This window comes from Sphingobacterium sp. UBA1897, assembly GCF_002337775.1.
Classification (GTDB): Bacteria; Bacteroidota; Bacteroidia; order Sphingobacteriales; family Sphingobacteriaceae; genus Sphingobacterium; species Sphingobacterium siyangense.
In genome coordinates this window covers 1-57,671 of the sequence record NZ_DDGR01000024.1, presented here as the reverse complement: position 1 = coordinate 57,671, position 57,671 = coordinate 1, and the positions used below count along the sequence as shown (strand labels likewise).

Here is a 57,671-nt window from a genome sequence, read left to right as displayed (position 1 = left end):
TATCTTTGTATCATTATGGTATTTATAACTCGTCGTGAACGTTTCTGTGCTGCGCACAAGCTCTATCGTGAAGACTGGAGTAAGGAGCAGAATGAGCAGGTATTTGGTCTTTGCTCCAATCCAAATTGGCATGGACATAATTATGATCTTTATGTAACAGTTAAAGGAAAAGTCAACCCGGAGACTGGTTTTTTGATCGATTTAAAGATCATGAAAGAAATAATCAACCGTAGTATCATAGACAAAGTCGATCACCGTAATTTCAATTTAGATGTTGATTTTATGAAAGGAGTCATGGCTTCTACGGAAAATATCGCAATCGAAATATTTAAGATCTTAAAACCGCTGTTTGACGAACAGGGTGTGATCTTGCATAGTGTCCGTTTGCATGAAACAGAAAATAATTACGTCGAATATTTTGGCGATTAATCTTTAATACATTTAAATAGTAGAAACTATGAGTCAACACTCATTTGACAACGAAGAGTTGGATGGATATATTAAGATCGACAAATACAATACTGAAAAGGTAGATCGCATCGCTGCTCATTATACAGATATATTGGAATGTCTGGGGGAAGATCCAAAACGCGAAGGTTTAGTGAAAACACCAGAACGTGTTGCAAAGGCACTGCAATTTCTGACACATGGCTATGATATCGATGCTGCGGAGGTATTACGTGGTGCTATGTTTGAGGAAGACTATAGTCAAATGGTCGTCGTTAAGGATATTGAAGTATATTCTCTTTGTGAGCACCATATGTTACCTTTCTTTGGTAAAGCCCATATTGCATATATTCCAAATGGCCATATTGTAGGTTTAAGCAAGATACCACGTGTCGTTGATATTTTTGCGCGTCGTCTGCAGGTTCAGGAACGTCTCACCAATGAGATCAGAGATTGTATTCAAGAAACTTTAGGCGCTCGTGGTGTAGCTGTGGTTATGGAATGCAAGCACATGTGTATGGCGATGCGTGGAGTTCAGAAACAGAATTCCGTAACGACTACCTCTGCATTTACTGGAGCATTCCAAAATGATGTGACAAGATCCGAATTTTTACGCTTGATCACTGCTGATCTTGCTTAGTATATTTGTTGTTTAATAATAAAAAAGCCCCCCTAAAAGATGATCTTTTAGGGGGGCTTTTTTTTGATGAAATTTGGAAACAAAATAGAAAATCAAAAAATGGCAATATGGCTTTTTTATGCATCTGACGCGATTTCCGAAAAATGCTCTTTACAAAAGGATAATTGTATTTTGCTGATATTCAGCTTTTTGTAAAAAAAAGTTTTTATCATAAAAATGTTTTTTGGTACCTTTGTGGTTATGGAAATTGTTGCCGACGATTTAGAGTCCTATTTGGAACATACTACAGACGAGGAAAATTCGTTACTGAAAAGGGTAAATCGGGAGACATATTTGAAGGAAACAATGCCCCATATGTTATCTGGACACTACCAGGGAAGAGTTCTTTCTTTATTGAGTAAATTGGTTGCTCCGAAACGTATCTTGGAGATAGGAACGTTTACGGGATACGCAACGTTGTGTCTCGCAGAAGGGCTGCAGGAAGATGGGATATTACATACTATCGATATCAATGCAGAGCAACAAGAACGCGTCCAAGGTTATTTTGATGAATCGGCATTTGCTGATAAAATCAACTATCATATTGGAGATGCAGCGGTAATACTACCTACATTAGATGAAACATTTGATCTGGTATTTATCGACGCGGACAAAAAGAGAAATTTATATTATTTCGAAACGATAATAAATCAAGTTCCGTCTGGGGGACTTATTTTGATTGACAATGTCTTATGGAAAGGTAAGGTGTTAGATTCAAAACCAGACAACCAAACAAAGCAGATCATTGATTTGAATGCACGTTTAGCTCAGGACAAGCGCGTAGAAAAGGTAATATTACCGATTCGAGACGGACTTTTTGCCTTACGCAAGAAGTAATTTGTGAACTAAAACATTCTTCATGAATTTAAAACAATTAAAAAGCTTTGTACTGTTACTAGCTTTGGGAACTTTTGGATTAACAAAAGTTTCAGCTCAAAGTAATGCGGCATATGTCGATAAGTACAGTCCAATAGCAAAAGAAATGATGGAGGAACACGGTGTTCCAGCATCGGTTATCTTAGCCATCGCTATGCATGAAAGCGGAAATGGTGGTAGCAGGGTAGCAAAAAATTTGAATAACCATTTTGGTGTCAAAGGAAAAAACAACAGTACCGTTATTCGGTCAGCTTACAAAGGTTATCGGTCTGTCATGGACTCGTATGATGATTTTGTAGGAATAGTAAAAAGAAAAAAGACTACTCAAAGTCTTTTTGAAAAACATCCTGGTGAAAAATACGAAGCTTGGGTAAAAGCGATTGCTCGTTCGGGTTACTCGACGAGTAAAGGTTGGACAGCAAAAGTACTCGCTACTATTAGACAATATCATTTGGATATGTTTGATAATGATGCTAAGCAAAATAGATTCTCGTCAACAAAAAAATAAGCGCGATAGTATTGCATGAAGAAGTTTTTTTATGGCATGTTTGTATTCATGATGTTGATTACATCATGTTCAAGCCGGAGAGGCACAATATCCTCCTCTAAATCTGGCTCCAATTCAAAAACTTCTTCATCCTCTTCTGTGGGACGACCGACCATGGCTGGCAACGACTATATTGCTCATTACAAAGATGTGGCCGTTGCAGAAATGAATAAATATGGTATTCCTGCGAGTATTAAACTTGCTCAGGCTTTACTGGAATCCGGTAATGGTAACAGTTATCTTGCGCGTGAGGCTAATAATCATTTCGGTATTAAATGTGGCGGAGTTTGGAAAGGAAAATCCGTGACTCGTCCCGATGATAATATCAATGACTGCTTTCGTGTTTATGAAAATCCCGAACAATCTTTTCGGGATCACTCAGAGTTTCTGTTACGACCGCGATATGCGGCACTCTTTAAGTTGAATAAGAACGACTATAAAGGCTGGGCCAAAGGCTTGAAAGCGGCTGGATACGCCACCAATCCGCGTTATCCTGAATTGCTGATCGAAATGATCGAAAGATATCATCTTGATCAATACGATCGCGGTGAATCGCCACGTGAAAAGGTTGTACGTGAAGAGACTGTTCAGGTCGAGATCGTGCAGAATGTACAAGAAACCCCTCCTACCGTCGTAAAGACAGAAGAAATCAAGAGCCCGGTAGCTATGCGTATTCATGAGGTTAAAGCGCAGGATACGTTATATTCGCTCAGTAAGCTGTACAATGTATCCGTTGATCAGATCAAATCCCTAAACGGTCTTACCGATGATGCGCTATCTTTAGGGCAGCTATTGGTTATATCTAAATAGTTACGCTTTAAAAGATGTTAAATATTTCGCTTTTGTACAGCGATATAGTAGTTTTACGAAAGTGATACTATTGCGATATATTTTTCTACTTATTGCCCTTGTGGGCTTTACCTCTCCACTTTTTTGCCAAGATAAAAAAGTCGAGGGTATCGTTTTTGATAAAAATACCAAACAACGTATTGGAAATGTAAGGCTGGCCAACTTACGTACTGGCGAGGTCAATTATAATACTATTAAAGGAGAATTTGTCTTTAATGCACAACTAGGAGATCATATTGTTGCGATATGTAAAGGCTATTTTTCAGATACTCTTCAGGTGGATAACCGCGGATTGTTGCTGTTTCATTTGGTACGTGAATCGTTTTATATTGATGAAGTTCAGGTTTTTGCACGCAAGACACCAGAGGAAATTCTGAAAAAAGCAAAAGAGGATTATGAGAAAGCGTATCGTCTTGCGGGTTATGGAGACGTATTTTCTGTTGGCCCAAATGGGGCTGGATTAAGCATCAATTCAATTTATAGTTTATTTAGCAAGGAGGCTAAAAGAGCACGTCGACTAACTAAAACCATTGAAAACGATTATAAGGAAAATGTGATCGACTACAAATTTACGAAAGAGCTTATCAGTAAGATTACAGGATTAAATAGCGAAGAAGCTGAACGATTTAGAAGGATATTTAGACCCTCCTATTTCTTTATTCTCTCAGCGAGTGATTATGAATTGGTGAATTATATCAAAGATTGTTATTCACGGTATCAATTGAACCCTTCGCAATATTTTATTGAGCCTTTTCCAACAATTAATTATAAATTAGTACCGTAAACAAAAAATAGACGTTTTCAGAATGAAGTTATTCAATTTTGTCGGCATGGCTCTGCTTTGCCTTTCTATTACCAGCTTAAAAGCACAGGATCTGAAAGATCTTCGAGCAAAACCAGATACCGTAATTTCTGTACAGAAAGAGCAACCATTAAATATTAAAACGATTCGTCCTATAGTTCCCAAACTAAACTTAGAGGTAGACTATTGGAAACATTGGACAAAATTCGGGATCAATTTAAACCAGGCGTCATTTAATGATAATTGGAAAGGTGGGGGTGTTGGTTCTATTGCTGTAGGATTGAATGCGAATCATAAATCGGATTATACGAAGGACAATTTCAATTTTGTGACCGAAGTTGATTTACGTTATGGAAAGATAAAGAATACCAATAATATTGCGAAGAAGAATAATGACCGTATATTTTGGGATAATAAGCTTTCTTATAAATTGTCTGCCAATTGGGCATTGTTTACGTCGGTGACATTTGAGTCGCAATTTGATGCGGGTTATAAGTATAAAACGGTTAACGGCAGAGATACAATAGACTATATTGAGAATGCTTTTATGGCACCAGCTTATCTGACAGAATCTTTCGGTCTTGAGTATAAGCCTAGTAACGAATTTTCCTTGCGTTTTGGTACGGGTACTGCACGTCAAACTTTTATCTTGGATGAGCGTGTTAAGCCTCGTTCTGGAGAAGGTTTCTTTGAGAAATATGGCTATTATAGAGATCCTAACAATCCAAGTGCGGGTACTGGTGAACGATTTGGTGTAAAGGAAGACCGCTCTTTTGCCAATGCACTGGCATTTCAGCTAACGGGTAACCTGGACAAAAACTTCACAGATAAACTGAATGTAAAGGCTCGTTATAACCTTTTTGCTGACTACGAGAAACTTTCCAACCCTACACACCGTTTGGATGTAACTGTAACGGCAAAAGTCACGAGAGTCATCAATGTGAACTTAAATGGTATCATGATCTACGATCCAGATGTTATTTCAAGAGTGCAGTTGAGTCAGTCGTTGGCGATGGGTATAGTCTATAGTTTACCAAAATAATGTTTAGGCCTGTGTCAATAGGGATATTGCTTTGTTCACTGCTGTCTTTGGCAAGCTGCAAGTCGAAGATACAGCCGGTGGTTGCAAAGCCGCTAGTTGCGTCATTTGCTTCTGCATTGGTTGTGGAAGAAAAGGTCGAAGCTAAGCCAGATACCAATTTATTGACACCGGAGGAAAGAAAGGTTGTTTTTTTACAGAAGTCTGGAAACCATCCTTATTGGCGCCAAGAGGAAGCCATACATTATGATGTTCGTAAACCTAACTATGTCATTATTCATCATACAGCACAAGATAGTATTGGGCAGACAATCAAAACCTTTCAGATTCCAAGAACTAAAGTGAGTTCACATTATGTCATTGGCCGGAATGGGGAGATTATACAAATGTTGAACGATTATGTTCGGTCTTGGCATGCAGGGGTGGCAAAATGGGGTTCTATTGTCGACATGAACTCCTGTTCTATTGGTATAGAATTGGATAATAATGGTAGGGAGCCTTTTCCTGAGGCACAAATTAATTCATTGATGACTGTGCTTGATACCTTGAAATCGCGTTATTTAATTCCAGCAAATAATTTTATTGGCCATGCTGATATCGCTCCATCACGCAAGAATGATCCAAGCGTTTTTTTCCCGTGGAAAAAGCTTGCAGAACGGGGTTTTGGAATATGGTATGATGAAGGACAGCTTGTGGCCCCTCCTGATAGCTTTAATGCGATAGACGCGCTTAAAATTATTGGTTATGATACGTCCAATCTAAAAGCCGCTATCGTTGCCTTTAAACGAAAATTTGTCGTTCGGGATACAACCCCCGAATTGACCATATATGATAAGAGTGTATTGTACAATATCTATAAAAAATACTGAGCCTGAGCAATCAGGCTTTTTTTTATTCAAGATCCCTTTTGACCTCTATAGGACTAGGTGCTTTCGTCCCCAGTTGTACGATATAGGCGATTAACATGACAGCTAGGCAGCCAATAAGATTTAGCCAGAGAAAAGGAATCTTATTCATCGTCCATACTGCTATCACTATAATTTCGGAAAGAATAGCTGCAAGAAAAACAGCTTTGCCTTGGATTTTCTTCATGTAGAAGGCGACGATAAAAATCCCTAGGATAGTACCATAGAATAGTGAGCCCAAGATATTGACCGCTTCGAGGAGATTACCCAATCTGTTCGCATACAAAGCAACAATAACAGTAAATGTACCCCAGATCAACGTAAATAAACGCGACCACAAAAGGTCTTGTTTTTCAGATGAGTTAGGATTAATAAATCTTTTGTAGATATCAATGGTCGTTGTTGAGGCCAATGAGTTAATAGCACTTGCCGTAGAACCCATGGATGCGAGAAAAATGACCGCTATGAGTAGCCCAATTAGACCCTTTGGGAAGACGCTTGTCACAAAAGAAAGAAAGACATAATTATTGTCATTCGTTTCCGCTGTTGGGTTGTTTTTTTTGATTAAGTCCAAAGTCCCTTCTTTTACGACCTGCATTTTTGCATTAAGTTGACCGAGTGAGGATCGATAATCAGCAATTCTTTTTTCATCGTCGTGATCCAATGCTGTATTAAGCTGCTGAACAACAGATTCACGTGTTTTAAATAGCTCGCTATGCTTTTGTTCGAGAAGCTGGTAGTCAGGAGCATATTTGCTTTCTTTGAGCTTCTTGATCTCGACTTGATTAAAAAAAATGGGCGGCTGATGGAATTGATAATAGGCAAATACCAGAACTCCAATCAACAGGATAGCAAATTGCATAGGGATTTTCAAGAGACCATTCATAATTAATCCCATGCGACTTTCTTTGATCGAAGCCCCTGTCAAATAACGACCTACTTGACTTTGGTCGGTCCCGAAGTAGGAAAGCTGTAGGAAAAAACCACCGATTAGTCCTGTCCAAAGCGTATAGTTATTATTGAGATCAAAAGTGAAATCCAATGCATTGGTTTTTCCTGATTTTCCTGCAATATGAAGTGCTTTTGATAATCCAATAGACTCTGGCAACAGATGGATAACTAATATACCTGCTACGAGTAATGATCCAAAGATAATGCTCATTTGAAGCAACTGTGTATGAGACACGGCTTTGGTTCCTCCATAGGTCGTATAGATAACAACAAAACTTCCTATGGCCAATGTGGTCCATGTTAGATCAATATGAAGGATGGTCGATATAATTAAAGCCGGTGCAAAGATGGTTATACCCGTTGATATTCCCCGCTGTACCAAAAAAAGAATGGCGGTGAGCCCTCTGGTTTTGACATCAAACCGTTTTTCTAGAAATTCGTAGGCTGTAAATACTTTTAGCTTATGAAAAATAGGAACAAATGTAATGCAGAGCACAATCATGGCCAACGGAAGACCAAAGTAGAATTGGACAAAACTCATTCCTGAGGAATAAGCTAAGCCGGGGGCAGATAAGAAAGTAATGGCGCTCGCTTGCGTCGCCATTACCGATAATCCGACGTGATACCAGGGTAAAGAACGATTACCTAGAAGATATCCATCAATATTTTTTATACCTCTACTCTTATAAACGCCATAAATGACAATAACTAAGAGTGTCAGAAATAACACGATCCAATCTGCTGTACTCATGAATAGTGGTTCGTGAAAATGTACAGAAAAAGGATGAATACGAATAGCCAGATAACGACCAACCAGTAGAAACGCTTCCAGCTATTCATCTTTCTTATCTATCTGAAGGCTTTTGAGGATAAATAACGCTATTAAAAATAGCAGCGATAATCAATCCGACAATAGCACCTCCAAAGATGCTTAAAAATGTCTCGTTTGCAGTGAATCCAATTAATGCACCAAATACTACAGCAACTAAAAGAATGATTCCTTTTGCTTTGCCAGCATCAATTGTCGTGCAGCTGTTGTCAATCTGATTTTCCATTATTATATTATTTTGATTTTGATAGCAAATTTACGAATAATCTGTAAGCTCCGGGAATCCCGGCAGGCAATTGTCTGAAAAAAGACAAAGATGTATAAACAAATTTACCTTTTCCATATTGAGCAATGAGTAATGAGCCATTATGTAACGGTTCGCCGGGATCTTGCATGGTGATCGGGGTGCGGTACTTTTTATCGATATCTTCCGCAAAGTAGAGTCCCCGCTCCTGCACCCAGTGTTCGAAGTCAGCTTCGCTGATCTTGTTCGGGTAATTAAAAATCGGGTCATTTTTATCGAAATGTACCGTTGCAAGTTCGTCTGTTACACGGCTTCTGCCGATGCTAAAAGGAAAAGGGCCAAAGTTTTTTGAGAACAGTCCATTGTTTACATTGTACTGTTCCAGGACCGTTCCACCCATGTTCACATACGCAAGTAGTCTGTTTTGGAGCTGTGCAATTTGCTTGTTGACGTTGAATATTCGTACACCCAAGATTACAGCATCGTAGCTAGAGAGATCTGCTTTTAATGCCTGTTCGTTACTTAATACATCGACTTTAATACCAATGGCCGCCAGCGACTCCGGAATTAGATCCCCTGCCCCATGGATGTATGCCACTTTCTTTATGTCGTTGATCAGGTTGACATTGCTCATTTTTATAGCGACATCTGGGAAATAAACAATATTAGGTATATGATTGTAATCGATGGATTTTATCTCTTTTAAGTGCTCTTTGTTTGCTAAGAGGAAGTCCAGGGTATCAATGGAAGATTTAGAAGCATCTGATGGTTTTATGCTGATCTCTTTGGAAATTGTACGTTCGCCTTTGTCAAAAGATAGGTCAAAAGATGCCGGTGAAACTTCCCAGCCTTTAGGTACATTCGGTCTGACGTTAAATGTGGTTGTGTTTGCTTGTCCGTTTTTCTGAAAAGTCAGATTCATTTTGACAATGTGGGCATTTTGTGTAAGTGCCAAAGGGCTGGAACTTTTTGCCGTCAACTGTGGGACGATCACAATGGGGTCGTAGATTTCGCCACGAACAGGATCGGTATATTTATATTTTATGGGCTGACTGAGTGTGATATTTTCACCATTGATCCGGAGTTGAAATGATACCTCTGGAGCATAGGGGTTTTCTGGATAGCCAGTCAGGTTAAAATCACTGACATTAAATTTGCCTTTTCCATGTGGATCAATCAACCAGTATGGTTGTGTCGTCCTGTCGGCATGTATAAGAACCGAGTCTCTTTGTAGCTTGTTTATTTTTAGTGTTTCATGAATGCTATTTCCATTTATTTGGGTCAGCTCAACGGTTACATTTGGACGTCGAACAATAATGGAATGTTCTACTTTGATCTGATCTTCCAAGGCATAGGATGGATTTTTAGCGATACTTTCGAACCAAATTCCACCACAGGCAAGAATTAGTTTTTCAACCTCTTTTTTCTTTTCAGTTTTCCAGTATTCATCATCAATTTGATCCAGTGCTTTGTACAGTTGGATCAATTCAGCAATGATCAATTCGGGTTTATCAATTTGATATGTTTGATTGATGTGGTCAATTAAGGACTCAACTTTACTGCCGTTTTGAATTCTTTTCCATGAGGTGTCAACTCCATCCAAGAGTGTATTTTTTGCAGGTGCACCGTCTACATACTCAAAGTATTCGATTGATGAGCCACGTTGGCTTGCCGAACCAAAGCCTTGGCTTTTGTGTGATGAACGGCTGTGTGCGGCAATTTCTCCATAAGAGGCTCCTAGAAGAGAATTGTAATCCCCGATATCTATTTTTAACTGATCTTCACGTGTATTGTTTTGACCTCCGAAGTTAGCTGTATTCCAAAGCAAGCGTTTAGCTTTCCAGGGGCGTACAAATTGAAGTTGCTCTGGAAATTGATTCGGATCAGCAGCAGCTTTAAAGGCTTCATGTGCTAGAATGGCGGAAGCTTGATGATGACCATGTCCACCCCTTGGATCTGGAGGAAAACGTGTGATGATGACATCGGGTCTAAATTTGCGGATAATCCATACGGCTTCGCGAAGAACACGCTGTTTATCCCAGAATTCGAAAGTTTCTTCTGGAGTCTTTGAGAATCCAAAATCATATGCTGAGGAAAAAAATTGCTCACCCTTATCGATTTTTCGAGCAGCCAGTAATTCCTGCGTTCGAATCAATCCAAGTTCAATACCTTGTTCTGTTCCGATGAGGTTTTGTCCGCCGTCACCTCGAGTTAGGGATAAATAACCTGTTTTATATTTTTTTTCCTGAGCTAGCCAAGCGATTAGCCGGGTATTTTCATCATCCGGATGTGCCGCAAAATAAAGGACTGAGCCCAACACGTTCAGTTTTTCTAGATTAACTTTAATTTCAGCAGCATTCCACTGTGGATTCTGTGCTTTAACGATTGAAGTTGACAAGATACCAGCCAAAATAATAATAACAGAGAGAAAAGGTCTTCGCATGTTTAAAGATAAAGATTTTGATGAACAACGGATTGTTGGAGATTGTAATTTTATTGACAGTCTTTAAGTAGCGTGTTTATGACGTTGGTTTATTGCTTTGACTTACGGATATTAACCATTAACCTGATTCAACTTAGGTCAATATTTAGCGAAGAGGTAAAGGGATCGATCGTTGAAAGGTAAAACAGAGGTATAAATAAAAAACGGAAATCCCAATCAATTTGGAATTTCCGTTTAACAATTAAAATATTTTTTCCTGAAACGAATTTTTAGAGAATAGTTATTTTGTCGCTTCGCTCCAAGTGGCAACCTTTAACATAGTAAATATATGTAGAAAATATTTAGTTCTGTTAGATTACTTTAATTAGTTTTCCACATTGCTAAATTTTGTCAACATTTTAGCTTTTGGAAAACATATAATATATAGGCGTCATGCGTTTAAGATGCTGCAATACAACGATCTTTAGGGTAAGATAGATTCTCCACTACCTTAAAAAAAATCTGGATTGGTCTAAATCCAATTGCATATTTGTTTGACAAATTTCAATTGATGTTAGTTTTTATGCTTCAAATGCTCAAAAACGACAGGAACAACCTTTAAAGAAAGTTTCACACGAATGCTTTTTTGCAAAGACTATTTATCAATAGCACCTAGAACACGCTTCATAAACATATTTAACGCGTCTTTTTTTGAGTTACCTTCTTTAATTAATTTATCAACCTCTACAGCTCCGTATAGGTTTGAAATCAATTCACCAAGAACGTCAAGTTCTTCATCCTTTAAAGGAGCTTCGGTTAATGCTTCCAGTGTCTCGATTGTTTCCAGGACATAATCTACATCATTCTGCTCGATGAACTCTGTCAAATGCTTAATTACTGGTAGTTTCATTGAATAATTCTACTAATGCGTCTAACTTATTTGTTTGTACCTGATTGACTAATTTACCGTTCTTAAAAGCGGCAAAAGTGGGTAGGTTATTGACATTTGCCAGTTTGCGGGATTCAGGAAATTTTTCTGCATCAGCAATAACAAAAGGTACGCTATCATTTTCGCCAGCCAGTTTTTTGAATTTTGGTTTCATGATTTTGCAGTTACCGCACCAAGTGGCAGAGTACTGAACCATCACAATATCGTTATTGTTTACAATTTCTTGTAAATTATCGTTTTCTAATTCTTGTAACATGATTTTATTATTAAGGTGATTGTTGGAGAAATCAACAGGAGCCGGGAAAAGCTCCTGTTGATAAGACACTGTGGTCTTGTATTGTTAGTGTTTCGCTAAATAATCAGCTACACCTTTTCTATCTGCGTTCATGGCATCTTTACCTTCTTCCCAGTTTGCAGGACACACTTCGCCAAATTTCTGAACGTGAGCGTAAGCGTCGATCAAACGTAAATATTCTTTAACGTTACGGCCCAAAGGCATGTCGTTTACTGATTCATGGAATACACGGCCAGTTTCATCGATCAAGTAAGTTGCTCTATAAGTAACCGCAGAACCTTGAGCCAATGTTCCGTATTCAGGGTGTTCAACTTCTTGAACATCTAAGATTCCCAATATACTTGATAAGTTACGGTTGGTGTCTGCCAAAAGAGGATATTCAACACCTTCAATTCCACCGTTATCTTTTGCTGTGTTTAACCAGGCAAAGTGTACTTCATTTGTATCGCAAGAAGCGCCGATTAAGACTGTATTGCGTTTTTCAAATTCAGCAGCTGCTTCTTGGAAAGCGTGCAATTCAGTAGGACATACGAAAGTGAAATCTTTTGGATACCAAAATAAAAGCACTTTTTTACCTTCTTTAACTGCTTTTTCAAAAATGTTGATTTGTAAATTGTCGCCTAAATAATCAATTGCATCTACTGTAATGCTTGGAAAACTTTTACCTGTGAAACTCATAATATATCTTTCTTTTTTTTGTTGACACAAAGATACAGCAACTCGATGCAAAAAGCGAATTGATTTTACCAATACACTATCGTCAAAATCTATTATGACTAGATTATAACAATAAGTTTTTATTATAATAATGATAACTTGATCTCATGATGAACAGATCATTTGAATGTTTCTTGAAAATAAATGAATTAATACTGCGGTAGTTACAAATTTATGGCCTAAAATAATTGCAGTTTTGCAAATCAAAAGCTACTTTTGCGACGTTCAATTCTAGAACAACACAATGCTGGAGGGGTTCCAGAGCGGTCAAATGGGACGGACTGTAAATCCGTTGCTTCGGCTTCGAAGGTTCGAATCCTTCTCCCTCCACCATTTTTCATTTTCTAAATCCAGTTTATCTTTCAGGTTCTAAATTTGCGTTTGTTCGGGACTATTCCATCGTACATGAAACGGCTTTAATATAGATTTTTTGCTATTGTGGATGTTAATGGCTTTAGTATAACCAGTCTATACAGGGGTTACCTCTCTTTTTGAAAAAAATATAACAGGATTTTAGACTAGCTATTGACTTATATATAAAATAAACCTAAGTTTGGCTTCTGAAAAGGCCCCGTAGTTCAACGGATAGAATAGATGTTTCCTAAACATTTGATAGCAGTTCGATTCTGCTCGGGGCTACTGAGAAAAGCGATGGATTTCCATCGCTTTTTTTGTTTAGTGTTTAATAGTTTTTCTTTTCTTATCAAAATAAATGCGTAATAGAATTGTAAATTTTTAATAGAATGTTTACTTTCGGATCATTATTTACACATACAGCAATTTTACTTTTGGCCTGTAATTCTGTAACATAGATTGAATGGGAAAATTTTTATTATACCAATTTAGAAAGGTATATGCAGCTAATCCTGCTTTTTTTGTTTGTTTTGCCATTTGGATGGCCTTAATGACAGCTATAGTTGTATTTATACCGAAGGGAGATTCATTCCATTTTGTGAATACACGTCATGCATTTTGGGCCGATATTCTTTTTACAATACAGACCTATTTTGGAGATGGTCTTTTTGTTATAGGTGTTTTTATTGCTTACTGCTGTACACAGCAGTGGAATTTTGCTCGAGCTATCCTCGGGACTTATATCTTTTCAGGGCTGATCTGTTGTGTATTGAAAAACCTTTTCGATGCCGATAGACCGGCAACGGTATTTCATGGAGACCCAACATTCCATGTTGTTTCTTGGTTGCGTGTAGCGCACTTTAACTCTTTCCCTTCTGGACATACAACGTCGGCCTTTGCGATGGCAGCTACGTTAGCCATTATCTCAAAAAATAGGGCTTTTGGTATAATTTTATTTGTTCTTGCTGTATTAACGGGCTATTCTCGGGTGTATTTGGGCCAGCATTTTGTAGAAGATGTATGGTTTGGATCGATTTTAGGAACCAGTACAGCTTGTTTTTATTTACTTGCAATGCCTTATGTTTTAAGAAGTAAACGCATGTCATTTGGCCTGAGATTTCTTCAGGTCAAAATCTAAAGTGCAAATTCGGTAAACATGTGCGTTGATAGATTAGGCTACGCGTGTTTCTTTAAATAAAGATAATCGCCCAACCATCACAAACATCAATAGGCCGAAACAGGCAAAAACACCGTAGGAATAGCGTAGGCTAAAAGCTTCAGCAATATATCCAATTAAAGGCGGTCCCATTAAGAAGCCCAGGTAACTGATGCTTGAAACCATGGCTAAGGCTACTCCAGATGGTACATTTTTGTTCTGCCCAGCAATGCTATAGATAGATGGGACGTTACAGGCCACACCCATACCTACCAACATAAAGGCTAGGGTACAGATGATAAATTCGGGGAAGATAACCGATGTCATCATTCCGACGAACATCAGGAGGCCACTGTATTGCAGGGTTCTTTTTCTCCCTAATTTGCGAATGACAGCATCACCAACAAAGCGCCCAGTGGCCATCATAATCATAAAAGACGCGTAGCCAACGACAACAAATTTTTCAGGAGCTTGAACGATCTCTTTGAAATAGACCCCACTCCAGTCAAACATTGCCCCTTCTGTTGCCATGCTGAAAAATCCGATAATGCCGAGTTGAAGTAAGCCACCTTCTGGTTTAGAGAAAAAACTACGCTTTTCCTTTTGAGGAGATTTGCCCGGAACCAGATACTTTTGGTTGATTAGTGTATTTGCTGTGACAATGACTAATATGATTAAAAAATGATAAAAGGTGTTCAGACCCAAATTCATCGTTAACAAGCCAACTAGTGCGCCTGTGAAGCCAGCGATGCTCCAGGCCCCATGAAAAGAAGTCATTATTGATTTTTTGAAAATCTGCTCAGTTGCAACGCCTTGCGTGTTAACGGAAATATTACACATATTGCCAGTGACACCAAACAGAAATAATATGCCTCCCAACTGCCAGGCATTCTGTGCGAAGGGGATGGAGCACAGGACCAAGGTGTAAGCGATAGGTACAATACGCAAAACACTTGCACTGCCATATTTTGTGACCAGCTTTCCTGAGAGAGCCATTGTTGCAAGCTGCCCAACAGGAAGCATTAATAAAATTGTACCCAATTGCCCCTCACTTAAATGGAGATGAGCTTTAATAACAGGAATTCGACTTGCCCAAGATGCAAACGCGATCCCTTGGCAAAAAAAGAAAAGTGATACCGCGATTCTTATGCGATTTCGTTTGTTATAAAGATCTTCTTCTGAGTGAGTTAACGTTGCTTCCATAGTTTCTGATTTGAGGGTGCAAAGTTAAGGATAAGTATCCCATTAAAAAATATAATGATTCAAAAAATATTTCAACTTTTGGGTTGCAATAGGGATACAGAAATATGCCTATATTTAAATTGTTTATCGGCTTGCTTATAATTATATGCTATTGTTGTGATAATTATCTTCTCTTGCAATCTTCTGGTAAGAAAATAGTACGTTGTCCTTTTTTGAATTCGGCTAAAACATATGTATTCAATGTGATATACTTTGCATAACCATTCCTTGTATAAAAACCGGAAAGAGACACATTTGTTTCAGTCTATTTCAAGCATGCTTCAAGTTAAGAAGATATTAGTTGCGGAAGTCAAAAATAGGCCAAGTGGGAACTTCTACTTCATTAGAAAATAAATACCAATGAAATAGGGAGGAAAGGCTTACAATCAAATGCTGAAATCGTGAAGAAATATAAATTCTTCACGATTTCATAGTGGTTTGTTCAATACCTATTCTACCTTTGTATTGGCAAACAATTATTAGCCTCCTAGATAACATGATAAAAAAACTAATCTTAAGTACAGTTCTAGCCTATGCTGGAACAACCTGTGTTATTGCCCAACAACCCACATTTTTGTCCCATCCGACATTGAGTCCCGATGGTAAGGAAATGGTTTTTAGTTACGAAGGTGACCTTTGGAAAGTAGGGAGCCAGGGTGGTGTTGCAGTTCGGCTGACAGGAATGGAAGGAAATGAGATCAATCCACGAATTTCCCCTGATGGAAAATGGTTGGCTTTCTCGGCCAATCAAAATGGTAACATGGACGTCTATGTGATGCCTTTGGCTGGTGGAGATATACGACAGCTTACATCGCACGATGCTTCGGATGAAGTAGACAGCTGGAGCTGGGATAGCAAGACGCTTTATTTTACGTCATCGCGTTACAATAGAATGAGTGCTTATCAAGTCGCTTTGGATGGCGGAACGGCAACAAGGTTGTTTCCTCATGTCTTTAATTATATCAGTAATGTGGTGCCAACACCTTCAGGAGAATTATTATTCAATGACAGCTGGGAAGGCTATAGCTCGGCCAACCGCAAGCGATATAAAGGTGCTTTCAATCCGGATATAAAGTCCTATAATCCCAAAACAAAAGCTTTTCAACAGTATACAGATTATATAGGTAAGGATTTTTGGCCGACAGTAGACCAGAAAGGAAACATATTCTATGTGTCCGACGAAAGCAATGGTGAATACAATCTTTATCAAATAGCTGGAAAAGCGAAAACCCAATTGACCTCTTTCCCAGAATCAATCAAACGTCCGTTTGTCGCGGCAGATGGTAGTAAGATCGCTTTTGAAAAGGGGTACCAGCTTTATATTTACGATGTCAATGGAAAGAAAACCATGCAGCCCAGCATCGCACTTAACCGTAATCAGGTCCTAGGAAAGCTGAAGGAGTTCAATATTTCAGGTAACATCAGTAATTTCGACGTTTCACCGGACGGGAAAAAGATGGCATTTGTATCCCGTGGGGAATTGTTCGTTTCGGATATCGAAGGAAAGTTTGTTCGTCAGATGCCTAGTCAAGGGGAGCGCATCATGGAAGTTAAATGGCTTAAAGACAGTAAAACATTGCTCTATAGTCAAACGCATCAAGGGTATCAGAACTGGTTTTCACGTACAGCAGACGGTAAAGGAGAGGTAAAACAATTGACACAAGATCTGCGTAACAATCGGGATATTACATTCAATGGGGATAAAACAAAAGCGGTATATCTCAGCGGACGTGATGAAGTTCGTCTATTGGATTTGACAAGTTTGAAGAGCCAAACAGTAGTTAGAGATGAAATCTGGGCATTTCAAAATTCTTCGCCCTCATTTTCTCCCGATGGAAATTATCTTTTATTCACGGCTATACGCAATTTTGAACAGGATATTTTTGTGTATAACCTGAAAAATAAGCAAACGACTAATTTGACAAATACAGGTGTTACAGAAGCAGCACCATATTGGTCTCCTGATGGTAAATACATTTATTTTGCGAGTAATAGGACTAAACCTTCTTATCCTACTGGTATGCAAAACTCAAGCATTTTCCGAATGGCATTGACTAACTTTGACCAACCTTATCGTAGCGCAAAGTTTGATGAATTATTTGTAACACCTGAAAAGAAAGATACGACAGTAAATAAAACTGGTGCAACTAAGAAGGAAGATGCTGCTAAGGATAAGAAGAAAAATGATGCCGACAAGGTAAAGTTAACCGCAACACCAGCAGCCGAAGCAAAGAAAGCTGTTTTGGTCCAATTGGATTTAGAAGGATTGCGTGACCGAATTGAGCAAGTCAGTCCAGCATTTGGAACACAATCTGATCCTTTGGTGATACAAAAAGGGGATAAATCCTATTTGTTCTATGCTTCCAATCATGAAGGAAAATATAGTACATATCGTACCGTATATGAGTTATTTACACCAGCCAAAACCGAAAAAGTCACAGATGGAGGTATGGGGCAATTTGTAGAGTCTGCAGGCAAGTACTTCGTGCTGACCCGAGGAACAATTCAGAAATATAATCTTGACTTGAATAAGCTTGATGCGGTCACCATGAGTTTTAAATTCAATCGGGATCTTGAGAAAGAGTTCAATCAGATGTTTTATGAGACATGGGCCAATCTGGAGGAGAATTTCTACGATAGCAATTTCCATGGTGTAGATTGGACCGCTGTTAAAAAGAAATATGAGAAATATCTTCCAGGTATCAACGATAGGACAGATTTGCGCATCCTCTTAAATGATATGTTGGGCGAACTCAATTCGTCACATTTGGGGTTCAGTTCTATGGGGCAGGAAGAACGTAAGCCGTTTGGTTTTGTAACGAATGAAATCGGTGTGATCTATGATACAAGCAACCCTTATAAGATTAGCTATATTGTTCCGAATGGCCCCGCAGCAAAGAAAGAGGCCGATATTCACGCGGGTGATATTCTCATGGCGATTAATGGAACAAAATTGAATACGCAGGCAGACCGCGATAGTTATTTTACTTGGCCTTCACTGGAAGAAGAAATCCAATTGACCTTGAATCGTAATGGCAAGGAAATTCAGACAAACATTCGTCCGGTATCAAGCGCTGTGTTTAGAGACCTCCTCTACGACCAATGGATTAGAGATAACCGAAGCCGAGTTGATCAGTTGAGTAGCAATAAGATAGCGTATTCACACATGAAAAATATGTCGGATACTGAGTTACAGCGGTTCTTGATCGACATGGCTGAACAGGAGAATAACAAACAAGGGATTATTTTAGATTTACGGTATAATACAGGCGGAAATGTGCACGATGAAGTTTTACGATTCCTGTCACAACGCCCTTACTTACAATGGCAATACCGAGGTGGTAAACGTGCGCCACAAAGTAATTTTGCACCATCTGCCAAACCTATTGTTTTATTGATTAATGAGCAATCGCTGAGCGATGCTGAAATGACCGCTGCGGGCTTTAAAGCCCTTAAATTGGGGAAAATCATCGGTAATGAGACCTATCGTTGGATTATTTTTACTTCTGCTAAAGGCTTAGTCGACGGATCAAACTATCGACTTCCGTCTTGGGGATGTTATACGCTTGATGGTCAGGATCTCGAGCAAACCGGAGTTGCCCCCGATATTCTTGTAAAAAATACAGTACAAGATCGGATGGAAAATAAAGATCCGCAATTGGAAAGAGCAATAAAGGAAATTCTTGACAATATCAAATAGGGAAGTAACAGTTAGAATTACTTACTGAAAATAGGCTGTCCAACTTTTGTTGGACAGCCTATTTTTTTAACGTCTCATGTTTTTATGAATACGATCTTCTAATTTTTGCTATTTATTACCCTTCAGCGTATGATTTACCTCATTCGGTTCATTTACTTCATTTGGTCCCACCCTTTGCTCTGTGGAAGTTAATAGACGGTTTTAAATGGTTTCATTTTTTTTAATCTCCTGTTTATCAGTATTTAATAGTTTTGTGCGCTGTTTCGTTATGAAATTGGTGATTTTCCTGCATCCCTTCTGAAAATATAAGGCAATATGGAAAAGATTGTATTACAGGTAAAAGAATCTTGCTCTGCAGATTGGGGTAAGATGACGCCACAAGAACAAGGCCGTTTCTGTGGTCAATGTGAGAAGATGGTTGTTGATTTTTCACAGATGAATGATCAGGAAATTGTGGATCAAATAAAAAAAGCCAGTAGGGGGTTATGTGGTCGATTTTATGAAGATCAGTTGATGCGCGAATTGGATGCCACTATTTCTTTTTCTAAAAACCCCATTTGGCAAGGTAGATGGACAGGCATTGCTGCGGGCCTCCTATTGGTTGGATCCTTGAGTTTTCATGCTGCTCAAGCACAAAACAAACTGACTGGAGAAGTTGTCGTTGTCCAAACAAAAACGAAAAATGATCAGATAAAGAAGCAAGATTGGGGCAACTCATCAACAAATGATAATTCAGCGTTAAAGGGAAGCCGTGATAGTACTAAAGTAAGTATAAAAGGTAAAGTTGTTTGTGCTGGAAGCGATGTAAGCATGGTGGGCACAGAGGTATCCTTAGGAAATTATCGTACGAAAGTGGATGAAAATGGAAATTTTCAGCTTTGGGTACCGCAATCTTTGTTTCGGGTAAACCAAGAGCTCCGTGCACAGATGCTTGGCTATAAAACTGTTGTGATTCCATTCAAAAAAGGGAGTAAAATGCAACTGGATAAACCAATAGAAATGGAAGTTAAGCCAATGATTATGGGAAAGATCGCTGTAGTGGGAACACATGGCAATATAGGGCGAAAGAATAAATAGTTTGATGGTCTTATTTTGGTCTGTTTTTTTATCGAGCAACTGCCAAAAATCTCGCTTGAATGTCATAAAAGTCAAAAAAATATTCTTTTCCACTTGACTTTTTCTACGGTGAACCTTACATTTGGATTATCGAATGACTTCGTAGCTCAGTTGGTAGAGCAACAGACTCTTAATCTGTGGGTCCTGAGTTCGAGCCTCAGCGGGGTCACTTTCAAAAAAGCCGTTTTACGTAAGTAGGATGGCTTTTTTGTGCCTAATACAAGTTGGATTATTACCGTTGTGGAAATATTAACTTTAAATCGTTTTTCCGGAGTCTGATGCTATAATTTTCGGATAACTAATCCATTATTTTATCAGAGATCAGGTATTATTTCTGCTAGGAAAACATAAAACTCTTTAATCTGTTATTAATTCAGCGAATTTATTATGTAAATTTGTATTTCAGACGATAAGCTTATGGAAGACAAGAAGATTTCGATATTGTACGTTGACGACGAAGAAAACAATCTGTTTTCTTTTAAAGCGACATTTCGACTAAAGTATAAAGTGTTTACGGCAATTAGTGGTGCCGATGCAATCGATATTGTCAAAAACAACCAAATACATATTATCATTACTGATCAACGGATGCCGGAAATGACCGGTGTAGAGTTTTTGGAAGAGATTATTAAGATCAATGCAGCCCCAATGCGTATCCTTTTGACAGGGTATACAGATATGGCAGCCGTCGTTGATGCTGTCAATAAAGGAAAAATCTTTCATTACCTCAATAAGCCGTGGAGTGAAGAGGAGCTCGATCAAACGATTCAACGCGCTTATGATGTCTATGCTGAGCGTCAAAAGATTGTGGAGACTAATTCTCAGCTTGAGACTTCAAATGATCAGTTGGAGTTTCTGCTGCGACAAAAGCTACTTTCCTAAAAGATTGTAATTTTAGGAAAGTCAACTTTTATTTAAAATGTCTGTTTGTAATACTCTTCGCTGCAATCGCATAGGATTGCAGAAAGTGAGAGGCCTTATTTGCTCGGTATAATGACTGTAAAGGTTGTGCCCTGATTTGGTTGTGATTGCACTTCAATTTTCCCCTGTAGTTTTAAGAGTGCGTTCTGAACATTATAGAGCCCAAATCCCATGCCCTTAGCTTGATCACTTGCTCTAAAGAATAATTTAAAGATATCTTCAACATACTCTGGAGATATGCCTATTCCGTTGTCACTCACAATAATTTTGGCTTTACGTTCTGATACGAATACGGAGAGTTTGACGTACTGGTTTTCCTGCCCTTTACGTTGGTATTTAAACGCATTAGAAAGAAGATTATGCAAAATTAATTCTAGAAGAGCTTTGTCTCCGCTAAAGATCTCTTTTTGATCCACTGAAATTTCAAAAGCAACATCTTTATTTTGCGTGTACATACTGTAAAACTGACGGATATTATCAAAGAGATCTTCGAAATTTATGGCTGACAACATAAGTTCGCCTCTTCGTAAGAGATAATAGTCTCGCAGACTGTCAATATAAGCATCTAAGCTGACCAATGAACTATCCATTAGTGATAACAACTCATGAATACGATCTATGCTGTCAAATTCTAACCCAAGTTTCACCGCAGAAAGAACCCCTGTCAATGGATCACGAAGATCATGACTAACACTATATGCGAATTTATCTAATTCATCATAAGCTTTTTGCAGCTCTTGATTCTTAACTTCTAGCATAGAGTTTGCAACATAAAATTTATTTGCTTCTTCTATAGCGGAAACGATTTCTTCATTCATCCAGGGTTTTCGGACAAATCTAAAAATATGGCCCTTATTAACTGCATCAATTACAGTTTCCATATTGGCATAAGCCGTTAAAAGAATACGGATTGGTTTTGGAAAATCTTTTTTAATGCGGTGCAAAAAATCGATGCCCATCTCATCCGGCATACGTTGGTCACAGAAGATAATACGGATATCAGGATGAGCATGAAGGATCGTTTCGGCCTCACTCGTATTGGATGCTGTATGGATAGCGTAATCGTATCTAAAGTTCGCTTTAAAGCTAACCAAATTGTTTACTTCGTCATCGATATATAATATTTCAAGCTCCCTCTGCATAATTTTATTATATGGTTTTATTCCCTTACAAAAGATATGAAAAAATAATAGTTAATTGAACTATTTTCAGTTTATAGCGGTATTAATTGTTTTGTTGAATTGGAATGAGGAGTGTAAAACTTGTGCCCTTTCCCACTTCTGAATCTACAATAATCTTACCATGATGTTTCGCAATGGTATTATAGGCAATGGACATTCCCAAACCAGTACCTTCGCCAACGTCTTTCGTTGTAAAAAATGGTTCAAATATCCGTTCATGGATTTCTTTTGGAATACCGATACCATTGTCTGCGATTTTGATAAACACAGCTGTATTATCCTCCTGAACTCCGGTTTCAATGCATATTTTACCGCCAACATCGTGATTAAACTTTTTATTTACGGCGTAAATAGCATTTGTCACGATATTCAAAAAGACTTGATTAAGTTTTCCGGCATGACATTCGACCTTTGGCATATCGCCATAGATCTTATCAACTTCAATCGTGTTATTTAATAAGCTATTGAGGATAACCATTGTTGACTCGAGCCCCTCATTTAAATCTGCAAATTTTAATGTATCCTCGTCTACGCGCGAGAAGATCCGCAAACTCTTTACTATTTCGGCAGTCCGATGGGCCCCATCATGCATCCCCTTTAATAGAAAATCTACTTCTGTTTTCAGATAATCGATATCCTGGTCATCTTTGAATTTTTTGATCTGAGATTGCTTTTCAGTATCGGATAGCCCCTCTTTAAAAGCGATACGCTCTACTTCCTCCAGCGTTTCCCAGATCATCTTAATATCACGTTTTAGCGGAGCGACATTAGACGTAACAAAGTTGATTGGGTTGTTGATCTCATGTGCAACCCCAGCAGTCAATTGACCAAGGGAGGCCATCTTCTCAGCCTCGACAAGTTGAGATTGCGTTTCCTTTAAGTGAGTAAGAGTGGTTTGTAGAGACTCATTAGATTCTGTTAATTCACGTGTCCGCTCATCTACTTTTTGTTCCAATACAATATTTTGTTCACGTATTAACTTCTCGTTTTCTAATGAGATTGCTAATTCTCTGACTTGTGATGCTTCTTTTTCTTCTTTTAAAATATTGATACTATAGGCTAGACCGAAGGACAATAAGGCCATCTCTACAACAGATGCAATTTGTACAGCATTGCTCGTAAAATCGTTATATTTTAAGATGCCATAGTCTTTCAGTAAAAACACGACAGAACCTAATAATAAAATTGTCCAACCGTAAACAAAATATTTAGCCGGTTTATAACCATTTATCATCACACGATAGGATAAGTAAAGGACAAATAAAGACCCCGCTCCTGTTGTCAGCTGCATAACCATGAACGCTGGTTGCGTCAGGTTGAGCAGTGTAAGAAGGCTGCCAATGACAAAAAGGATGATAAAAACAGTAATCACACGTCTTGACCGAGGAGCATTTTTCGGCAATTGAAGAAATGAATCTGCAAAAAGCAGGGCGCATAAGCCTGATAAACAGCCAAAGATAATAGGACCCTTTGTTGCAAAATAAGTCCAATTTGGCCACAAATATTGAAAACTGTAACCTTTAATCCCCATTTGTGTTATTCCTGCACAAAGTACATAAAGGACATAATACAGATAGCCTCTTTCACGAACAGAAAAAAACAGGAATAAATTGTATATCGCCATAATGCCGACAATACCAATATAGATGCCACTTAACAAACTGTCATCATTCATCTCTTTTAAGAAACTACGCTCGTTACTTAAATAGATCGGGAGAATAATCTGTTCCGTACTTTTTATGCGAAGAAAAAAGATGGTCTTCTCATTCCCAGGTAATTGAATGTCGAATGCATAATTAGGGACCTTATATTTTCTCGCCGAAAAAGATTGATGTTCGCCCAGCTTGATCGAGTTATAATGCCCGTTTGATGACGGTACAAAAAGTTCGACCTCATCCAAGAGGGGATAGGCGATTTCGAGCAAGAGTTCAAGCTTTTCTTTGCCCTTGTTTGTTACGGGCAATCGAAACCAGATGTCAGCGGGTGATATGCCCAAATTGGGGACCTTGCTTTCTAACGATTGAAAGGAGGAAGCCGAAGTATCTGCAAAGTTAGGCTCTCCTTTCCCGGTATAACGCTCCAGACCATATCCGATCAATACACGCTGTGTCGGTTTATCGATAATAACCTCTCCAAAACAAGTTGAACTGCATGTAAAAATAAATAAGAAGACTAAGTTAAGCCAGCATTTCATCACTATATGCTATTTTTTTGCTTCGGCAATAACTAAATTCATAGAAACAAGGAAACAACCCGCTTCATCAGCTTGATCCAATGTATTTTGAAATTCCTCCATTTCAGCTGTACTTAACTTCTCTTTTTCGACCATCTCCAGAAGAATTTTATCTAAGAATAGATAGCGGTTGGCCTCTTCTTTCGAACGGGCTACCATACAGAATGTTTGCAATTGAACTTGTTTAAAGCCTTGAGTCAATAGATCTGAAGTTAATTTATTCCCAGCCCAGCCATTGTTGACTTTTTCTTCGGTCAAATAATGACATATCTTAGCCTCAATGTCAACATGCTTGCTGTAAAACGTCAGGCTGTTCCAAATGGTCTCAACGATCACTAAGGGTTGACCTTCACGCAAAACACGGTGGACCTCAGCAAACATTTTTGGCGCTTCCAGCAGATGTTGTACAACGCGCTCCATTCTAATGCCAGAAATGGAATTATCTGTAAAGCTAAGTTGATAAACTTCACCCTGAACAAAGTCGACGTTCTTTACCTCTACACTGCTTGTTTTGGCATGCTCGATTAAAGCCTTATCATGATCCAATCCAACGATAAGTACATTATGGCCCAGCATATTAGCCAAATTGATGGCATCCATTCCAGTTCCACAGCCAAGATCGACGACAACCCCCTCTTTAATCGTATTAAAAGGAGTATATGAATGTATTTTTAATTGTTTAAGAAAATCACCGGTATCCATTAAATAGCCGGCACCATAATGTTTAGTGTCCATTATAAGATATTTAAATTACGATCATCTGATTTATGATCTAATGATGTATGTTTCAGATTTTTAATAATTTCATTTAAATCCCATTGATTGAGATTCGGAATATCGATTTGATAATGAATTTCAATCTCCTTATTCCGTAAAGTTTCTATGCGGACAATATTGGAATTATTACGAAGCGACAAAATTGCATCTTTGTTTTCCTGATCGGCTTCGGTCAAGGTGTCTAGATTGCGCATAATCATTACGGTAGCCAGTAGATCCAGCTTCGGATAATAGAATGTGCCATTATTTCCAACACTTGTATCAATGCGGTAGCCAACACTTTCTGCTAATTTCACCGTGTAAGGAGCACATAAAGCAAAGAGTGATTTAATGCCAACCTGTGTACTGATGGCGGCACCAGCTCTCGTCAAAAATATGCTGCCAATGCCATATCCAGCAATCTCCCTAGAGTTCCAAAGGCCACAACCTTCACCTGTCCCCTGTTGCGCATAATCATAAACAAGGTCTAAGATTTTAGCGTCCATCGCTCCCGTGGCTTGTTCAATGGGAAGTGGTTCGCTCCCTCCAGATACGTGTATACGTACTCCACCATAGACTTTATCGCCATCTAGGGATTCTACGATCAATACGAATGATGCGGGATTGTACATCCAGTCATTTTTGGAAGAAGTTACTTTCTTTACGCCTATAGCAGTTAACACGTGCGCGTGTCCTTCTATGAAACGTTCACAGGTTTGGGGATCGTCGATAGCCCGAAATGCTCTGAGTCTTACTACTGGACGCCCGTCGTTGAATAATAATGCCACCGAATGCTTTGATTTATCGTTTAAACGCAAAACTAATCAATTAAATGCAAAGGTGTTTACTCTTCAAATAAATTATACCGTAATGCAACCGCCTGCACCTAGTGATGGTAAAAATTGTTTGATTCCTTTTTCACCTTTAAGGGCCCAAATAGCCCCTTTTAACTGATGTCATCGAAAATACATTTTATCATCTTAATATGCTGTATTTTCGATATACAATAAATTTGACCTTGGAAATATTAACGTTTCTGGAGGCTATTTTTATGAATCTGACCGTCTTTCATGATTAACAGAAAGTTTTTTTCAGGATCTGCCAATAGTTTTAAATTCTTAAGAGGATCTCCGTCTACAAGGATTAGATCTGCCAACGCTCCTTCTTCTACTGTTCCCAGCTTGCCAGGATAAGGACTTCTTAATCCCGAAAGCTGCAGAAGCTCGCCATTGTCTTGGGTAATCATTTTAATGATTTCGGCATTTGTAAACCACTTTTGAAGGCGCAAAATAAAAGTATTCTGCAATTTATTCAGGTCCGGCTCAAAAAGGAAATCTGTACCCCAAGCTAGTTTTACCCCATATTTCTTAGCCATAGGCCATACTTTTTCTTGACCTTCAATGACAGGCTTACGCTTGATTCTTCGTTGTGGATCCATATCGGGTGTATCTTCCACAAGATTCTGTAAACTAAGCCAGATATTTTTTTCTGCAATTAGCTGTAAAGTTTCTTCATCGAGCAATTGTCCATGCTCTATACATTTTACGCCAGCTTCGATCGCTCTTCGAATTGCTCTTGGCGTATATGCATGTACGGTGACATAGGTTCCCCAGTCTTCGGCTGCATCTACTGCTGCTTTCATTTCGTCTAGCGTATATTGGGTGACATCCACAGGATCATATGCTGAAGAAGTTCCTCCGCCTGCCATGAGTTTAATTTGACTTGCCCCGAATCTTAGATTCTCTCTTACTGCCGTCAGGACCTCATCACGACCATCGGCGATGAAGGTTGCTCCATATCGCTCCGCACGAGAGACAACGCCGAAAAAACGACGCGATTTTTCCTCCGGTGTCCGAAAATCTCCATGCCCTGCAGTTTGGCTTACAACGGCACCAGAAGGCCAGATTCTAGGCCCTAAAAGCTTGCCCTTGTCGATCGCTGCTTTTAATGGAAATATGGGGCCGCCGACATCACGTACACTTGTAAAACCCCGCATTAACATCTGTTGAGCCGATAGCCCCACCGTCTTGATCAAGAAGTCCTCGGATAGGTCATTTGTCATCATTTGAGGCATTGTCAAAGCTCCAAATACCAAATGGACATGCACATCAATCAATCCAGGTATCAGTGTTTTGCCTTTAGCGTCAATTCTGACGATATTCTTTCCTTGTGCGTCAATAGGGGATGTACTGATGGTCTGAATTGTATTTCCGTTTATTAAAACATGTTTTGGTGGAGTTAAGGTTTTAGTTGTATAGTCGAGCAGTTTGACATTTTCTATTAAAACTTGCTTTTCCTGTGCTTGGATAACATGTACAAAAGCCGAACAAAGAAATAAAGTAAGTAGTTGACCTAAACGCATAGCTTGGAGAATTACGTTAAAATATAATATGACAAATCAATTTTAATTCAAGCTAACTAATGTGCTTGAAAAAATATCTTCTAAGTTAAATTATAAATTCAATATATTTCAATTTTTTCACTATAAATTTTTGCTCTGCCAGCCTTTTTTGAAGAAGTCTTTGTGTAATGTACGCTGTTAATCGCAAGAAAAATGCTAAATTTATCCAATCATGATATATAAAAAATCTATTATAAATTATTTAAATATCGTAATTCCCAAGATTGTCTCCATAAGAGAGCTACTCACCTATGCCCTCTTACTCGGCTTATCAGCTTATGTATTTCTACTGGTTTTTCAGCCATTTGGAACGTATAATTTTGAGAATGCCTATAAATTTAGCTTGTTATCCGGATACGGGGCTATTTTATCCATTGCATATGCCTTAATTTCTATTGTCTTGCGTAAAAAAAGGGGGACAGTTGCGATAGAACTATTTCGTATTTTTCTTGTGTTCCTATTATCAAGTTTTTTAAATTTCGTCTATCACGGTTGGTTCATCAATCAGGCCCCGTTGCAGTGGAACAACCTGCCCTATATTGGATGTTACACGCTTTCACTTTATAGCCCTATTGCAGCGATTTATTTTTTGCTTCGAGTTGATAAGCGTCATTCGAATCATGAAAAGAATAAATCGTCGATAGAAAGTCTTTCAATAAAGCCAGCTATGATATTGAGTCAAGCGAATGACTGCCATTTGGCTTTGGTCGATATTCCCAATGGTAATCAACCGTTAAAGTTGCTGCCAAGCGATTTTATTTTTGCAAAATCGATGGATAATTATTGCATGATCTACTTTAGGAAGGATGGCATGGTAAAGAAGCAGATGGTACGAATTACGTTGAGCCGCTTATCTGAACTGTTGAATACAATGTCTATTCACCGATGTCATCGGTCCTTTCTTGTCAATTTTGAAAAAATCCTTGTAAAGGAAGGGAATGCCCAAGGTTTTTTGTTACGTTTTGCAGATACTGAAGATTGTGCTGTTATTTCGAGGTCTGCTATAGAATCAGTTAGACCCTATTTGTCGGACTGACCACCCACGTTTTGGTCAATCGTCCCTAAATCTTGCCATACGCCACATAACTTTGTATACTCGTCTTGGGTAGCATAATTTTGTTCAAAAAAAAGATGAACACAAAAAGTTTAAACCTGCTGGTATTATTTCTCTTCTTCGGAATATATTTTATCCTCGATTATTTGTTTTTTGCGCCCCTTCAATCCATGATAATCAACTATGTCCAAAGTAGATTTTTGGGGCATGTACTGACGTATTCAATTAGCCTTGTACCGTTGCTTTTTGGGGCAATGCTGCTTAAACCGAAAGGGCAGAATGAATTCTTGGAAAAATTTGGGTTGAAAGGCAATTTTTTACAGGGGCTTTCTTTTGGAATAATAGCTACCTTACCGATGTTCTTGGGGTATGCCTTTGTTTTTACCTTAAATCGGAAAATAGATCCAAACGGGCTATTAATAAATAGTGTGTCATCAGGATTCTTTGAAGAAATGATCTTTCGTGCCTATTTTTTTGGTTTAGTTTTTCGCTATACCCGACTAGGTTTTATTCCATCCATTTTAGCTACATCACTCCTGTTTGCTTTACTACATCTTTATCAGAGTCAGGATTTGGGTGAATTGGTCCTGATTTTCGGTATGACTTTCTTCGGCTCTATCCTATTTTCGTGGTTGTATGCTGAGTGGAAGTTTAACCTTTGGATACCGATAGCACTTCATGTTTTGATGAATTCGGCTTGGATGATTTTTGATGTTTCGGACAATGCTGCCGGAAATGGATGGAGCAATTTTTTCCGCTTTTTGACCATCATTGTAGCAATCATAATGACCATTGTCCATTCAAGGAAGTCAAATGGCGGTCTACAAATTGAAAGGAAAAATTTGTGGCTAAAAGATTAGAAATCCGGAGTTTTTTTAATGAACCTTCATAGCTGTAGATATGTTCTTCAAATGATCTGGCCCACATTTGGAATGAGCGTTGATTTAGGTTGCCAAAACTATGAAGCTTTTGATAATAGTATTGGATCTCGAAGAACCCCTGAAAACCAGTATTTTTTTTTGGCATGGGAATCGCTACCTTGACCTTTATGAATAGACAGCTATTTTCACCCCTATCTTTATTCCTAGGAGCGACGTTATCCATTGGAATCTTGAGCTGTGGACACAATACAAAAGTCAACGGTGCGGATTTAAAGGATTCTGCTGAACTTAAAACAGTCGCTGTGAAGGATACGATGGCTGCTGCTAAATTTCCTCCTTTGCCAATTGACTTTGACAAGACGAAGGTTTTAAAAAATACCTATGTTGTTGATCGGGCTGGAGCCGAACTTAGACAAGGCGCGGATAAGGCTGCCCCGCTATTAGGAAAATATCCCTATGGTACCAAGCTCGATGTGATCGGTGAAGAAGGAGAATGGATTGCCGTAATGGATCGTATCCAGCGCGATTATAGCGGGAACAATGGCGAAAAAGGTGATGTAACGCGATGGGAAAAGGTCTATGTAGCGAAGTCCAAGCTGGGGAAACAAGATAAAATTACAATCTCTCCCAAAGATTTAAATTCAATCGTTTCATTGACGATAAATGGTAAAGAAATGTATTACGAAAATGGACATTCTTTAGATAAGTATCTCCAGCTAGAGTTGATTGATGAGCAAACGTTCTTAGCCGCTCGGAATACGGCTAAAAACTACTTGATCAAGGATACTCTGTCTTATCCCAAAAATGGAAAGATTTTGGAATTGCCGTTGACAAATGGGAAAAAGCTAACATTTAAGGATAAGGATATCGATAATGAATTAGAAGCCAGCTATTCTTATAAAGGGCATTACGATTTTTTAAATGCTTTTGCTGTTGATGGGAATTATTGGGAAAGTGCTGATGTGCGGCTTTTTGATAAACAAGATGGTCATCTTATTGTGGAATGTGGGGATTATCCATTCTTCTCTGCCGATAAAAATTACCTGATGACCTTGCATGCCGACCCCTATGAATCGACGGGCGACCTGCAGCTCTTCCACGTGAAACAAGGAAAGGTGACACCGATGCTTTTTATTAGTTTTAAAGAGTGGATGCCAACCTGGAAAGAAGAGTTAATGTTCTGGGGAAAGGACGGTTGTATCTATACTGCTGCCAACCATGTAGACGGTTACTGGGGTGAAGAAGGATCGCTGAACGAAAGATCACAATTTATCAGAATCAAGATATTACCCCATTAAACAGGCACAAACCATACTTTTATTGGTTTACTGCAGGCGTATATATTTATTGTTTTTCTGTTTTAAGTAAAACTATTCTGGCATGCACCTGTTGTATTCCATAAAATAGATTATAGTTTGTAATTTAGCTGGATGAAACTAAGAATATTATCGTTATTTACTATCCTTCTTCTCTTTTCCACGTTGTCTATGGCACAAGATAAGCCATGGAAACAGCATAATAAATGGATTTGGGGTCCTTCAGTAGGGTATCAGTATCAAAGTGGTAATTTCCTTAAAGTTTCGGGTTGGGGATTATTTGCACCTAATGATTTTCAGTATATGAAAATTGATGCAGGAGCCAATTTCAGCTGGATGGAAGGTAAAACGACTGTTATTCCAGAGCTGGGGTTTACCTATTATCTAAATGATTTTGTTGTTTTTCCTTTTGTAAAAGCAGAGTTAACACCTTATACCATAACGCCAAAAGTTGGTGCAAGTCTATTCTCTATTGTGGATCTGGGAATAGGTTATGGATTTGATTACAATACTAAGAAAAATTTTAAGCCGATTGACGGAATTACCGTTTCAGTAGGGGTAAATATTCCGCTCAATTTTCATATTTATTAATTGAAAAATGCGCAGTAAGACGGTTTATAAACTCCTGGGGTCACTTGTTGTGTTGTTAGCTATAGTTAGCAACCTAAAAGCGCAAGACCACTTAATCGGTCCGACGTTAAGCTACCAGTTTCAAAAAGGGAGTATAATAAAAACTGGTGCTTATTTCGCATTTCCTTTTATAGGAGATCATATTCTCCGAGCAGATGCCACAGCCAACTTTACTTGGACACAAAAGAAGTTTGCCGTGATACCTGAGGCTGCAGTAACGTATTATCCTCAAACATATGTCTTAACTCCCTTTGTTCGTGCAGAGCTTACTCCGTATACCTTTACGCCCAAAGTTGGAGTGAGTTTGGCCACATTGGTGGATATTGACTTTGGTTATGGATTTTCCATCAATGAAAAAAAAGATTACAATCCGATAAAGGGGTTCGCGGTGTCTCTTCGATTTAGTATTCCGCTAAATTATCGAATCAATATGTAGCTTAGATTAATGGATCCCACATCTGCTTGGTTTACCTTCCAAAAGCTAAACTTGACAGGACCATTTTTTATGATAGTCTATTTCACTTGCAAAGTAATTGCGCTAAAGCACTTTTTAGAGAGGACTAGATTAATTGTCAAGCCAGTTTTTGAAGGCCGTGACTTTCTCCCTTGAAACAATGAGCTCATCCGATTCATAATGCTTAAGGTATATTTTTAACCGGGCATTAGAATGTACAGCAATATTTTTGATAGCATCAAATTGAACTATAGTGCTTCGGTTGATCCTAAAGAAATCCTTAGGGGATAGTTGTGGCATCAGCGCATCCAATGTTTGGTCCAAAAGATAGTTCCCCTTTTCATTGGTATAAAGGTAAGTGCCTTTGTTTTCGCTGTAAATACATTCGATTTGCTGGGTGGTCACTACTTTTAGGTTTTGGCCTATTTTGATGGTAAAGCGTTCCTTATATGTTTGGACAGTGTTTCTAAATAAAGCTTCAAAAGATGCCAGATCGAGCTGTGGCTTTGGGTGTCTTAATTGACGGAATTTTTCAATAGCATTTTTCAGCTCTTCATCTTCAATCGGCTTCAGGAGGTAATCGATGCTATTTTGTTTAAATGCCCGCAACATATATTCATCGTATGCGGTGGTAAAAATAATGGCCGAATTAGGCTTCACCTGCTCAAGGATGTCAAATGAAATCCCATCGGCGAGCTGAATATCCAAGAACAGTAGGTCAGGTTCGGTATTTGACATAAACCATTCGATAGATTCTTCCACAGTCTGCAGTACGGCAGCTACCGTGTAACCGAGGTTCTCCAGTTTTCTTTGGAGTAATCTAGCTGATGGGAGTTCGTCTTCTATAATTACTATTTTCATTGTTTTTTGCATGCTTATCGATCATCAGACCGTTGTATTGTTTAATTTATCGAGCATCGTTGTGCCTATGCTATTAGTTTTGCTACGATTACCTCTTGCATGTTTGTTTAAGAACAGGTTACTTTTAAGAGACTATTTCATTGATGATGGGCAGTCCGACAGAAAATAAAATATCAGTTTCCTGAAGATGTACAGATAAATTGGACAGTATAGCGTAACGTTCCTGAATGTTTTTCAGACCGATTCCCGAATGATCATGGAGCACTTTCTTCTTTTGAAGATTATTTTCAACATAGAGGTAATTATTTTTTCGATAAATCTTCAATAAAAGAGGCTTCCTGACCGAAATAATATTGTGTTTGATTGCATTTTCGATCAGTAATTGAAGGGAAAGGGGTAATATAAAACCAGTATGTTGTTCCGCATTGATCTGTAAATCGATCTGTATACCGGCTTCGAAGCGAAGACTCAAGAGGTTTAAATAGGCCCTTGAAAAAGTAAGCTCATCCTGTAAAGAAACGAGGCTTTTGTCTTTTTGCTCCAATACATAGCGATATATCTTAGAAAGGTCCGTGGTAAACATGCTGGCCTTTTTGGGGCTTTCTTCAATTAATCCATTCAATACATTCAGGCTGTTGAACAAAAAATGTGGATCGAGTTGATTTTTGAGCGACTCAAATTGTGCTGTTATTTGCTGTTTTTCCTGATGAGATTCTTTGATTTGATAATCTTTGAATCTTTTATAGAAATAGAATCCAAAAAAAATCATAGAAATGCACCAAGATATCATCGCAGTTTGAAAATAATATGCAACACGTTGTTGGTGAATAAATTGGTGGAAACGTTGTGGGAAATTTTGGGCAATACTGGGTTTAAACAGTCCGGAAAAAAAAGCATTGACAATAAAAACGACCAGTATGGTCAAGAAGAAACTGACACTGTAAAAAACAATCATCTTTTTTCCAAAATCTTTACTGCTTGGGTATTTGTTCCCGACCCATTTCGATAGATAACTATGACCTAGAAAGAGAAAAAATCCGTATAGTAAACCTCTGACCATATTAGGATGAAAGATGATGGATATCCAAGGGACATCATTGTGGTCAAGTTTGGCCACAACCACAAAATAGATGGTTACGACCAAGCTTGCGAGTAATGCTTGTATAATAGCTTTAAATGGTGCTTTTTTCACAAAGTGTTATTTGCATTCTTTTATCAACTGTTCTGCCCGATCTTTGCCCCATGAAGGTGCAAATGGTGTAGTAGTTTTCTCTTCACTGAATAAAGATAGTGCTTTCTTTACATCCTCACATTCTTTGCTGGTATCCTGGTTGAAATATTTTTTTGCGTTTATTTGGAATTCCGCTAATCCCAATACCGCACGTGGATTATTTGGCGCAAGGGTGATGGCTTTTTTATATAGACCTATAATCTTAGGTGAAAGCTCTTTGGCTTTTGTCATCGGATCTGTAATCATCAATGCCGTTTGGTTCATCGCTTTCAGCACAAGCCATTCTGAATTATTGTCCTGGGCGCTATTGTTTAGTATTTCTTCTGCAGACTGTATATATTTTGTCTGTGTCTCTTTATTTTTCTCCCTGAAGGATGCTGTTGTCAGTACCATGGCCTGATAATAGGCAGGAATCCAATTGTCCTTTTCTGCCTGTGAAATACGTTCTAAAAGAGCGGCCGCTTTCTGCGTCTCACCCGATTGCCATAGGCTCATGGCTTGTCCCATACTTTTTTCAAAATTGCTTTGTGCAAATGTGCTGCCGCTTATAAGGCAGATGATGGCGATAATAAATGATTTCATGATCTTTCGTTTTTAGTAGTAAATATTTTTCTAAGTTATTGTTGTTGTGTTTGATGTATCTGATATTGAGTGTTATTGAAGTTGGTAATCCTTTTCTGCAAACAGAAATAATTCTGGATGGACCGACGTATTTCGATGATGAGCTGATGTTTATTATAGATTGTCCAATTGATTGTCTTTTTCATTTTTACTGATTGTCCAAAAATAGCCTAGAAATACAAAGCGTTTGGCAGTAGGGACAATCGGTCTACGGTCGTAGATTCCTTGTGAATTTGGCCGGTCTGCATATTGATACCCATAGATTGGGCTAGCGCCAAGAACATTACTGACGGAGAAATGGATAATTTTTTGCTGGCTGTAAAGAAACGACCAACTCATAGACAGACTATTGTAGCCTTTTGTATGGCCATTCATGAATACTGTTTGGTTGGGATCATTGTAATTTCTGCCGGATACAAACGAATTTGTCAAACTGAGCTGTGAACGTAGGCTTGATAGCCAGTATTTTCCAACGATATAGAAACTGTGTTTGTAAACATAAGGGGGAGTGACTGTCGTCGGATAATTCGCTTCATTTCTCTTACTGTCGGTATAGGAATATGAAATCCAGTATTGGAGGTTTTTGATGGTGCTGCTGTTTTTATAAAATAAGTCAAAGCCTTTGACCTTACCGCTTCCGTTATTGTCATATTGGCTGTCATATTTTGGAGTTATACTGTTGTATTTTGCCAAATTGTTATATTCTTTGTGATAGGCTTCTAAGCGAAGTAAGTGCCCGCCACGCGAATAGAAATAATTTGCGATATAATGATTGGCCTCCATCCAGTCAAGTTGTGGAGCATATTTTAACAGCGGTGTTGGCGCCTGCTGATGGAAGTTCCCATAAGCAAGTGATAGCTGCGTATATTTATTTAATGCATAGCCCAGCGAAGCCCTCGGTTCTAACGTGCTCTTCGCCTGTAAATTGGAAGAAGTTTCTCGTAAGCCGATCTTCCCGATTAAGTTCGGGAGGATGCCGAAGGTAGTTTCCGTAAATACAGCGGTCATCTTGCTATGATAACCATAGCTATAGCCAAGGGTTTGTCGGTGATATTCTTCTTGATAATTCGTGTCGAAATATTCTATTCCTCCGATACTTTTAATCTTATTGTTCCAGATCTTACTTAGCGTTCCTTTTAAGTGAAGACTCTTTTCTTCATTAGGTAGGTAAACGTCATCGTAATGCAGCTTATCGGTCAGGTAGCCTAGGCCAATACCAGACTGGAATGTCCATCGGTTCCCCAAATTCTGACTGTAGCTGATGTTGGCGTAGGCATTGTTGGATTTCTTTTTCAATGGGACGGGCTGCTCATAATTGATGTCCGCTTGGTAAAGTCCCATATTTTCGAAATTGTAAGCCCCATAAATATTTAGAAAACCTTCTTTAAACTGATGGCGATAGATCATTTCTCCAGAAGCGTTTTCATAGGGTTTCGTCCATTTTATATCTGGTGTAATAATTTTGGAATAGGGTTTTAAGTTTGTATAACTGCTGTTGAAGGTGAGAGAGTTTTTGCCCCATTGTAAGGTATGTCCTAGCCCTAATCCAACGGAAGATAGCGAAAGCTCTGTTTTGGACTGCTCTATGGTATTTTCAGTGTTTAGCGCTAGAATGCTGGACAGCGCATTGCCAAATTCTGCAGAATAGCCGCCTGTAGAGAAATTCACGCCTTTAAAGAGCATAGGCGAAAACCTGCCCCTTACAGGAACTTCGTTTGGTGTTGCGGTGTAAGGTTGGGCTACTCTGATTCCATTGATGTAGGTCTGTGTTTCGGAAGCATCTCCACCGTGAACCATAAGACGTCCATTCTCGCCCCCAACCTGTGCTCCGGGCAATGTTGCCAGTGCGCTGATGATGTTTCCCATGCTGCCTGCCGTAGTGACAATATCCAATGGACTCATTACCGTGTTTTTTCCGGAGCTATTGGCTTGTAGGACCCCTGCCTGAATCGTAACTTCCTGTAAGCGATTCTCGCTTTCTTGCATTTGAATAATCAGCAATTCTTTTTGAGGTAGCTGGATAGGCCTGTTATATGTTGGGAGGCCCACAACAGACGCTTTAATGATTTTAGTGCCTTGTTCACTGGTCTCAAATACGAAATTTCCAAGGGAATCGGTGGTGCCACCATCATAGGTGCCTTCAATATAAACATTGGCTAAATATATAGGTTTGCCGTTTTTGCCCAGCACTTTCCCTTTCAAGATGGACTGCGCAGATACGATGGTAATACTTAAAAATAGTAAGGTTAATAACAGCTTCATTTTTCTTTAATTTTATTCAAATATCCGCGGCTGTAAGTGTTCCTGCGAAAAAGAGTGGATGGAATGTCAAAATATCATGACGAATTGCAGGATTCCAACTTTATGCTGTAAATTGATATCGAAAAACAAAATTTCCTCCATAAATAAGTTCCGCAATGGAAAGTGGAGAACGCGAAAAATTGCTTTTATATGCGACGTACTTATATCGGATATAAAAGTCATTTTACTTTCGTTTGATATTGAAAATAAGAGTTTAAAATTAAGTCAGAAAAATGCGAATAACCATTTTAGATGACTATCAAGACGCTGTCCGAAAGTTGGACTGTTTCAAAATTCTTGATGGTCACGATGTCCAAATATTGAAACAGTCCTATTCAGATCCGGCTTTACTGGCCGAAAAATTGAGCGATACGGAAGCGCTAGTGCTCATCAGAGAACGGACGCGGATTACAGAAGACCTGTTGTCTCAGCTTCCCAAGCTTAAGTTAATTAGCCAGACGGGCAAAATTTCAAACCATTTGGATTTGGCTGTTTGTAGCCGTTTCCATGTGGCTGTTGCTGAAAGTATGGGCTCTCCTGTTGCTCCGGCTGAATTGACCTGGCTTTTGATCATGAATGCCCTCCGTGGTTTACCTAAGGCTCTTTCAGATATGGACAAAGGCCTATGGCAAACGAATATAGGAGATTGTGTCGCCGGGAAAACAATAGGGATATGGAGCTATGGAAAAATAGGGAAGCGAATAGCGCAATATGCAAAGGCTTTTGGTGCACAAGTAATTGTTTGGGGAAGCGAAAATTCCCGAGAGGAAGCTGTAAGAGATGGTTTTTTAGCTGCTGCCAGTAAATCCGATTTTTTTCATTTTTCAGATGTTGTTACTTTACACCTTAGGTTAGTGCCTGAGACGCGAGGTGTCGTAAAGCTCGAAGATCTCCGGTCTATGAAGCCGACAGCGCTTTTTGTCAACACCTCTCGTGCTGAGTTGGTTGAAGAAGGGGCACTATTGACCGCGCTCGAGACAGGTGTTCCGGGGATGGCTGCGGTAGATGTCTATGAGTCCGAACCAATCTTTGATCCGAACTATCCGTTATTGCAGCTGCCAAATGTACTTTGTACGCCACATATTGGCTATGTGGAGAAAAATGGTTACGAACAATTATTTAGACTTGCTTTTGAGAATATTGTAGCCTTTTCTGGGGGCGATCCACAGCATATCGCTAACCCCGAAGTTTTGACCCACTAATTAAATGAATCGGCTATACATAGATGAATAATTTTACGCATTTAGAACAACCAACAGGTCGCGTTATTGTGGTCGGCGGTAAGGAATATCTTTTTTTTGGTGGAACTTCCTATCTAGGGCTGGCAACAGATAAAGCATATGCTTCTATTTTCATAGAAGGTATACAGCGGTATGGTATCAACAACGGCACTTCACGAAATAATAATGTGCAACAGGCCATATTTGATCAAGCCGAAGAATATGCAGCAAAGCGTTTTGGTTTTGAAGCAAGCCTGTTGCTCTCAAGTGGATATTTGGCAACGCAATTTCTTGTAAGAACCTTGGCGACCGAAGGAGAAGTATTGTACGCTCCCGCTTGTCACCCTTCTTTATGGCTAGATAAGAAGCCCGTCGCAACTGGGCATTTTGTTGCGTGGGCTAATGCAACGATCGAGTATATCAATCATTCAGCCCAAACATCATTTATCATCGTTAGCAACAGCTTGGACAATATGCGGCCAGAATTGTACGATTTCACTGTTTTCAATCGTATTGATCCGGACAAAAAGATTATACTGCTCTTGGACGATTCTCACGGAATAGGAGTTTTGCGCAAGAATAGCATTTCATTGGATAAAAGTAGTGTTCAACAAACTAATATTGAACTGATCGTCGTCGCATCCTTGGCAAAAGGCCTGGCAACGGATGCTGGATTGATTTTGGCCGATGGGGAACGGATCAGGTATCTCAAGCGATCAAACTTTTATACAGGGGCTTCTCCAAGTTCACCAGCGAGCTTATATGCATTTGTTCATGGAGAGCAGATCTATCTACAGCAATTCGAAAAGCTGCGGTATAATATTGATTCCTTCAAAGCACATATGGAGTCTGGGTTAAACACTGTTGCTGATTTTCCGGTCTTTTCTTCAATGGATACGGGCCTTTATGCGAGGCTGATGAATGCTGGAATACTGGTTTCAAGTTTTCCTTATCCCCTCGCTACAGACCCGCTATTAAATCGGATTGTGGTGAACGCGCACCATACCAAGGCAGATTTGGACCAGCTGAGTCATGCAATTGGCATATATTGATTTTTATATGACAAGTAATAAGTCAACATCTTGTAAATTAGATAATTGTTTTTATTTTTGAGGTCTATTTAATGGTTGGTTGGACGCAATGTCTCGTTAATTGATTGTAAATGTTTGGCTTTTGGAAGCTTATTTATCAAAAAAGTATTTAAATAATTTCCATTACTCATTTTAAAACAATACTTTTGCATCCCCAAACATTAGTTGGCTTAAGGGTTGAAAAATAAATAATTACAGTAAAATAGATATGACTAAAGCAGAAATTATTGCAGAAATCTCTACCAAAACTGGCTTAGAGAAGGTAGATGTTCAAGAAACCGTAGAGGCGTTCTTTAAAGTTGTCAAAAACGCAATGATCGGAGGAGAAAATGTATATGTAAGAGGTTTTGGTAGCTTCGTAGTCAAAAAAAGAGCTGAGAAGACTGCAAGAAACATTTCAAAAAATACAGCAATCATTATCCCTGAACACTTTGTTCCTAGTTTCAAGCCAGCTAAAATTTTCGTAGAGAAAGTAAAGAATGGCAATAAATAATCTTTAAAATAGATTAAAATGGCAAAAACCAAACAGATAATAGTAATAGGATCAGTAGTAGCCTTGGTTGCTGTGCTTTTAGCACAGCCTATTAAAGGTTTGGTGAACAAAGAAAAACAAACTGCTGCAGCATCTGAGTCGAAGCCTTCCAACGAAGTAAATTTGGAAAATATATCTTCGATGACAAAACAAGGTTTAGATGCTAGTTTAGTCAAAGAAATTTCCGATATTGAGGGCCAAGTTGCAAAAGCTTCTGGAGAGGATAAGATAAAGCTGTTGCAACAGTTGGCAAATAAGTGGGATGATGTCGCAAAACCAGCCCCTCAGGCTTTCATCTATGAGGAAATGGCAAAGGTTTCACCGAAGTTTGAATATTGGTTGAAAGCAGGTAATGCTTATCGTGCCGCTTATACAAATTTGCAGGATTCTACTTTAGCCCAAGCGTTGAATCAAAATGCTATTCATGCATATGAGGCTGCGTTAAAAGCGAATACAAGTAGTTTGGATGCAAAAACAGGATTGGGTGCCGCAATGGTATCAGGAACGAACAACCCTATGGCAGGTATTGCCTTATTGCGAGAAGTCGTTGCTGCCGATCCTAAAAACTTAGAAGCAAACAAAACTTTGGGATTGTTTTCATTACAATCCCGTCAGTTTGACAAAGCCATCGAGCGTTTTAAGACCGTTATCGATCAAAAACCCGATGCTGAGTCATACTTTTACTTAGCCACAGGCTATGAAAATATTGGGATGAAAAAGGAAGCCGTTACAGCTTTTCAAAAAAGTAAGGAACTGGCAGCCGATCCTTCCCTATCACAATTCATCGATCGAAAGATCGCGGAATTGAGCAAGTAATTAATTTATTATTTTATAATCATTAAAAAATTTAGCTATGCCAAGCGGAAAAAAAAGAAAAAGACACAAGATGGCTACTCACAAACGTAAAAAACGTTTAAGAAAAAATAGACACAAGAAAAAATAGTCTTGTGATAAGCTTTTAAACATCTTGGCCCATTTTGCTGAGATAGCTTTACGAAACGATCTACATGTCTGTGAAGGGGATGTAGATTGTTTTTTTCGTAACAACGTTCTTTAAATGTTTAATCGGATACCCAAGATTGCGATAGGATATTGCATAGGTATCAAAAATGAGTAGCTTTTGGTAAAGGAATTAATTATCGATTCAACTCCTGATAAAGGGGTAACTATTGCTTTACTACAAGATAAGCAGCTTGTTGAACTTAACCGGGAGCCCGCAAATAATAACTTCGCCGTTGGAGATATCTATCTCGGACGTATTAAGCGAATTATGCCTGGGCTTAATGCAGCTTTCGTGGATGTAGGCTACGAAAAGGATGCTTTTCTACATTATTTAGATCTGGGTCCTCAAGTTCAATCTTTGCTAAAGCTTACGCGTATAGTGAAGAATGGCAGTTATCAAGAGAAACTGCTCAATAGTTTAAAACTTGAAAAGGATATCGATAAAGCTGGTAAGATCTCTGATGTCTTAAGCAAAAATATGCTCGTGCCAGTACAAATCGCCAAAGAACCCATTTCAACAAAAGGGCCGCGTCTGAGTTCAGACCTTTCAATTGCGGGCCGTTTTGTCGTTTTGGTACCTTTCTCAAGTACTGTTTCCATTTCCAAGCGTATCAAAGGTAGTAATGAACGCAATCGCCTAAAAAAGATTGTCGAAGGAATTAAGCCAGCTAATTTTGGCGTTATCATTCGTACAGTTTCCGAGGGTAAGGGTGTTGAAGAACTACAACGTGACTTATTGGACCTGATCTCAAAATGGGAGCTATTTACCAAACGTCTTCGTAATGCTGAACCGCCTCAAAAGGTTCTTGGCGAAATGGATCGTGCATCCACTATTCTACGAGATATTTTGACAGACGAGTTTTCGCATATTTATGTTAATGATCCTTCGATCTTCGAAGAAACAAAATCATATATACACGATATATCTCCAGACTTGGAGAAAATTGTCAAACTTTATAAACATAAAGAGCCAATTTTTGATCATTTCGGAGTTGAAAAGCAAATCAAGGCAGCTTTTGGCAAAACTGTAACATTGCCGGGCGGTGCGTACCTCGTTATAGAGCATACCGAAGCCTTGCATGTCATTGATGTCAACAGTGGTAACCGTTCTGCTAATAAGGAGAATCAGGAAGACAATGCATTGCTGGTCAATATGGAAGCAGCAAAAGAAATTGCGCGTCAGCTGCGTTTGCGTGATATGGGCGGAATTGTAGTCATCGATTTTATCGATATGCATAAACCCAATCATCGAAAAGAGTTGTATACGTTCTTAAAAGAATGTATGGTAGCGGATAGAGCGAGACATACAATTTTGCCTCCAAGTAAATTTGGATTGGTTCAAATTACACGTCAGCGCGTTAGACCTGAAATGAATATCGTCACAAACGAAAAATGTCCGGCTTGTGATGGTACAGGTGAAATCCGATCAAGTATTGTCCTCATGGATGATATTGAAAATAATTTGAGCTTTATTCTTCAAGAACAAAACGAAAAGAAGGTGACCTTATGTGTTCACCCTTACATAGACGCCTACATTAAGTCTGGTTTGATTTCTAAAAGAATGAAATGGTTCATGAAGTACGGAAAATGGATTAAAGTAAATCCAATGACGTCATATTATCTAACTGAATTCCATTTCTTCAATGCGAAGGATGAAGAAATCAAGTTATAATAGAAAGAGATTAACGAAAAGGGTTAGTAGTGATACTAGCCCTTTTTTGTTTTTATATCATTGTACTGTTTATACCCAATGGATAATTATGCCGTCTTTTTCCATTTTGCGGAAGTAAGTCATTTGTCTTTTGGCATAGCGATGTATTTCTGTCTCCAGTTTTGTGGTAAAAGCAGAATAATCGAGCTGTCCAAGAAGATGGAGTGACGCATATTTATACTCCAAACCATAGTATTGAAGTTGCTCGTGTGTAATACCTTCTGTCAAGAGCCCGCGCACTTCTTCTAAGAAGCCTTCATTCAATCGTTGTTTTAATCTTTGGCTAATGTGTTCGCGTCTGATTTCCAACGGGGGACTTAATCCGATAACAATGCTATCTACCGCTTGTTGCTGGACGATGTGATCGGGGTGGTTCTCTAAAAACGCTAATATTTCTATTGCTCGGATTATACGTTTTTTGGTTGAAAGATCGATTTGAAAGTTCACAGGTAGTGTATATTCCTGAAGACGCGCTAACAGCTCCGTCTCTGGATATGCAAGTAATAACTCCTTGAAGCCTTCGATTGATGGGATCAGCGCATAGGGATTTTCTTGGATTACACTTTGAATATATAAACCTGTACCACCACATAGGATGGTATGTTTTCCCTTTTCTAGAATGGATTGTTGGGCTTGACGGAAGTCAGCAATAAAATTTCCGAGATTGTAGCGTTTTCCCGGTTCATGAATGTCGATAAGATGATAGGGAATATCTTGGTATTCCGATAGGTCTTTTCCCGTACCGATGTCCATCCTTCGATAGATTTGGCGGGAATCAGCACTGATGATTTCAGCATCAATGTGTTGGGCCAGTTGGACGGCCAGTTTCGTTTTTCCAGAAGCTGTAGGCCCTAAGATAACGATAACTTTCTCTTTTGGAACGGTTTGCTGTTCCAAAAGAGAAAGTGTATATTTTAATCTGTCTATCACAGAACAAATTTAGTCCATTTTTCTGTTCCTTCGTTATTTTTTACAACAGTATCGATAAAAGCCATGCCTCTTACGCCATCGTAAACTGTTGGAAAATCCTGTTGTTCAGCTGTAGGAGTTTTTCCTTCACGTTTTGCTGTAACTGTTGCCGCAAAATTACGGTAGATATTCGCAAATGATTCTAATAGCCCTTCAGGGTGACCCGCTGGTACACGGGTATTATGTGTTGCAAAAGAACTCAACGTATAAGGCGCTGCGTAAGCATTACCTGTGCGATAAAGCTGACGAGGTTGATCAAGCATTTTGATAATTAAATTGTTCGGATCCTCATTCGCCCATTCCAATCCACCTTTTTCGCCATAGATACGGATACGAACAGCATTTTCTTCTCCGGCTGAAATTTGCGAAGCCATCAATACGCCTTTAGCACCATTTTCGAAACGTAAAAGCACCGAACCATCGTCATCCAATAGACGGCCTTCAACAAATGTTGTTAGGTCTGCACATAGCTCTTGGATTTTTAAGCCCGATACATATTCCGCTAAATGCGCAGCATGGGTACCGATATCACCCATAACCAACGATTTGCCCGAGCGTTTCGGATCTGCACGCCAAGCGGCTCCAGCATTCCCCTCGCGTTCCGTTAAACGACTTAACCAACCTTGTGGATACTCAACAACAATCTTTCTGATCTTACCGAAGTGACCTTCTTTGACCATTGCTTTGGCTTGTTTAACCATTGGGTAGCCTGAATACGTATGGGTAAGGCACAGCGTACGACCAGTACGTTCTACGGTTTCTTGTAATTCTTTTGCTTCTTCAACAGATACTGTCATTGGTTTTTCAACGACAACATCAAAACCTTTTTCTAGCGCTAATTTAGCGGGAGCAAAATGTAAAAAATTGGGTGTTACGATCGTTACAAAATCCATGCGTTCGCCTTCGGGAAGCAAAGATTCTTTTTCGATCATCTCTTCATAGTTTAGATAGACACGCTCAGGAGCTACAAATAAGTCTTCTCCAGATTGTTTTGAAATCTGTGGATCAATACTAAATGCACCACAAACCAGTTCAATCTTGCCATCCATAAAAGCAGCAATACGGTGTACAGCGCCAATAAAGGCGTCGTTTCCGCCTCCGACCATACCCATGCGAAGTTTTCTCTTCATAACGTTATTATTTTTGATTATTTATTTTTCAAACTTTTACAGTGTACAATATACACAATTTAGCTTATTTTATGTATAAAATCATCTTGATGCTACCCATATTTTCTTTGGGAAAGCCATGAGGGAACTGCTCCCTAAGCGCTTTTAATTCATCTGTATTTCGATAGGTATACCGCTTTGTTCCCGTGATCCAAAAGTTAATCGGTGTCGTAATTTCTTTGGCAACAAACCCAATTTTTTCGAGCGAAGAGTGTTGGCTCCAATCACGATCGGTGAAAGTCATAATGTCTCCTGGTGAGAAATCGCTACAAAAGGCTTTAATTAATTTGCTTAGGCCTCCTATAACATTAATACCTGTTTTATTACAAAAGCGTAATAGTTCAAATGAGCGATAGTCTTCATTTTTATCCAGCATTCGGCGTCCTCCAGAGAATACCGCGACGGCGACAAGCTCTCCTTGTTCATAAAGGCCATAACGATACTTGCCGGGAAGAGCGGTTTGTAAATGATGTTCCACGAGGAACTGTAAACTCGTTCTTTTGTCGATCCGGGCAACTACAGTATTGCGTGCGTAAATGCGTTTGTCATTTTTTGTTCTAGCAACAATGCGTCTGACGATCAAATCAAACTTTGTTATTAATTGGTCCTCATCGATATGAATGCAAGGGTCGGAAGTATCACGTCTAACGGATTTGTTATGAGGGTATAGTAAAATGTTAATTGCTAATTCCGGAGAGTATATTTGTATAAATCCATCATCCTGGCAAAGCCCTAATGGGACTTCAAGGGCCTGCTCTACCCTAAGCTTGAACTGCGTTGACAAATTTAAAAACGAAGGATCCATAAAACAAAAGTAACTTTTATGGAAGTTTTGACGAAATATTCACTTTTAATAATTATCCGTACCTTTGTACCGAAAAATATAATGGTGTTACAGGGTATCCTTGTAAAAAGGTACAATGACTCAGGGTGAGCAATTAGCCTGAGATGATCTGAAATAAAATCGTGCTAAAATTACAACAGGGCCTATTGATCTTTAAAAGCAAACAACGTGTAACGAACTCAGGTATAGCAATGAGTATCGGCACTTATAAATAATTATAATACATATGAAACTTCCGATAGTGGCGTATGGCGATCCTGTATTAAGAAAGGTCGCTGAGGAAATAGATGAAGACTATCCAGATTTAAAGAAATTGATTGATGATATGTTCGATACCATGTATGCAGCTCATGGTGTTGGGTTGGCAGCTCCACAGGTAGGTTTGCCTATACGGATGTTCGTTATCGACGCAACTCCTTTCGCAGAAGATGATGAAGAAAACAAAGAAGTACTCCAATCGTTCAAAAAAGTTTTCATCAATCCCATCATGGTTGAAGAGTCTGGTGAGAAATGGGCTTTCGGTGAAGGATGCCTGAGTATCCCAGATATTAATGAGGACGTATTGCGTCACAGAAATATTCGCATCAATTACTTGGATGAGAACTTTGAAGAACATGAAGTAGACTTAACAGGTTTGGCTGCCCGTGTGGTACAACACGAATATGATCATATTGAAGGTAAACTATTTACCGACAAATTGAGTGCCTTGAAGAAAACGATGCTTAAGGGGCGATTAGATGCTATCGCGAAAGGAAATATTCGCGTTGGTTATAAAATGAAATTTCCACAGCAAAAGAAAAAGCGTTAGTTCATACTAACGCTTTTTCTTTGTTGCTTCCTCCTGATAAAATTGGTTGGAGATCAAGAATATCCGTGTTCTACCTACCAATCCATCCTTTTATTCCATTTTTGAGATTGAATTGGTCATTCTGTAAAGCGTGTTATAGAAACTACACCCGCGAAGAAGGACATTCCTCAATCCAACCGGGGTAAATATAGACGATATTTAACGGCTGTCATTCGTATTAAAAATACAACAGCAGCCCCAATAAAGGCAGCCCAAGAAAGATCAAGATCGAGATGCACCAGCAAGATATACGTGAGACCTCCACCTAAACAGGCCGTAGCATATACTTCTTTTTTAAAGATTAATGGGGTTTCGTTGAGTAGGACGTCGCGCGTCATCCCCCCACATACCGCGGTGAACATTCCAAAGATAATGGCAGCATAGGTATTGCTTTCGTAATTGAGTGATTTTTGTACCCCTAGGATAGTAAAAAAGCTAATTCCGATGGCATCAAAAAGTGTCAGCGTGCGATAATAACCATACAACTGTTTGTTGAAGACAATGGCAATTAAAATTCCGAGGAAAATAGCAATGAGGTAATTGCTATCATTAACCCATACTGGGCGCAGATTCAAAAATACATCCCGCATCGATCCACCGCCAATGGCTGTCACAAAGCCTAAAAAGGCTGCCCCAAAAATATCAATATCTTTACGTTTTGCCGACAGCGTGCCTGATATTGCAAAAAATAAGGTGCCAAGCAAATCGCTTAGATAAAAATAGTTGGCATCAGTAATCATGGTAATCCTTTTTAAATCATTATATTAAAATCTCCAGTTGACGGTACCACATACCGCTTAACACCAATGGGGATAAACTTCCCTTTATTGGACAAATTTAGGAGAAATCTTGATAGTTTAAATTCACCGAAAGGCGAATAGCTTTCAAACCCGCGATTCCCTGTACATCCTCCAATTTTAAATGTTCGATGGTATGCTCAATGATGCCCATGTCGTAGATTGCCTTTATACTCAACATAAGGTCCTCCAGGATTTCATCCGATAAATAGACAATAGCAATTTTATTGACCTGAGTAAGTCGTTCTTTGGTTCGCTTTATCCGAATTTTGTCTATCCTTTTTTTGATTATTTCATAACGGATATTGAGTGATCCCTCTACATCAAATCTCCGTTCATCTTCCCGGAAGCTGATATCAATGCTATGTGGATTGATAAAAATCAATTGTGTTGTTTCTAAAGCCAGAGGCAGAATATCCTTCGCATGGTAAGCTTTCAGCGCAATTCTAGCCATAGAAATAATTTGCTGACGCCTAAATACATTAATAAATTCGTAGCTAAATGGTTGTTGTGGTGTAATGGATTCGCCGATATAAATGTCATATTCAATACCGTCTGTCCTGAATTTTTGAAAATACGATGGGTAATTCCCCTGGATAAAGCTATTGAAATGGTCTAGTTCCTTACCGATCAATTGATTGATTTGGCGTAAAGAAGTTTCAAATTCATTCCTATAAAATTCACCGGTTTCTCGATTGGTGAAAAAATGCTTCGCATAATGTTCAATCACCTCTATTTTTGACGGAAATTGCTTTCTGGCTTCTTCTAAAAATGGCTGTACGTCTTTCCTAAAAAACTCAATGATCTTGACCATCGACTCATCAAAAGAAATATGATCAAGAGATTCTGTAATTTGATCAACACGTGCTGAAAAAGTCATAATCAACTTGTGCTTTCCATCTAAAGAGAGCTCATCAATAAGCATTGCGAGCTGTTTGACCTTGAAGCTAAAGTCTTTCAGAATGGAGGCGTTTCTTATGATGGTGGAGTCTTTGACATCGACAGCACCGTAGAGCGGATAGACTTCTTCAAATACAACGGCTTTGATATGCGCATCCCGACTGTCGTTTTCCAGGTCCTGAATGTACTGGGCCGCGATATGGTTAAATTTCCACTGAACCGAAGGCTGTATGGTCGTAAACCGGTTGATGATGATATCGTCGATACGTTTTTTAAATTCTAGCGTAATATCCTGAGATAATTGTGATAAAAGCGGGACCAAAGAACCTAAGGCTTGCATTGTCTCATTGTCGAGCTGATCTTGTTCATGGCTGTATATTTCCAATATGCCTGAGAGGGAATGATTATGGATAAGTGGAATACACAGATAGGTCGTTACCCCCGAGTGGCCAATCCGCTCGTCTAAAATAGATGTGGTATTTCGGAGGCCATTCGTCGCATTATTGGTATAAAATATCACATGCGGATGTTTTAGGTAGCCCGCAAGTTCAGGATTGATCTTGAAGGTTTTATTTGCGGTATACGCTTCCGCAATCAAGATGCTCTTATTGGTGATTGAATAATCGAAAAATGGGACTCCATTTAATTGGAATAACGGAAATAAACTAAATACGGTATCAGCCCCCTTTAATAGCGGTGTGATGATTTTTTCTAAATCAGCGAAAAAGAGGTGATAATTGTATGTAGGAAGGTCCAAGAGAATGGACTGAATGCGGCGTAAAGTATGTTCCGTACTGGTCTTTCTGAAAGTTACAATACTAAAGCCCGATAACTCAAAATCTTCCAGTTTAACGGTATTGATAACGGTATTCCAATCAAAAAGCGAATCACTAGGATTTTCCGATAAACGACCGATATCAAGCGCAGGCAGTGTTTTTTTTGCCTTTATCTCAACAAATTTGAAATCGATGTCCAAATCGTAATAATCCACGATCTCCCCCTGATCATTGAGTTGATGATAAACAATGCTGCTGTTTTCATTGGAAGAAAAGCCATACAGACGCTCGAAAATGAGGGTATAAAAGAGCTTTTCTTGATTAGTAAGAAGGCTTCCGGTACGCATCTTCCCTTGAATTTCTTGCTCCACAAGCTGATGGCTAGTTAGGTCGAAAAAGGCTTCCGTTCCATAGAAGGCTTCTTCTGCTAGGGCTGTTGTGAGTGCCCAGTACCTTTTTGGAGCAGTGTCAACCAACGATACGGAGAGGCTATAAATCCATTGCAGAATATCTTTATAGGCATTGAGGTTATGCTTGCAGAGTTTACCGTTGAGATGCTCTATTTCTTTGATGCGTTCCAGCGCATACAAAGGAATCATATCATCGGATGAAGTGCCATTTTCAATAAAAGATTCCAGGTATTTGAAAAATGGTTCAAAGTCTAGCCTGCCATTTGCATACGTATTGGCCATTTTCGCCGTTGTGAGTTGTACTTTCTTTATCTCCATGGATCGAAAATTTTAAAAGCGGAAGCCTGTGCTGAAATAGGGATACCAGCCTTCATTGGATTTCGTCATGACAAAATGCAAAGGAAGTGCATTGGCGACGATGTAATAAATGCCTCCACCCACACCTTGATGAAACTTATCGCTGTTATAGCCCTTTGCCCACACTTTTCCAACATCATACATACCCATTAGTCCAAATTCACCTGGAAGAACATAGCTTTTGACATCAATTACTTTGACACGAGCCTCTAGGTTATTGTAAAGCATCTGTTGACCTGCAAATCGATACTGGCGAAATCCCCTGAGATTTTCATGGCTGCCTAGAAATAGATATTGATAAAATGTAGGGTTCCCAACAACGGTGCCCCCTCCTGTTCTATTGGCGAATATAATGCCTTCATTGAAAGCGCTAAAGTAACCCGTCATTGCAGCACTTAACTGCGCTGAGTTTTTTGAGTACTGATTGAGTCCAAAATAAGAATTCAAAGCGGCTTCAATATATAGCCCTTTACTTGGGTTAATCTTTCGATTACGGGAGTCTTGTGTTAAAAAGGCATTGATACCTGCAAAAGCTTTGTCTTTGGTAATCGATAAACTATCGTAAGAATGTAAAGCTTGGGGATTTAAAATAAATCGATCTTCATTTTCAATCTGATCTAAGTGGTAAAATTGGATATGCGGACCTACGGCAAAGTTTAATGTAGCTGAAGGTTTCCACCTTAACTGTGGATTGACATTGAAAATATTGAATCTACTTCTGTAATATTTTGCACCATACTGTTCCTTTAAGAAGAGCGAGTTATTACCTACGCCGAAAAAATTCTGCGTGTTGTCAGGAGCTTTTGCTAGCGCATCGACAACAAGATCCGCATCCCCGACAACAGCTATCCATTCGCCTCTATAGTGAATTTTATAAGCTCCGGTCCGGAAGGCTGTTGCTACAGTAAGTTGTTGCTTATAGGTAAAAGGACTTTTTCTAAATCCACGCTGATGTGTATAAGCAGCCCCTAGCCCCAGCGAAAAACCGTCATCAGCATTATAACCCGCAGTCACCAGGGGAAGCCAGGTGTTGTACAGGTTTACAGGAACAAATTGCGTGTTGGTACTATCTTGTGCATAATGAAGCTTTATTTTGTTCTTTTCACCCAGTAAAGTGGAATTTTTGGTGTTTTCGTAAAGCTGTATTTTCGATTTGCTTTGGTTGATCACATAAGTCTTTGGCGTGTTATCGCCAATAATTCGGAGTTTTATAGGAGAATTTGCGTTATCGATGACAACAGAGTCTTTTCCTTCAGCCAGATAGAGACGAATTTCTTTCGTCAGGGAATCTTTATAGGTTTTGTCCATCAATGCTTTGGTGACTTTCCCATCTTTATTGATCTTCGAAACTTTGACTTTTAAGTTTTTATTCGCTGTGCTGTATATTTCTACTTTTTCATTTTTGTCGCTGAGATGAATATCGACAATGTTATTAATGAAATTGTAATACTCTTCCATCGCCATGGGCAGTGCATCACGACGGCTTTGAAGTGTTTTAAAAATTTGCTCTCCACGAATAGCAATGGACGATTGCGGCAGGCTATGTACCGACTCCCATAATACCGAATCTGTGAGACGTGCTACAAATTGCTTAACCTCTTTGGTCCATTCCTTGTGAGGAAGCTGGTTGCTCGGATGAGCATTTAAAAAGCGTGATTTAAACAAAGAATAGCGAATATCGGGAATACCGGTCGTGAAACCTTGCATGACTGGGTTGACAAATTGCTGATAGATATCTTTCATTAGAAAACCTTGTGTGACACGCAGTGCCTGATCCCGATCGCGGGGAATAGGAATATAGTCTTTATCGTGATCTGTGCTATCCTGATTTTCATTGTACCAACGCCATTGATCCTCGTGTCGATCCCAGTCGCTTACCAGTACATCCAGCATTCTTGCGCGGAGATATGCCTTAGCCTTAAAGTTATCGTCGTTATCTTCCTGTAGTTTTCGTACAGCTTTTGGGCTGTTGTCTGAATCACCAAGAGGTTCGCGTTCTTCTAGTAAAGCCACCGTATGCTCAAAAAGCGGAGCGTATTCACCCAATATGCTGTCTTGTGCAACAACGCCGATGATTGGATGGGCATGTTGGACGTTCACGGCATTTGCCAAAGCGGGGATCATAAGCGCGGAATAGGGATGCTGCGCGCTAGTGGCATCGTCCAAGACATCCTGCACAAAGGTGCCATGTAGCTCTTCTGGTATGAGGGATTCAGTCCTTTTATTGACTGATCGTAGGGCCCATTCCCGACCGCTTGAATCTGTAAGTCGTAGAGAAACCGATTGCATCCCGCCTCCTTGTTTGACAGGACGCAGTCCCCCGTATAAGGTTGAAAGTTGGAGCAAAGGTAAGGTGGTTTCTGCAGCCCATTCTTTGCGGTAGTTTTCGCCAAGGAAGAACTTTTTGAATTTACTGGCTTTACCATATTTTGCATTTGCAACGATACTTACACTGTCCTTGATGACGGTTTTAGCAAAGGACTTGCCCTGATGTGCAGGTGACTGTGTATGTTTTTGTTGTGAATAAACATGACTAGCAAGAAAAATAAGAAAGAATGGTACAACCTTTTTCATGCCTATTTTTGTTCAAATTTATAAATGATCCCTTTATCCTGATTACCGGCTTCGCTGCTGATGTAAAGATTGAATTTTGAATCAAAGTTAATACCTTCGGGTTGAGGGAAAATCTTCGGATTTAATGGAGAGAGCGATTTTACACGAAAATTCTCATCGGTTACCACAAGGGCTTTGTCTACAGAAGATAAGATATACCATTCCTTGCTGTCTGCTTTTTTAGCTAACGCCGAGGGTTTGAACGTTTTCTTAATTTTAGCATCAAATGCCTGAAGTTGATCAAGCTGGATGGCAAATTCTCCTTTCGGCTGAAATTGACCATGCTCGTCAATTGAAAAGACATAGCCAGAGGTTTGTGGTTGTTTTCTATCGACCTTACATTCTTTACATAATACGTATGCCTGGTTACTTTCGCGGTCAACAAAAAGTCCCTCGTACTCTCCTTTTGGGAGTAAATTTTTCTGTTCAACAACGTTTTTTATATCGTCCTTTTCGGCAATCGGAAAGGAATAGATGCTGCCATTGCTCTTTAAGATAAAGAAATGTGTATTGCTTATCGAGATATCCTCATAATCGCCATCTTTTCCGAAAGGGTTGAACGTGACTTTTTGTGTCGGTTGGTTAAACTTATAAAGAAAGCCCTGCTCATCTTGGATGGCATAAATATCGTCATTCTGTCCCGCGAGAAAGGCTATCCCGGATATTTCTAATAACTCGTCTGGCAAACTCATTTTTATGCCCGAAGATAATGTATAGGGTATTTGTTGCGGTTTTTCAGCTTGAACATGAGCGAGCTTGTTGCTATTTTCCTTGGCTGTATTATTCGGGTTGCAGGCGAGAAAAATAGCGGAGGCTAAGCCTAATGCCATAGTTGTCAATATCGTCGGGTTTTTCATCATTATATGATTAAATTTAAATTGATGAAGTCATCAGATTTCTGAATGAGCTTACGTGCAATGGTTATTTTGTTGGGCTTTCAGGCTGGTCATGCTTTTATGAGATGCCCTGCTGAAGAGTCCTATTGTTTCATTTTGCCTTTCAAATAATTAAGGATTTGTTGCTGCGAAACATTCTTCTGTTGTGTTTCTATTGCCTGATTTTGCCCATGTTCATCCAGCAAAGTTGCTTCGGTGTCGTCCGCAAACTGAATATCGAACAGCTCCTGTATTTGATGGGCTAATGTTAGATTCAGCAGCGGAAAGCAAGTTTCTATACGTCGATAAATGTTGCGGTTCATCCAGTCTGAAGAACCCAGGTATACGCTGCTTTGTGCTTGATATTGAAAAATAAATATTCTGCCATGTTCTAAATATCGTCCTACAATCCGTTTCACGACAATCTTGTCGCTCAATCCAGGTACTTGTGGTTTTAGCCTACAGATTCCTCTGACCAATAACTGCAGTTTTACCCCTGCCCGGCTTGCTTCATACAATTTATTGATTAACGATTCTTCTTCCAGATTGTTTAATTTAATTTTTATTGTAGCTGTGTCTCCGGCTTTAGCGGCTTGGGTGGCCTGGTCGATCAGGGATAAAAACGTATGTTTGAGGTTGAACTGTGCAATCAGTAGATGACTAAAAGGCAGCTCATTTGGATTATGGGGTTTTCTCCGGGCTGGTAAAAACTCGAATAGCATATTTAATTCGTTGGTCAATAGCTTATTTGAGGTGATGAGGAAGTAGTCTGTGTAGACCTTCGCCGTTTTTTCATTTAGATTTCCTGTACCTAGCAATGCACTTTCTCGACCTTGTTTGCGTTTGACCAGCGCTATTTTGGCGTGTACTTTTAAATTGGGGATACTATAGGTAATTTTTACCCCCTGTTCTTTCATCAATCGAGCCCAATGTATATTATTTGCTTCATCAAAGCGCGCTTTCAATTCGACAAATACATTGACTCTTTTGCCATTTTTTGCTGCGGTAGCGAGTGCTTGTGCAATATGTGAATCACCGGCGATACGGTATAAGGTTGTGTAAATCTCGTCTACGGTTGGATCTATCGCCGCCTCGTTAAAAAAACGCAGTATGGGGTCGAACGATTCATAGGGAGTACAGATCAACAGATCCTCCCGGTCTATTTGGTCAAAGATAGATTCCTTAAAATTCTGATTCGTATTAATTTGCAGCTGTTTTGGATAAGAAAGTTCCGCTATTTTAATCGGAAATGAAAATAGATCCTTGAGATTGTGGTAATTTCCGCCTTCGACAATGCTACTTTTCCGCAGATCAAATAATGTTGCCAGTGTTTCTATCAACTGTTTTGGCAGATTTGGCTGGAATAGAAAGCGTGTCGCATAGCCAAGGTCACGTTTATTGACTTCCGTCTCGATTTTTTGGGCAATATCACCCTCAAATTCATCTTGGAGATTTAATTCCGCATCCCTTGTGATTTTAAAGGAATAGAAATTTAATGAGGTATTTCTTATGGCTTCAGGAAAAAATGCTCTGATAATATCATCTATGAGCACGACATATTTATTGCCATCGATTTCACAGGTGAAAAAGCGGCCAATATGATTTGAAGGGACATTTAGAAAGAATACCAGTTCAGTATTGTCGTCTGTAACGACGAAGTAGAGCTGATTGTTGATCGGGAAAAAAGAGGTGTCATCAATCGGTATAATTTGGAGGTAGGAGGCAATTGTAGTAAAGAAATACTGGGCTGTGAGGTCTTTTATTTCGGTCGGAATAGCTTGATTGTAAATAAAGAATATATTTTCTTTTGCTAATTCTTGGATAATATCAGCTAGTATTAGGCCAAATTTTTCCTGTTGTTTGCTGATGGTTTTTGACGCTTTTTTATACGTCCCAATATCTATGTTCGGAATGAGCTGCCCGGGATTTTGCTTCATTATTTTTTTCCAAGCCATCAGTACAGGCATTCTAACCCGATAAAATTCATCCAGATTGGATGAGAAAATAGCGAGAAACTGTAGTTTTTCCAATAAAGGTACCTCCTGACGACCAGCTTGGTCAAGTACCCTATCATTGAACGACAGCCAGCTGATGTCTCTGTTGATATAAAGGTCTTTCTTCTTCATCCGTATAAATTTATGGTTATGGCAACATGCTTACAACAACATCAATAAATGATGCAGTCTATTGGTCGCTAATGATTGATTTAAAGGCAGCATCTTTTTAAATAAAAAAGAAAGTTTGAACAATATGATCCTGACATATTCAGCTGTATTTATAGGATTGCATTAAAATATGGTTGCGACGACAAAGGAAACAACCGATATAACAAGACCAAACATAAAAATTCCATATGCGTATCGTAGAAGTTTGTATTTTCGGCCTAATACCACACCTTGTGAATAAACATCCTTGGTAAGCATGCCATATAGAAATTCCGAATCGACCATTACCTTCTGCATGCCTTCGTTGTAGTCGTCGAGTTTCATCTTGTAAAAGTTCCCAAAAAAGAGCAGATTGACTGATTTTTGTTCGATTTCCTCCTTTGAGAATTTACCAGAGGGAATTTTGGGTATTGTTGACAATATTGCCATGACCATGGTTGCTACCACGGCCGTTGTTAAGATAATTGTTGGGATAATAAGGTGCTCGTTGGCATCTAGTTTCCGGAATAAGACAGCAATCACGACGGAAAGGATAATAGAATTGACCGTTAACAAGATGTTGGCCTTGTTGTCTGCCATGTCGCTTAATCGCTGATTGTTTGAGGACGTAATCCGAAACATTGTTTCTATCCCACGTTCTGGCTTACTGCCTTTCTCCTTTTCCTTTTTGTCTTCTTTTTTGCTTTCTTTATTTTTTGAGATAGATTTCTCCTGTTTTTTCTCCAGTTCTTTTAGATTCATCTCCTTTTTGGCATTAAGCTTTTGCTGAGCATATTCAGTATGGTAATGATGGCTCATTAATAGTTTGATTGTGCCCGCCCGCCATACGTCTTTATCGATCTCCTTCCCTAATACTGCTTCAGCTTCGGCTTTCATCAGTTTGTTTCTGGTAACGAAATCCTCATTCCCAAAATGAAATAGGTCCGCGTCGCAGAGAATTTGTTCCAGTAGGTTTGTGGGATCCTGAGGCATTCTCGTTGCCAAAATACAACCTTTGATTTTTTCCTGTACGGCTTCCGGTATTCCTTTATCCTGGAGAAAATTGAAAGCAATTTCGACACTTATCTTCTCATGGCCGATAGCATTGTCAGATTTTACGTAGCCAAGGTCATGAAAGTAGGCCGCGCTAATAACAATAAAGTGATCCTCCTCTCCTAGTTTATAGTGCGATGAAATCTCCTCCGCAGCACGTACAACAGAACGTGTGTGTATCGTATTGTGAAAACAATGGCAAACTGAAATATTTTCTGTAATATAAGTTTCAGCATATTCTTCTACCTGTTTTAAAAGCTGAGCATAATCTATCATGGACCAATATGGTTTTATGTGCAATAAAAGTATTTAATATCTTTAATTTCTTAAAAATAAGGTCTTCTTTTTTGTTATTTATTAACCTAGATCAAATTTACTGAAAAAAGAGATATTCCAATAGTTGTAAAATTACCTGTTATATAAGTAGAAGGTTGACTGTTAAAACAGATCGTTAATCGGATAAGGTCTTTCAATATAGGTCATGAGGCTCAGGCCAACTGGGTTTGGATCGTTTTATAATGCGAGTGCCCCCCAGGGTTCTTCCCTAAACGGAGAAGAGTTCTGGATTGCTTATTCTTTAGTTTAGTTTTTATCTAGAGTTAGTTTAGCCTTTAGTTAGGGTTTGTTTAGCTATAACCTAAGCTATACCTAAACAAACCCTAACTAAACCCTAAGTAAACCCTAAGTAAAGTGGTAAGAAAGTATAGCTATTAAAAGGGTCAATCAGGAGTGCTGTATGCTTTCATCCCTTTATAAGCTGTGCTGCGGTATCCTTGCGGTGCCATCTTTCCGGCGGCACAATTTTCCGTCCTTTCCGGTACGGATTCTACCCGAGGGGCCGCGCAGGCTTTTGGCAGAAGATCCTGACCGGATTATGCACCTTGATGTTTTTCTATTCTTTTGGCTGCTATCTTTGCGCCCGTTCCCGTCCATCGGCTGCGCTGCCATTCCCGTCCGACCTTAGTACTTTCTTGCGCAAGCCACCCCCTTCCGGTGTCCTGCGCGGAAGCCCGCACGGGAAGCAGGGACAGAAATCCGCTGCAGATCTTAGGAAAGTACCCTTTTTGCCACCTTCGACGTAGGCCTGTGGTCAGAAACCAAAAAGAATCTTGCACCGTTACAGGCAGTTAAGGATAAAATGAAAATAATAAGAACAAAAGGCTTGGAAGTCTGCCCGAAAACTCCCTATCTTTGCACCACTCCGCAAGGGAGGGACGGTTACTTCGAGAGAAGGAATCCTGAAAAAAGAAGGGTTTAAGAGAAGTCTGGCAGGATTTAAAATCCCGCTCAGTTTATTTTAAACGCGGAAATCGAAAAAAAGGGAAAAGAAAAAAAACTTCAAAAAGTTTTTGGAAGTTCAGAAAAGATTTCTACCTTTGCAGTCCCAACGGAAACGAAGGG

The 57,671-nt window shown here is 39.1% G+C and carries 49 protein-coding genes and 3 tRNA genes; 26 read left to right on the top strand and 26 right to left on the bottom strand.

Going from position 1 to position 57,671, the window contains the following annotated elements; genetic code table 11:
• The first annotated feature begins 15 nt into the window (after positions 1–15).
• From B4N43_RS15510 to B4N43_RS15475, 8 genes are all read left to right on the top strand, one after another.
• Positions 16–429: a 6-pyruvoyl trahydropterin synthase family protein gene (locus tag B4N43_RS15510; protein WP_070562714.1), complete on the top strand. Its 414-nt coding sequence runs from the start codon at positions 16–18 to the stop codon at positions 427–429.
• Between the two features lie 28 nt (positions 430–457).
• On the top strand, positions 458–1,087 hold the full coding sequence (gene folE, locus B4N43_RS15505) for a GTP cyclohydrolase I FolE (RefSeq protein ID WP_046673193.1): 630 nt from the start codon (positions 458–460) through the stop codon (positions 1,085–1,087).
• A gap of 240 nt (positions 1,088–1,327) precedes the next feature.
• The gene (locus B4N43_RS15500) at positions 1,328–1,963 is read left to right on the top strand and encodes an O-methyltransferase (protein WP_075994564.1); all 636 of its coding nucleotides are present in this window, start codon (positions 1,328–1,330) and stop codon (positions 1,961–1,963) included.
• Between the two features lie 22 nt (positions 1,964–1,985).
• The gene (locus tag B4N43_RS15495; protein ID WP_046673195.1) at positions 1,986–2,510 is read left to right on the top strand and encodes a glucosaminidase domain-containing protein; all 525 of its coding nucleotides are present in this window, start codon (positions 1,986–1,988) and stop codon (positions 2,508–2,510) included.
• A 15-nt stretch (positions 2,511–2,525) separates the two neighbouring features.
• Complete coding sequence (locus B4N43_RS15490) at positions 2,526–3,359, top strand: glucosaminidase domain-containing protein (protein WP_088163383.1); 834 nt, start codon at positions 2,526–2,528, stop codon at positions 3,357–3,359.
• 70 nt (positions 3,360–3,429) lie between these two features.
• A complete protein-coding gene (locus B4N43_RS15485) occupies positions 3,430–4,182 on the top strand; it encodes a hypothetical protein (protein WP_232475647.1) in 753 nt (250 codons plus the stop codon).
• Between the two features lie 22 nt (positions 4,183–4,204).
• Positions 4,205–5,242 carry a DUF3078 domain-containing protein gene (locus B4N43_RS15480; protein ID WP_088163381.1) on the top strand — a complete coding sequence of 346 codons (1,038 nt, stop codon included), beginning with the start codon at positions 4,205–4,207 and terminating at the stop codon, positions 5,240–5,242.
• An 11-nt stretch (positions 5,243–5,253) separates the two neighbouring features.
• Entirely contained in the window at positions 5,254–6,108 is an 855-nt protein-coding gene (locus B4N43_RS15475) for an N-acetylmuramoyl-L-alanine amidase (RefSeq protein WP_232475646.1), read from the top strand.
• Positions 6,109–6,130: 22 nt separating this feature from the next.
• On the opposite strand, the gene B4N43_RS15470 is transcribed toward B4N43_RS15475, so the two are convergent.
• The 6 genes from B4N43_RS15470 to B4N43_RS15445 form a co-directional block, all read right to left on the bottom strand.
• Entirely contained in the window at positions 6,131–7,846 is a 1,716-nt protein-coding gene (locus B4N43_RS15470) for a sodium:solute symporter (protein ID WP_286735524.1), read from the bottom strand.
• A gap of 94 nt (positions 7,847–7,940) precedes the next feature.
• A complete protein-coding gene (locus B4N43_RS15465; RefSeq protein WP_070562731.1) occupies positions 7,941–8,150 on the bottom strand; it encodes a hypothetical protein in 210 nt (69 codons plus the stop codon).
• Positions 8,151–8,157: 7 nt separating this feature from the next.
• Positions 8,158–10,611: a PIG-L family deacetylase gene (locus B4N43_RS15460; protein WP_145328266.1), complete on the bottom strand. Its 2,454-nt coding sequence runs from the start codon at positions 10,609–10,611 to the stop codon at positions 8,158–8,160.
• A gap of 634 nt (positions 10,612–11,245) precedes the next feature.
• Complete coding sequence (locus B4N43_RS15455; protein ID WP_236560329.1) at positions 11,246–11,476, bottom strand: DUF6952 family protein; 231 nt, start codon at positions 11,474–11,476, stop codon at positions 11,246–11,248.
• A 4-nt stretch (positions 11,477–11,480) separates the two neighbouring features.
• On the bottom strand, positions 11,481–11,795 hold the full coding sequence (locus B4N43_RS15450) for a thioredoxin family protein (RefSeq protein WP_046673204.1): 315 nt from the start codon (positions 11,793–11,795) through the stop codon (positions 11,481–11,483).
• A gap of 84 nt (positions 11,796–11,879) precedes the next feature.
• On the bottom strand, positions 11,880–12,512 hold the full coding sequence (locus B4N43_RS15445; protein WP_070562738.1) for a peroxiredoxin: 633 nt from the start codon (positions 12,510–12,512) through the stop codon (positions 11,880–11,882).
• Between the two features lie 288 nt (positions 12,513–12,800).
• Between B4N43_RS15445 and B4N43_RS15440 the strand changes: the two genes are divergently transcribed.
• From B4N43_RS15440 to B4N43_RS15430, 3 genes are all read left to right on the top strand, one after another.
• Positions 12,801–12,884, top strand: a tRNA-Tyr gene (locus B4N43_RS15440).
• A gap of 234 nt (positions 12,885–13,118) precedes the next feature.
• Positions 13,119–13,190: transfer RNA gene (locus tag B4N43_RS15435), tRNA-Arg, on the top strand.
• Positions 13,191–13,368: 178 nt separating this feature from the next.
• Positions 13,369–14,043: a phosphatase PAP2 family protein gene (locus B4N43_RS15430; protein ID WP_088163376.1), complete on the top strand. Its 675-nt coding sequence runs from the start codon at positions 13,369–13,371 to the stop codon at positions 14,041–14,043.
• Positions 14,044–14,076: 33 nt separating this feature from the next.
• Here B4N43_RS15430 and B4N43_RS15425 read toward each other — a convergent pair whose 3' ends face one another.
• Complete coding sequence (locus B4N43_RS15425; RefSeq protein ID WP_088163375.1) at positions 14,077–15,264, bottom strand: MFS transporter; 1,188 nt, start codon at positions 15,262–15,264, stop codon at positions 14,077–14,079.
• Positions 15,265–15,799: 535 nt separating this feature from the next.
• On the opposite strand from B4N43_RS15425, the gene B4N43_RS15420 reads away from it, so the two are divergent.
• The 4 genes from B4N43_RS15420 (at position 15,800) to B4N43_RS15405 (ending at position 21,001) form a co-directional block, all read left to right on the top strand.
• Positions 15,800–19,003, top strand: coding sequence for a S41 family peptidase (locus B4N43_RS15420; protein WP_286735523.1), 3,204 nt, complete (start codon positions 15,800–15,802; stop codon positions 19,001–19,003).
• Between the two features lie 315 nt (positions 19,004–19,318).
• Entirely contained in the window at positions 19,319–20,080 is a 762-nt protein-coding gene (locus B4N43_RS15415; RefSeq protein ID WP_145328268.1) for a carboxypeptidase-like regulatory domain-containing protein, read from the top strand.
• 135 nt (positions 20,081–20,215) lie between these two features.
• Positions 20,216–20,288, top strand: a tRNA-Lys gene (locus B4N43_RS15410).
• 248 nt (positions 20,289–20,536) lie between these two features.
• A complete protein-coding gene (locus B4N43_RS15405; protein WP_046673283.1) occupies positions 20,537–21,001 on the top strand; it encodes a response regulator in 465 nt (154 codons plus the stop codon).
• Between the two features lie 95 nt (positions 21,002–21,096).
• Here B4N43_RS15405 and B4N43_RS15400 read toward each other — a convergent pair whose 3' ends face one another.
• The 5 genes from B4N43_RS15400 to B4N43_RS15380 form a co-directional block, all read right to left on the bottom strand.
• Positions 21,097–22,182, bottom strand: coding sequence for a hybrid sensor histidine kinase/response regulator (locus tag B4N43_RS15400; protein ID WP_145328269.1), 1,086 nt, complete (start codon positions 22,180–22,182; stop codon positions 21,097–21,099).
• Between the two features lie 82 nt (positions 22,183–22,264).
• Positions 22,265–24,415, bottom strand: a complete 2,151-nt coding sequence (locus tag B4N43_RS15395; RefSeq protein WP_145328270.1) for a sensor histidine kinase — start codon at positions 24,413–24,415, stop codon at positions 22,265–22,267.
• A 9-nt stretch (positions 24,416–24,424) separates the two neighbouring features.
• Complete coding sequence (locus B4N43_RS15390; RefSeq protein WP_145328271.1) at positions 24,425–25,189, bottom strand: methyltransferase domain-containing protein; 765 nt, start codon at positions 25,187–25,189, stop codon at positions 24,425–24,427.
• Entirely contained in the window at positions 25,189–25,998 is an 810-nt protein-coding gene (locus B4N43_RS15385; protein ID WP_075994562.1) for a hypothetical protein, read from the bottom strand. Before B4N43_RS15385 ends, B4N43_RS15390 begins: the two co-directional genes overlap by 1 nt.
• Before the next feature lie 239 nt (positions 25,999–26,237).
• A complete protein-coding gene (locus B4N43_RS15380) occupies positions 26,238–27,572 on the bottom strand; it encodes a metal-dependent hydrolase family protein (RefSeq protein ID WP_286735522.1) in 1,335 nt (444 codons plus the stop codon).
• Positions 27,573–27,783: 211 nt separating this feature from the next.
• On the opposite strand from B4N43_RS15380, the gene B4N43_RS15375 reads away from it, so the two are divergent.
• From B4N43_RS15375 to B4N43_RS15355, 5 genes are all read left to right on the top strand, one after another.
• Positions 27,784–28,647: a LytTR family DNA-binding domain-containing protein gene (locus B4N43_RS15375; protein WP_088163368.1), complete on the top strand. Its 864-nt coding sequence runs from the start codon at positions 27,784–27,786 to the stop codon at positions 28,645–28,647.
• A gap of 95 nt (positions 28,648–28,742) precedes the next feature.
• Complete coding sequence (locus tag B4N43_RS15370; RefSeq protein ID WP_286735521.1) at positions 28,743–29,525, top strand: CPBP family intramembrane glutamic endopeptidase; 783 nt, start codon at positions 28,743–28,745, stop codon at positions 29,523–29,525.
• Positions 29,526–29,713: 188 nt separating this feature from the next.
• Positions 29,714–30,844, top strand: coding sequence for an SH3 domain-containing protein (locus tag B4N43_RS15365; RefSeq protein WP_157698594.1), 1,131 nt, complete (start codon positions 29,714–29,716; stop codon positions 30,842–30,844).
• Positions 30,845–30,976: 132 nt separating this feature from the next.
• Positions 30,977–31,453, top strand: a complete 477-nt coding sequence (locus tag B4N43_RS15360; RefSeq protein ID WP_088163365.1) for a hypothetical protein — start codon at positions 30,977–30,979, stop codon at positions 31,451–31,453.
• A 7-nt stretch (positions 31,454–31,460) separates the two neighbouring features.
• Entirely contained in the window at positions 31,461–31,928 is a 468-nt protein-coding gene (locus tag B4N43_RS15355; RefSeq protein WP_088163364.1) for a hypothetical protein, read from the top strand.
• A gap of 129 nt (positions 31,929–32,057) precedes the next feature.
• Here B4N43_RS15355 and B4N43_RS15350 read toward each other — a convergent pair whose 3' ends face one another.
• From B4N43_RS15350 to B4N43_RS15335, 4 genes are all read right to left on the bottom strand, one after another.
• Positions 32,058–32,807: a LytR/AlgR family response regulator transcription factor gene (locus B4N43_RS15350; RefSeq protein WP_201666967.1), complete on the bottom strand. Its 750-nt coding sequence runs from the start codon at positions 32,805–32,807 to the stop codon at positions 32,058–32,060.
• A gap of 124 nt (positions 32,808–32,931) precedes the next feature.
• On the bottom strand, positions 32,932–33,999 hold the full coding sequence (locus tag B4N43_RS15345; RefSeq protein ID WP_088163362.1) for a sensor histidine kinase: 1,068 nt from the start codon (positions 33,997–33,999) through the stop codon (positions 32,932–32,934).
• A gap of 6 nt (positions 34,000–34,005) precedes the next feature.
• Positions 34,006–34,620, bottom strand: coding sequence for a tetratricopeptide repeat protein (locus tag B4N43_RS15340; RefSeq protein ID WP_088163361.1), 615 nt, complete (start codon positions 34,618–34,620; stop codon positions 34,006–34,008).
• Between the two features lie 153 nt (positions 34,621–34,773).
• Positions 34,774–36,921: a TonB-dependent receptor gene (locus B4N43_RS15335; protein WP_286735520.1), complete on the bottom strand. Its 2,148-nt coding sequence runs from the start codon at positions 36,919–36,921 to the stop codon at positions 34,774–34,776.
• A 272-nt stretch (positions 36,922–37,193) separates the two neighbouring features.
• Here B4N43_RS15335 and B4N43_RS15330 point away from each other — a divergent pair, with 272 nt between their 5' ends.
• The 5 genes from B4N43_RS15330 (at position 37,194) to B4N43_RS15310 (ending at position 42,477) form a co-directional block, all read left to right on the top strand.
• Positions 37,194–38,162 (top strand): D-2-hydroxyacid dehydrogenase family protein, encoded by a 969-nt coding sequence (locus B4N43_RS15330; RefSeq protein WP_088163360.1) that lies wholly within the window; start codon positions 37,194–37,196, stop codon positions 38,160–38,162.
• A gap of 23 nt (positions 38,163–38,185) precedes the next feature.
• The gene (locus B4N43_RS15325; RefSeq protein WP_088163359.1) at positions 38,186–39,232 is read left to right on the top strand and encodes an 8-amino-7-oxononanoate synthase; all 1,047 of its coding nucleotides are present in this window, start codon (positions 38,186–38,188) and stop codon (positions 39,230–39,232) included.
• Positions 39,233–39,479: 247 nt separating this feature from the next.
• Positions 39,480–39,764 (top strand): HU family DNA-binding protein, encoded by a 285-nt coding sequence (locus B4N43_RS15320; protein ID WP_046673299.1) that lies wholly within the window; start codon positions 39,480–39,482, stop codon positions 39,762–39,764.
• A gap of 18 nt (positions 39,765–39,782) precedes the next feature.
• Positions 39,783–40,619 carry a tetratricopeptide repeat protein gene (locus tag B4N43_RS15315; protein ID WP_070562796.1) on the top strand — a complete coding sequence of 279 codons (837 nt, stop codon included), beginning with the start codon at positions 39,783–39,785 and terminating at the stop codon, positions 40,617–40,619.
• A 304-nt stretch (positions 40,620–40,923) separates the two neighbouring features.
• Complete coding sequence (locus B4N43_RS15310) at positions 40,924–42,477, top strand: Rne/Rng family ribonuclease (RefSeq protein WP_046673301.1); 1,554 nt, start codon at positions 40,924–40,926, stop codon at positions 42,475–42,477.
• A 69-nt stretch (positions 42,478–42,546) separates the two neighbouring features.
• Here B4N43_RS15310 and miaA read toward each other — a convergent pair whose 3' ends face one another.
• The 3 genes from miaA to B4N43_RS15295 form a co-directional block, all read right to left on the bottom strand.
• Positions 42,547–43,446 carry a tRNA (adenosine(37)-N6)-dimethylallyltransferase MiaA gene (gene miaA / locus B4N43_RS15305; RefSeq protein WP_088163358.1) on the bottom strand — a complete coding sequence of 300 codons (900 nt, stop codon included), beginning with the start codon at positions 43,444–43,446 and terminating at the stop codon, positions 42,547–42,549.
• A complete protein-coding gene (locus B4N43_RS15300) occupies positions 43,443–44,615 on the bottom strand; it encodes a Gfo/Idh/MocA family protein (RefSeq protein WP_075990358.1) in 1,173 nt (390 codons plus the stop codon). Before B4N43_RS15300 ends, miaA begins: the two co-directional genes overlap by 4 nt.
• Positions 44,616–44,679: 64 nt before the next feature.
• A complete protein-coding gene (locus B4N43_RS15295) occupies positions 44,680–45,459 on the bottom strand; it encodes a hypothetical protein (RefSeq protein WP_286735519.1) in 780 nt (259 codons plus the stop codon).
• 265 nt (positions 45,460–45,724) lie between these two features.
• On the opposite strand from B4N43_RS15295, the gene def reads away from it, so the two are divergent.
• Entirely contained in the window at positions 45,725–46,306 is a 582-nt protein-coding gene (gene def, locus B4N43_RS15290; RefSeq protein WP_088163356.1) for a peptide deformylase, read from the top strand.
• A 167-nt stretch (positions 46,307–46,473) separates the two neighbouring features.
• Here def and B4N43_RS15285 read toward each other — a convergent pair whose 3' ends face one another.
• From B4N43_RS15285 to B4N43_RS15255, 7 genes are all read right to left on the bottom strand, one after another.
• Positions 46,474–47,085, bottom strand: coding sequence for a trimeric intracellular cation channel family protein (locus B4N43_RS15285; protein WP_088163355.1), 612 nt, complete (start codon positions 47,083–47,085; stop codon positions 46,474–46,476).
• A gap of 97 nt (positions 47,086–47,182) precedes the next feature.
• A complete protein-coding gene (locus tag B4N43_RS15280; protein ID WP_286735518.1) occupies positions 47,183–49,546 on the bottom strand; it encodes a GAF domain-containing protein in 2,364 nt (787 codons plus the stop codon).
• A gap of 12 nt (positions 49,547–49,558) precedes the next feature.
• Positions 49,559–52,159 carry a hypothetical protein gene (locus tag B4N43_RS15275; RefSeq protein WP_286735517.1) on the bottom strand — a complete coding sequence of 867 codons (2,601 nt, stop codon included), beginning with the start codon at positions 52,157–52,159 and terminating at the stop codon, positions 49,559–49,561.
• 2 nt (positions 52,160–52,161) lie between these two features.
• Complete coding sequence (locus B4N43_RS15270) at positions 52,162–53,058, bottom strand: hypothetical protein (RefSeq protein WP_286735516.1); 897 nt, start codon at positions 53,056–53,058, stop codon at positions 52,162–52,164.
• 119 nt (positions 53,059–53,177) lie between these two features.
• On the bottom strand, positions 53,178–55,199 hold the full coding sequence (gene ppk1, locus B4N43_RS15265; RefSeq protein WP_286735515.1) for a polyphosphate kinase 1: 2,022 nt from the start codon (positions 55,197–55,199) through the stop codon (positions 53,178–53,180).
• 162 nt (positions 55,200–55,361) lie between these two features.
• Entirely contained in the window at positions 55,362–56,546 is a 1,185-nt protein-coding gene (locus tag B4N43_RS15260; RefSeq protein ID WP_232475642.1) for a Pycsar system effector family protein, read from the bottom strand.
• Positions 56,547–57,142: 596 nt separating this feature from the next.
• The gene (locus B4N43_RS15255; protein WP_088163351.1) at positions 57,143–57,385 is read right to left on the bottom strand and encodes a hypothetical protein; all 243 of its coding nucleotides are present in this window, start codon (positions 57,383–57,385) and stop codon (positions 57,143–57,145) included.
• Between the last annotated feature and the right edge of the window lie 286 nt (positions 57,386–57,671).

Bases quoted from the DNA above. Each gene is read 5' to 3' on its own strand.
- B4N43_RS15510 (WP_070562714.1), top strand. From the start codon at position 16: ATGGTATTTATAACTCGTCGTGAACGTTTCTGTGCTGCGCACAAGCTC.
- folE (WP_046673193.1), top strand. From the start codon at position 458: ATGAGTCAACACTCATTTGACAACGAAGAGTTGGATGGATATATTAAG.
- B4N43_RS15500 (WP_075994564.1), top strand. From the start codon at position 1,328: ATGGAAATTGTTGCCGACGATTTAGAGTCCTATTTGGAACATACTACA.
- B4N43_RS15495 (WP_046673195.1), top strand. From the start codon at position 1,986: ATGAATTTAAAACAATTAAAAAGCTTTGTACTGTTACTAGCTTTGGGA.
- B4N43_RS15490 (WP_088163383.1), top strand. From the start codon at position 2,526: ATGAAGAAGTTTTTTTATGGCATGTTTGTATTCATGATGTTGATTACA.
- B4N43_RS15480 (WP_088163381.1), top strand. From the start codon at position 4,205: ATGAAGTTATTCAATTTTGTCGGCATGGCTCTGCTTTGCCTTTCTATT.
- B4N43_RS15470 (WP_286735524.1), bottom strand. From the start codon at position 7,846: ATGAGTACAGCAGATTGGATCGTGTTATTTCTGACACTCTTAGTTATT.
- B4N43_RS15465 (WP_070562731.1), bottom strand. From the start codon at position 8,150: ATGGAAAATCAGATTGACAACAGCTGCACGACAATTGATGCTGGCAAA.
- B4N43_RS15460 (WP_145328266.1), bottom strand. From the start codon at position 10,611: ATGCGAAGACCTTTTCTCTCTGTTATTATTATTTTGGCTGGTATCTTG.
- B4N43_RS15450 (WP_046673204.1), bottom strand. From the start codon at position 11,795: ATGTTACAAGAATTAGAAAACGATAATTTACAAGAAATTGTAAACAAT.
- B4N43_RS15445 (WP_070562738.1), bottom strand. From the start codon at position 12,512: ATGAGTTTCACAGGTAAAAGTTTTCCAAGCATTACAGTAGATGCAATT.
- B4N43_RS15430 (WP_088163376.1), top strand. From the start codon at position 13,369: ATGGGAAAATTTTTATTATACCAATTTAGAAAGGTATATGCAGCTAAT.
- B4N43_RS15425 (WP_088163375.1), bottom strand. From the start codon at position 15,264: ATGGAAGCAACGTTAACTCACTCAGAAGAAGATCTTTATAACAAACGA.
- B4N43_RS15420 (WP_286735523.1), top strand. From the start codon at position 15,800: ATGATAAAAAAACTAATCTTAAGTACAGTTCTAGCCTATGCTGGAACA.
- B4N43_RS15415 (WP_145328268.1), top strand. From the start codon at position 19,319: ATGGAAAAGATTGTATTACAGGTAAAAGAATCTTGCTCTGCAGATTGG.
- B4N43_RS15405 (WP_046673283.1), top strand. From the start codon at position 20,537: ATGGAAGACAAGAAGATTTCGATATTGTACGTTGACGACGAAGAAAAC.
- B4N43_RS15400 (WP_145328269.1), bottom strand. From the start codon at position 22,182: ATGCAGAGGGAGCTTGAAATATTATATATCGATGACGAAGTAAACAAT.
- B4N43_RS15395 (WP_145328270.1), bottom strand. From the start codon at position 24,415: ATGAAATGCTGGCTTAACTTAGTCTTCTTATTTATTTTTACATGCAGT.
- B4N43_RS15390 (WP_145328271.1), bottom strand. From the start codon at position 25,189: ATGGACACTAAACATTATGGTGCCGGCTATTTAATGGATACCGGTGAT.
- B4N43_RS15380 (WP_286735522.1), bottom strand. From the start codon at position 27,572: ATGCGTTTAGGTCAACTACTTACTTTATTTCTTTGTTCGGCTTTTGTA.
- B4N43_RS15375 (WP_088163368.1), top strand. From the start codon at position 27,784: ATGATATATAAAAAATCTATTATAAATTATTTAAATATCGTAATTCCC.
- B4N43_RS15370 (WP_286735521.1), top strand. From the start codon at position 28,743: ATGAACACAAAAAGTTTAAACCTGCTGGTATTATTTCTCTTCTTCGGA.
- B4N43_RS15365 (WP_157698594.1), top strand. From the start codon at position 29,714: ATGAATAGACAGCTATTTTCACCCCTATCTTTATTCCTAGGAGCGACG.
- B4N43_RS15360 (WP_088163365.1), top strand. From the start codon at position 30,977: ATGAAACTAAGAATATTATCGTTATTTACTATCCTTCTTCTCTTTTCC.
- B4N43_RS15355 (WP_088163364.1), top strand. From the start codon at position 31,461: ATGCGCAGTAAGACGGTTTATAAACTCCTGGGGTCACTTGTTGTGTTG.
- B4N43_RS15350 (WP_201666967.1), bottom strand. From the start codon at position 32,807: ATGAAAATAGTAATTATAGAAGACGAACTCCCATCAGCTAGATTACTC.
- B4N43_RS15340 (WP_088163361.1), bottom strand. From the start codon at position 34,620: ATGAAATCATTTATTATCGCCATCATCTGCCTTATAAGCGGCAGCACA.
- B4N43_RS15335 (WP_286735520.1), bottom strand. From the start codon at position 36,921: ATGAAGCTGTTATTAACCTTACTATTTTTAAGTATTACCATCGTATCT.
- B4N43_RS15330 (WP_088163360.1), top strand. From the start codon at position 37,194: ATGCGAATAACCATTTTAGATGACTATCAAGACGCTGTCCGAAAGTTG.
- B4N43_RS15325 (WP_088163359.1), top strand. From the start codon at position 38,186: ATGAATAATTTTACGCATTTAGAACAACCAACAGGTCGCGTTATTGTG.
- B4N43_RS15320 (WP_046673299.1), top strand. From the start codon at position 39,480: ATGACTAAAGCAGAAATTATTGCAGAAATCTCTACCAAAACTGGCTTA.
- B4N43_RS15315 (WP_070562796.1), top strand. From the start codon at position 39,783: ATGGCAAAAACCAAACAGATAATAGTAATAGGATCAGTAGTAGCCTTG.
- B4N43_RS15300 (WP_075990358.1), bottom strand. From the start codon at position 44,615: ATGAAGAGAAAACTTCGCATGGGTATGGTCGGAGGCGGAAACGACGCC.
- B4N43_RS15295 (WP_286735519.1), bottom strand. From the start codon at position 45,459: ATGGATCCTTCGTTTTTAAATTTGTCAACGCAGTTCAAGCTTAGGGTA.
- def (WP_088163356.1), top strand. From the start codon at position 45,725: ATGAAACTTCCGATAGTGGCGTATGGCGATCCTGTATTAAGAAAGGTC.
- B4N43_RS15285 (WP_088163355.1), bottom strand. From the start codon at position 47,085: ATGATTACTGATGCCAACTATTTTTATCTAAGCGATTTGCTTGGCACC.
- B4N43_RS15280 (WP_286735518.1), bottom strand. From the start codon at position 49,546: ATGGAGATAAAGAAAGTACAACTCACAACGGCGAAAATGGCCAATACG.
- B4N43_RS15275 (WP_286735517.1), bottom strand. From the start codon at position 52,159: ATGAAAAAGGTTGTACCATTCTTTCTTATTTTTCTTGCTAGTCATGTT.
- B4N43_RS15270 (WP_286735516.1), bottom strand. From the start codon at position 53,058: ATGATGAAAAACCCGACGATATTGACAACTATGGCATTAGGCTTAGCC.
- ppk1 (WP_286735515.1), bottom strand. From the start codon at position 55,199: ATGAAGAAGAAAGACCTTTATATCAACAGAGACATCAGCTGGCTGTCG.
- B4N43_RS15260 (WP_232475642.1), bottom strand. From the start codon at position 56,546: ATGATAGATTATGCTCAGCTTTTAAAACAGGTAGAAGAATATGCTGAA.